This window comes from Flavobacterium sp. HJJ, from assembly GCF_015351475.1.
GTDB classification, from domain to species: domain Bacteria; phylum Bacteroidota; class Bacteroidia; order Flavobacteriales; family Flavobacteriaceae; genus Flavobacterium; species Flavobacterium marginilacus.
Genome location: NZ_JADKPR010000014.1, coordinates 1 through 57,671, shown reverse-complemented (window position 1 = coordinate 57,671; position 57,671 = coordinate 1). Strand labels below are relative to the sequence as shown.

General features: G+C 34.0%; 57 protein-coding genes and 2 tRNA genes (1 of these 59 running past the window's edge). 28 read left to right on the top strand and 31 right to left on the bottom strand.

Translation table 11 applies throughout. From position 1 onward, the window contains the following. Nucleotides 1-530, bottom strand: the 5' portion of a protein-coding gene (locus IRZ80_RS12375) for a hypothetical protein (RefSeq protein ID WP_194641877.1). 58 nt of this gene lie to the left of the window's left edge; 530 of the gene's 588 nt are visible here — the first part of the coding sequence; it begins with the start codon at nt 528-530; its stop codon lies off the left edge, out of view. Between the two features lie 217 nt (nt 531-747). Continuing rightward, nucleotides 748-1,641 (bottom strand): NifU family protein, encoded by an 894-nt coding sequence (locus tag IRZ80_RS12370; protein ID WP_194641876.1) that lies wholly within the window; start codon nt 1,639-1,641, stop codon nt 748-750. Nucleotides 1,642-1,763: 122 nt separating this feature from the next. Between IRZ80_RS12370 and IRZ80_RS12365 the strand changes: the two genes are divergently transcribed. Then, nucleotides 1,764-2,759 carry a type IX secretion system membrane protein PorP/SprF gene (locus IRZ80_RS12365; RefSeq protein ID WP_194641875.1) on the top strand — a complete coding sequence of 332 codons (996 nt, stop codon included), beginning with the start codon at nt 1,764-1,766 and terminating at the stop codon, nt 2,757-2,759. A 13-nt stretch (nt 2,760-2,772) separates the two neighbouring features. Next, nucleotides 2,773-3,285 carry a gamma carbonic anhydrase family protein gene (locus IRZ80_RS12360; protein WP_194641874.1) on the top strand — a complete coding sequence of 171 codons (513 nt, stop codon included), beginning with the start codon at nt 2,773-2,775 and terminating at the stop codon, nt 3,283-3,285. A 13-nt stretch (nt 3,286-3,298) separates the two neighbouring features. Here IRZ80_RS12360 and IRZ80_RS12355 read toward each other — a convergent pair whose 3' ends face one another. From IRZ80_RS12355 to IRZ80_RS12335, 5 genes are all read right to left on the bottom strand, one after another. After that, nucleotides 3,299-4,012: a LytR/AlgR family response regulator transcription factor gene (locus IRZ80_RS12355; protein ID WP_194641873.1), complete on the bottom strand. Its 714-nt coding sequence runs from the start codon at nt 4,010-4,012 to the stop codon at nt 3,299-3,301. A gap of 41 nt (nt 4,013-4,053) precedes the next feature. Then, a complete protein-coding gene (locus IRZ80_RS12350) occupies nt 4,054-4,782 on the bottom strand; it encodes a sensor histidine kinase (protein ID WP_228520897.1) in 729 nt (242 codons plus the stop codon). Nucleotides 4,783-5,154: 372 nt separating this feature from the next. After that, entirely contained in the window at nt 5,155-5,523 is a 369-nt protein-coding gene (locus IRZ80_RS12345; protein ID WP_228520896.1) for a DUF4907 domain-containing protein, read from the bottom strand. Continuing rightward, complete coding sequence (locus IRZ80_RS12340; protein ID WP_194641871.1) at nt 5,507-6,502, bottom strand: Kelch repeat-containing protein; 996 nt, start codon at nt 6,500-6,502, stop codon at nt 5,507-5,509. The genes IRZ80_RS12345 and IRZ80_RS12340 overlap by 17 nt, the downstream gene beginning before the upstream one ends. Before the next feature lie 17 nt (nt 6,503-6,519). After that, complete coding sequence (locus tag IRZ80_RS12335; protein WP_194641870.1) at nt 6,520-7,383, bottom strand: DUF6268 family outer membrane beta-barrel protein; 864 nt, start codon at nt 7,381-7,383, stop codon at nt 6,520-6,522. A 196-nt stretch (nt 7,384-7,579) separates the two neighbouring features. Between IRZ80_RS12335 and IRZ80_RS12330 the strand changes: the two genes are divergently transcribed. Both IRZ80_RS12330 and IRZ80_RS12325 read left to right on the top strand, forming a co-directional pair. Continuing rightward, nucleotides 7,580-8,938, top strand: coding sequence for a DUF4270 family protein (locus IRZ80_RS12330; RefSeq protein WP_228520895.1), 1,359 nt, complete (start codon nt 7,580-7,582; stop codon nt 8,936-8,938). After that, complete coding sequence (locus IRZ80_RS12325; RefSeq protein ID WP_194641869.1) at nt 8,938-10,176, top strand: aromatic hydrocarbon degradation protein; 1,239 nt, start codon at nt 8,938-8,940, stop codon at nt 10,174-10,176. The genes IRZ80_RS12330 and IRZ80_RS12325 overlap by 1 nt, the downstream gene beginning before the upstream one ends. 1 nt (nt 10,177) lies before the next feature. Here IRZ80_RS12325 and murI read toward each other — a convergent pair whose 3' ends face one another. From murI to IRZ80_RS12285, 8 genes are all read right to left on the bottom strand, one after another. Next, nucleotides 10,178-10,954 carry a glutamate racemase gene (murI, locus tag IRZ80_RS12320; RefSeq protein ID WP_194641868.1) on the bottom strand — a complete coding sequence of 259 codons (777 nt, stop codon included), beginning with the start codon at nt 10,952-10,954 and terminating at the stop codon, nt 10,178-10,180. 178 nt (nt 10,955-11,132) lie between these two features. Then, the gene (locus IRZ80_RS12315; RefSeq protein ID WP_194641867.1) at nt 11,133-11,633 is read right to left on the bottom strand and encodes an OmpH family outer membrane protein; all 501 of its coding nucleotides are present in this window, start codon (nt 11,631-11,633) and stop codon (nt 11,133-11,135) included. A 42-nt stretch (nt 11,634-11,675) separates the two neighbouring features. Beyond that, nucleotides 11,676-12,677, bottom strand: a complete 1,002-nt coding sequence (locus tag IRZ80_RS12310; protein ID WP_194641866.1) for an OmpH family outer membrane protein — start codon at nt 12,675-12,677, stop codon at nt 11,676-11,678. A 35-nt stretch (nt 12,678-12,712) separates the two neighbouring features. Beyond that, nucleotides 12,713-15,457, bottom strand: a complete 2,745-nt coding sequence (bamA, locus tag IRZ80_RS12305) for an outer membrane protein assembly factor BamA (RefSeq protein ID WP_194641865.1) — start codon at nt 15,455-15,457, stop codon at nt 12,713-12,715. Further along, complete coding sequence (locus IRZ80_RS12300; protein WP_194641864.1) at nt 15,390-16,127, bottom strand: isoprenyl transferase; 738 nt, start codon at nt 16,125-16,127, stop codon at nt 15,390-15,392. The genes bamA and IRZ80_RS12300 overlap by 68 nt, the downstream gene beginning before the upstream one ends. Before the next feature lie 6 nt (nt 16,128-16,133). Continuing rightward, entirely contained in the window at nt 16,134-16,811 is a 678-nt protein-coding gene (locus IRZ80_RS12295) for a DUF6089 family protein (RefSeq protein WP_194641863.1), read from the bottom strand. Between the two features lie 150 nt (nt 16,812-16,961). Then, the gene (locus IRZ80_RS12290) at nt 16,962-17,846 is read right to left on the bottom strand and encodes an NAD kinase (RefSeq protein ID WP_194641862.1); all 885 of its coding nucleotides are present in this window, start codon (nt 17,844-17,846) and stop codon (nt 16,962-16,964) included. A gap of 49 nt (nt 17,847-17,895) precedes the next feature. Continuing rightward, nucleotides 17,896-18,555: a CBS domain-containing protein gene (locus tag IRZ80_RS12285; RefSeq protein WP_194641861.1), complete on the bottom strand. Its 660-nt coding sequence runs from the start codon at nt 18,553-18,555 to the stop codon at nt 17,896-17,898. 114 nt (nt 18,556-18,669) lie between these two features. Here IRZ80_RS12285 and IRZ80_RS12280 point away from each other — a divergent pair, with 114 nt between their 5' ends. The 5 genes from IRZ80_RS12280 (at nt 18,670) to IRZ80_RS12260 (ending at nt 22,149) form a co-directional block, all read left to right on the top strand. Beyond that, on the top strand, nt 18,670-19,383 hold the full coding sequence (locus tag IRZ80_RS12280; RefSeq protein WP_194641860.1) for a pyridoxine 5'-phosphate synthase: 714 nt from the start codon (nt 18,670-18,672) through the stop codon (nt 19,381-19,383). An 82-nt stretch (nt 19,384-19,465) separates the two neighbouring features. After that, on the top strand, nt 19,466-20,227 hold the full coding sequence (locus tag IRZ80_RS12275; RefSeq protein ID WP_194641859.1) for an alpha/beta fold hydrolase: 762 nt from the start codon (nt 19,466-19,468) through the stop codon (nt 20,225-20,227). Between the two features lie 46 nt (nt 20,228-20,273). Continuing rightward, nucleotides 20,274-20,621, top strand: a complete 348-nt coding sequence (locus IRZ80_RS12270; protein ID WP_194641858.1) for a phage holin family protein — start codon at nt 20,274-20,276, stop codon at nt 20,619-20,621. 218 nt (nt 20,622-20,839) lie between these two features. Beyond that, nucleotides 20,840-21,175 carry a heavy metal-binding domain-containing protein gene (locus IRZ80_RS12265; protein WP_194641857.1) on the top strand — a complete coding sequence of 112 codons (336 nt, stop codon included), beginning with the start codon at nt 20,840-20,842 and terminating at the stop codon, nt 21,173-21,175. Between the two features lie 155 nt (nt 21,176-21,330). Next, the gene (locus IRZ80_RS12260; protein WP_194641856.1) at nt 21,331-22,149 is read left to right on the top strand and encodes an MOSC domain-containing protein; all 819 of its coding nucleotides are present in this window, start codon (nt 21,331-21,333) and stop codon (nt 22,147-22,149) included. A gap of 104 nt (nt 22,150-22,253) precedes the next feature. Here the strand turns inward: IRZ80_RS12260 and IRZ80_RS12255 are convergent, their stop codons facing one another. From IRZ80_RS12255 to IRZ80_RS12245, 3 genes are all read right to left on the bottom strand, one after another. Continuing rightward, nucleotides 22,254-22,433 carry a hypothetical protein gene (locus IRZ80_RS12255; RefSeq protein WP_194641855.1) on the bottom strand — a complete coding sequence of 60 codons (180 nt, stop codon included), beginning with the start codon at nt 22,431-22,433 and terminating at the stop codon, nt 22,254-22,256. Between the two features lie 75 nt (nt 22,434-22,508). Further along, nucleotides 22,509-22,880, bottom strand: a complete 372-nt coding sequence (locus tag IRZ80_RS12250; RefSeq protein WP_194641854.1) for a hypothetical protein — start codon at nt 22,878-22,880, stop codon at nt 22,509-22,511. Between the two features lie 38 nt (nt 22,881-22,918). After that, entirely contained in the window at nt 22,919-23,551 is a 633-nt protein-coding gene (locus IRZ80_RS12245; protein WP_194641853.1) for a class I SAM-dependent methyltransferase, read from the bottom strand. Nucleotides 23,552-23,962: 411 nt separating this feature from the next. Between IRZ80_RS12245 and IRZ80_RS12240 the strand changes: the two genes are divergently transcribed. From IRZ80_RS12240 to IRZ80_RS12225, 4 genes are all read left to right on the top strand, one after another. Further along, a complete protein-coding gene (locus IRZ80_RS12240; protein WP_194641852.1) occupies nt 23,963-25,288 on the top strand; it encodes a trigger factor in 1,326 nt (441 codons plus the stop codon). A 407-nt stretch (nt 25,289-25,695) separates the two neighbouring features. Continuing rightward, a complete protein-coding gene (gene clpP, locus IRZ80_RS12235) occupies nt 25,696-26,370 on the top strand; it encodes an ATP-dependent Clp endopeptidase proteolytic subunit ClpP (protein ID WP_194641851.1) in 675 nt (224 codons plus the stop codon). Between the two features lie 85 nt (nt 26,371-26,455). After that, nucleotides 26,456-27,688 carry an ATP-dependent Clp protease ATP-binding subunit ClpX gene (clpX, locus tag IRZ80_RS12230; RefSeq protein WP_194641850.1) on the top strand — a complete coding sequence of 411 codons (1,233 nt, stop codon included), beginning with the start codon at nt 26,456-26,458 and terminating at the stop codon, nt 27,686-27,688. Between the two features lie 154 nt (nt 27,689-27,842). Then, complete coding sequence (locus IRZ80_RS12225) at nt 27,843-28,124, top strand: hypothetical protein (protein ID WP_194641939.1); 282 nt, start codon at nt 27,843-27,845, stop codon at nt 28,122-28,124. A gap of 266 nt (nt 28,125-28,390) precedes the next feature. Here the strand turns inward: IRZ80_RS12225 and IRZ80_RS21135 are convergent, their stop codons facing one another. Beyond that, nucleotides 28,391-28,516 carry a hypothetical protein gene (locus tag IRZ80_RS21135; RefSeq protein ID WP_255549677.1) on the bottom strand — a complete coding sequence of 42 codons (126 nt, stop codon included), beginning with the start codon at nt 28,514-28,516 and terminating at the stop codon, nt 28,391-28,393. Nucleotides 28,517-28,869: 353 nt separating this feature from the next. Here IRZ80_RS21135 and IRZ80_RS12220 point away from each other — a divergent pair, with 353 nt between their 5' ends. The 3 genes from IRZ80_RS12220 to IRZ80_RS12210 are packed head-to-tail and all read left to right on the top strand — an operon-like array spanning nt 28,870 to nt 30,304. Continuing rightward, on the top strand, nt 28,870-29,274 hold the full coding sequence (locus IRZ80_RS12220) for an SRPBCC family protein (RefSeq protein ID WP_194641849.1): 405 nt from the start codon (nt 28,870-28,872) through the stop codon (nt 29,272-29,274). Nucleotides 29,275-29,320: 46 nt separating this feature from the next. Then, the gene (locus IRZ80_RS12215; RefSeq protein WP_194641848.1) at nt 29,321-29,755 is read left to right on the top strand and encodes a VOC family protein; all 435 of its coding nucleotides are present in this window, start codon (nt 29,321-29,323) and stop codon (nt 29,753-29,755) included. Nucleotides 29,756-29,767: 12 nt separating this feature from the next. Continuing rightward, a complete protein-coding gene (locus IRZ80_RS12210; RefSeq protein WP_194641847.1) occupies nt 29,768-30,304 on the top strand; it encodes an SRPBCC family protein in 537 nt (178 codons plus the stop codon). A 217-nt stretch (nt 30,305-30,521) separates the two neighbouring features. Here IRZ80_RS12210 and IRZ80_RS12205 read toward each other — a convergent pair whose 3' ends face one another. Beyond that, nucleotides 30,522-32,738, bottom strand: a complete 2,217-nt coding sequence (locus IRZ80_RS12205; protein WP_194641846.1) for a TonB-dependent receptor domain-containing protein — start codon at nt 32,736-32,738, stop codon at nt 30,522-30,524. Between the two features lie 210 nt (nt 32,739-32,948). Continuing rightward, nucleotides 32,949-34,475, bottom strand: coding sequence for a GH3 auxin-responsive promoter family protein (locus IRZ80_RS12200; RefSeq protein WP_194641845.1), 1,527 nt, complete (start codon nt 34,473-34,475; stop codon nt 32,949-32,951). 223 nt (nt 34,476-34,698) lie between these two features. On the opposite strand from IRZ80_RS12200, the gene IRZ80_RS12195 reads away from it, so the two are divergent. The 3 genes from IRZ80_RS12195 (at nt 34,699) to IRZ80_RS12185 (ending at nt 39,716) form a co-directional block, all read left to right on the top strand. After that, nucleotides 34,699-35,493: a DUF2797 domain-containing protein gene (locus IRZ80_RS12195; protein ID WP_194641844.1), complete on the top strand. Its 795-nt coding sequence runs from the start codon at nt 34,699-34,701 to the stop codon at nt 35,491-35,493. 322 nt (nt 35,494-35,815) lie between these two features. After that, a complete protein-coding gene (locus tag IRZ80_RS12190) occupies nt 35,816-39,109 on the top strand; it encodes a T9SS type B sorting domain-containing protein (protein ID WP_194641843.1) in 3,294 nt (1,097 codons plus the stop codon). Between the two features lie 187 nt (nt 39,110-39,296). Further along, on the top strand, nt 39,297-39,716 hold the full coding sequence (locus tag IRZ80_RS12185; RefSeq protein ID WP_194641842.1) for a VOC family protein: 420 nt from the start codon (nt 39,297-39,299) through the stop codon (nt 39,714-39,716). Nucleotides 39,717-39,897: 181 nt separating this feature from the next. On the opposite strand, the gene IRZ80_RS12180 is transcribed toward IRZ80_RS12185, so the two are convergent. The 4 genes from IRZ80_RS12180 to sppA all read right to left on the bottom strand — a co-directional run bounded on the left by IRZ80_RS12180 (nt 39,898) and on the right by sppA (nt 45,045). After that, a complete protein-coding gene (locus IRZ80_RS12180) occupies nt 39,898-42,531 on the bottom strand; it encodes an AsmA-like C-terminal region-containing protein (protein ID WP_194641841.1) in 2,634 nt (877 codons plus the stop codon). 117 nt (nt 42,532-42,648) lie between these two features. Further along, nucleotides 42,649-43,032 (bottom strand): type II toxin-antitoxin system VapC family toxin, encoded by a 384-nt coding sequence (locus tag IRZ80_RS12175; RefSeq protein WP_194641840.1) that lies wholly within the window; start codon nt 43,030-43,032, stop codon nt 42,649-42,651. Beyond that, nucleotides 43,033-43,236, bottom strand: a complete 204-nt coding sequence (locus IRZ80_RS12170; RefSeq protein WP_194641839.1) for a DUF2281 domain-containing protein — start codon at nt 43,234-43,236, stop codon at nt 43,033-43,035. A gap of 51 nt (nt 43,237-43,287) precedes the next feature. Next, complete coding sequence (sppA, locus tag IRZ80_RS12165) at nt 43,288-45,045, bottom strand: signal peptide peptidase SppA (RefSeq protein WP_194641838.1); 1,758 nt, start codon at nt 45,043-45,045, stop codon at nt 43,288-43,290. A gap of 126 nt (nt 45,046-45,171) precedes the next feature. Here sppA and folK point away from each other — a divergent pair, with 126 nt between their 5' ends. After that, nucleotides 45,172-46,308, top strand: a complete 1,137-nt coding sequence (gene folK, locus IRZ80_RS12160) for a 2-amino-4-hydroxy-6-hydroxymethyldihydropteridine diphosphokinase (protein WP_194641837.1) — start codon at nt 45,172-45,174, stop codon at nt 46,306-46,308. Here folK and IRZ80_RS12155 read toward each other — a convergent pair whose 3' ends face one another. From IRZ80_RS12155 to IRZ80_RS12145, 3 genes are all read right to left on the bottom strand, one after another. Beyond that, on the bottom strand, nt 46,309-48,564 hold the full coding sequence (locus IRZ80_RS12155; RefSeq protein ID WP_194641836.1) for a T9SS type B sorting domain-containing protein: 2,256 nt from the start codon (nt 48,562-48,564) through the stop codon (nt 46,309-46,311). 87 nt (nt 48,565-48,651) lie between these two features. Beyond that, the gene (locus IRZ80_RS12150; RefSeq protein WP_194641835.1) at nt 48,652-49,182 is read right to left on the bottom strand and encodes an RNA methyltransferase; all 531 of its coding nucleotides are present in this window, start codon (nt 49,180-49,182) and stop codon (nt 48,652-48,654) included. 71 nt (nt 49,183-49,253) lie between these two features. Then, nucleotides 49,254-49,715: a DUF1573 domain-containing protein gene (locus IRZ80_RS12145; RefSeq protein ID WP_194641834.1), complete on the bottom strand. Its 462-nt coding sequence runs from the start codon at nt 49,713-49,715 to the stop codon at nt 49,254-49,256. Between the two features lie 152 nt (nt 49,716-49,867). Here IRZ80_RS12145 and mutS point away from each other — a divergent pair, with 152 nt between their 5' ends. From mutS to IRZ80_RS12125, 4 genes are all read left to right on the top strand, one after another. Next, nucleotides 49,868-52,474 (top strand): DNA mismatch repair protein MutS, encoded by a 2,607-nt coding sequence (gene mutS / locus IRZ80_RS12140; protein ID WP_194641833.1) that lies wholly within the window; start codon nt 49,868-49,870, stop codon nt 52,472-52,474. Between the two features lie 147 nt (nt 52,475-52,621). After that, nucleotides 52,622-52,694: transfer RNA gene (locus tag IRZ80_RS12135), tRNA-Gly, on the top strand. Between the two features lie 11 nt (nt 52,695-52,705). Beyond that, a tRNA-Leu gene (locus IRZ80_RS12130) sits at nt 52,706-52,791 on the top strand. Nucleotides 52,792-52,931: 140 nt separating this feature from the next. After that, on the top strand, nt 52,932-53,279 hold the full coding sequence (locus IRZ80_RS12125) for a DUF1508 domain-containing protein (RefSeq protein ID WP_194641832.1): 348 nt from the start codon (nt 52,932-52,934) through the stop codon (nt 53,277-53,279). Between the two features lie 67 nt (nt 53,280-53,346). On the opposite strand, the gene IRZ80_RS12120 is transcribed toward IRZ80_RS12125, so the two are convergent. Together IRZ80_RS12120 and IRZ80_RS12115 are read right to left on the bottom strand one after the other, a co-directional pair. Then, a complete protein-coding gene (locus IRZ80_RS12120) occupies nt 53,347-53,694 on the bottom strand; it encodes an RNA recognition motif domain-containing protein (protein ID WP_194641831.1) in 348 nt (115 codons plus the stop codon). Nucleotides 53,695-53,950: 256 nt separating this feature from the next. Further along, nucleotides 53,951-54,454 carry a DUF6252 family protein gene (locus tag IRZ80_RS12115; RefSeq protein WP_194641830.1) on the bottom strand — a complete coding sequence of 168 codons (504 nt, stop codon included), beginning with the start codon at nt 54,452-54,454 and terminating at the stop codon, nt 53,951-53,953. A 201-nt stretch (nt 54,455-54,655) separates the two neighbouring features. Here IRZ80_RS12115 and IRZ80_RS12110 point away from each other — a divergent pair, with 201 nt between their 5' ends. From IRZ80_RS12110 to IRZ80_RS12095, 4 genes are all read left to right on the top strand, one after another. Continuing rightward, entirely contained in the window at nt 54,656-55,210 is a 555-nt protein-coding gene (locus IRZ80_RS12110; RefSeq protein WP_194641829.1) for a 30S ribosomal protein S16, read from the top strand. A 14-nt stretch (nt 55,211-55,224) separates the two neighbouring features. After that, on the top strand, nt 55,225-55,749 hold the full coding sequence (gene rimM / locus IRZ80_RS12105) for a ribosome maturation factor RimM (RefSeq protein WP_194641828.1): 525 nt from the start codon (nt 55,225-55,227) through the stop codon (nt 55,747-55,749). Nucleotides 55,750-55,851: 102 nt separating this feature from the next. Then, nucleotides 55,852-56,565 carry a tRNA1(Val) (adenine(37)-N6)-methyltransferase gene (locus IRZ80_RS12100; RefSeq protein WP_194641827.1) on the top strand — a complete coding sequence of 238 codons (714 nt, stop codon included), beginning with the start codon at nt 55,852-55,854 and terminating at the stop codon, nt 56,563-56,565. 45 nt (nt 56,566-56,610) lie between these two features. Continuing rightward, nucleotides 56,611-56,883, top strand: coding sequence for a carbohydrate porin (locus IRZ80_RS12095; protein ID WP_194641826.1), 273 nt, complete (start codon nt 56,611-56,613; stop codon nt 56,881-56,883). A gap of 195 nt (nt 56,884-57,078) precedes the next feature. Here the strand turns inward: IRZ80_RS12095 and IRZ80_RS12090 are convergent, their stop codons facing one another. Then, nucleotides 57,079-57,465: a hypothetical protein gene (locus IRZ80_RS12090; protein WP_194641825.1), complete on the bottom strand. Its 387-nt coding sequence runs from the start codon at nt 57,463-57,465 to the stop codon at nt 57,079-57,081. Nucleotides 57,466-57,671 lie beyond the last annotated feature (206 nt).

Sequence of the window (57,671 nt, the reverse complement as noted above, 5' to 3'; positions counted from 1 at the left end):
GAAATTGTTTCTTCGTTGTGATTATCTAAGGTTTCAGTTTCTTTTGTTTTAGCATCGTTTATAATTGATTCTGCTTTTTCGATATATGGAGCTGCTGCCTCTTTTGCTTTGGCTAGAGCATCTTCTATAAAAGCTTCCGCTTTTTCTGCATGCGGCGCTGCAGTTTCTTTAATTTTGTTTACAGCATCTTCTATAAAGGCTTCTGCTTTTTCTGCATGCGGAGCAGTAGTTTCTTTGAATTTGTTTACTGCATCTTCTACGAAGGCTTCAGCTTTTTCTAAATGAGGTGCGGCGGTTTCTTTGATTTTAGTTACAGCTTCTTCTGCAAAAGCTTCTGCTTTTTCTGCATGCGGAGTAACTGTTTCCTTAATTTTTTCTACCGTTTCTTCTACAATAGCTTCTGCTTTTTCTACATAAGGCTGTGCATTTACTCTGGTTTCCTCAATAGCAGTTTCTGCATGATCAATTATTTCGTTTGCTGTTTCTTTGGCCGAGCCAAATAAATTTTTAAAGAATGATGATAGTCCCATGGTTTTTATTTAAAGTTAATGAGTCAAAAGTACCTTTTTTTATGATTCTTTGAATATATTTTAAAGTAAAACGCTGCAAATTAATATTTTTTTAAAATAAACTTGTTCGAACTGATTGAGAATTTAATTCTATTACCGGCAGTGTTCAGGCAGATATTTTTTGTGGTATAAAAAAAGCGTCTCATTTCTGAAACGCTTTTGAATGTTTTTTTGTCATTTAGACAGCTTCGACTTTGATTCCTTCATCATTCAGCATGCTCTTCAGCATATTTTCAATACCGCTTTTTAATGTAAAAGTAGAAGATGGACAGCCATTACAAGCTCCCTGCATAATTACTTTTACTGTTTTTGAATCACCATCATAGGAATCAAAAAGAATATTACCGCCATCGGCAGCAACTGCCGGTTTTACGTATTCTTCTAAGATATTGATGATTTTTTGAGAAGTTTCGTCAAGGGAATCAAATGATTCATCTTTGGCTTTTTCGTCTTTAACAATGTTTTGAATTAAATTTTCGTCAAGAACAGTTCCGCCGTTTTCAATAAATTGTTTGATGAAAGTTCTTAACTCCAGTGTGATATCCTGCCATTCATTAATATCATATTTTGTAACCGAAATATAATTTTCGTCAATAAATATTTCCTTTACATATGGAAATTTGAATAGCTCAGTTGCTAGTGGTGACGGCGCACTTTGATCTATATTTTTAAATTCAACTGCATTTTTTGTAATCATTTTATTGACTACAAATTTTAGCGCTGCCGGATTTGGAGTAGACTCGCCATAAACAGTAATTGCCTGTTTTTTTGGTTTGTTTTCATCAGCAGTAACTATGATTCCGCCTTTATTTACATAGGCTTCAATTTGTTCTGCAACCGCTTCTTTCACATCATCCCATTCTACAATGCTGAATCTTTCGACAGCAATAAAATTTCCTGATATGTATACAGTTTTTACAAACGGCAGATAAAAAAGCTGCTGTGCAAGAGGAGATGATTTGGCTTCGTCTATGTTCTTGAATTCGTAATTTTCATTTTGAGTGATGAAGTCTGGGAACTCAAATTTTATAATAGTCGGGTTTTGTGTTTCTTTTATCGTTATTTTAGTCATGATTCGTCGATTTTTTGCAAATTTACTAAAGTTATTTTCCACGATTAACTATATTTGATTTTTTAATGAATAAATTAACAAAAGTTTTTATTGACGAATTAATTTTATAAAATTCCTTCTAAATGTACACCAAAATCAAGTTAGTAATTGTTCTCTTTTTTATTAGTTTAAGTAGTTTTTCACAGGAAGGAATACCAATATATTCAGATTATTTGTCAGACAATTATTATTTGATTTTCCCGTCCATGGCCGGTGCGGCAAATTGCAGTAAACTGAGACTTACTGCAAGAAAGCAGTGGTTCGATCAGGAAAATGCTCCAGCACTCCAGACATTAAGTTATAATGGCAGAGTAGGAGAGCGGTCAGGAGTTGGTGCTATACTTTTTAATGACGTAAACGGATATCATTCTCAATTCGGTTTCAAAGCGACTTATGCGCATCATATATTGTTTTCGAGAGATGAAGTAGATTTGAATCAGTTATCTTTTGGGGTTAATGTTGGAGTTAATCAAAGCCAGCTGGATGAAACTGAATTTCAGAATTCTGGTGATTATGATCCAGCCCTTGGAAACATACAGCAGCATGCTTCCTATTTTAATTTAGATATTGGAGCATCTTATAATTTACTTGATTTTAGTTTGAATGCAGTTATTAAGAATGTTTTAGAAACACGCCAAAAACTTTATACCGAATATGAAAGCGACAATTTGAGAAAATTCGTCATTAGCGGCGGTTATATTTTTGGGAATCCTGATAAAGTTTTGTGGGAGCCTTCTTTGTTGTATCAGTATGTAGACAAAACAAAGGAAAGTGCATTGGATATGAATATTAAAGCGTATAAGAATTTAGAAATGGGACAATTGTGGGGAGGCTTGTCTTATAGAAAAAGTTTTGATGGCGCTGAATTTACTAATGGCAGAGGAACCAATAGTCAGAAATTGAATTATGTTAACCCTATTTTAGGTTTTAATTATAAAACCTTTATGTTTGCTTACTCTTACACCCATTTATTAGGCGAAATACAATATGGTAATTCTGGATTTCATCAGCTTACTTTAGGGTTTAACTTTTCATGCAGGCCTCAAAAGTACGATTGTAACTGTCCGGCAATTAATTAATTATAGTTTTAAAATGGTAATAAAATCTGTTAACGGTAAAACACCGAACATACCAGAAGATTGTTATGTGGCTGAAAATGCTACTATAGTAGGTGAGGTCATTTTTGGCGCAGAATGCAGTGTGTGGTTTAATGCCGTAATCCGTGGGGATGTTAATTTTATTACAATTGGTAATAAAGTTAATATACAAGATGGGGCAATTGTTCACTGCACTTATCAAAAGCATCCTACTATTATCGGTAATAATGTTTCTGTCGGGCATAATGCGATTGTTCATGGATGTACAATACATGACAATGTACTAGTTGGAATGGGAGCAATAATTATGGATAATTGTGTTGTAGGCAGTAATTCAATTGTGGCAGCCGGGGCCGTAATTACCCAAAATACCGTTATAGAGTCAGGTTCTATTTATGCTGGTGTGCCGGCTAAAAAAGTAAAGGATATTGACCAATCCAATTTTGCTGGAGAAATAGAACGCATATCCAATAATTATGTGATGTATTCGAGCTGGTTTAAAGAGTAAACAATTCGTCGAGTTAAATATTTATTTTTTCAAAGAAAGAAGCTTTATAACTTTCGCTGATAGGAATTCTTTTATCTGTTATCAGTACTTTGTTTTTTTGAATTGATTTTACATGTTTAATATTGATAATATACGAACGGTGAATCCTTGCAAAACCTTTAGAAGACAATAAATTTTCCAATTTTATTAAACTGATCAGCGTTAATGTGTATTTATTGTCGCTGGTGTAAATTTTCACATAATCTTTCAGTCCTTCGATAAATAAAATTTCAGAAAAATTAATTTTTACATTCTCATATTCAGCTCTGACAAACATAAAATCATGTTCAATTTCTGGTGCATTTGTTATTTGGTTTGGTGCCGAAAGGCTTTTTGGAGCAAAAATCTGCTGTGCACGCAATACTGCTTTTAAGAATCGGTTGAAAGGAATTGGTTTTACCAGATAATCTACAGCACCAAGATTAAAACCTTCGACTGCATAATTAGAATAAGCGGTTGTAAATATGATCAATGGTTTTTTTTCGATAGCATTGATAAAATCAATTCCAGAAAAATGAGGCATTTCTATATCTAAAAAAATTAAATCTACCTCTGATTGATTAATTATTGATATCGCATCTATCGCATTAGTAAATGTGGTTACCAGTTCGAGTGAATCTACTCTTCCAACAAATTCAACCAATAAATCTACTGCTAATGGCTCGTCGTCTATAATAACACATTTCATATTTCCTCCTGTTTTTATAATGTTGGTACAAATGTATTTGTTTATGGCTGAATCTGGTCTAATTGTAAAGTCAAATGGACGGTATATTTTGAATCTTTCGTTTTTAAATCCAGCTGATGTGTGTTTGGATAAAGCAGATTAAGCCTGTTTTTGATATTTGCCAAACCAATTCCTGAATTTTCAGGATCTTTTTTATTGTTCTCAATTTTATTTTCTATCCAAAAAGAAAATACATTTTCTTCAATAGTAATTACAATTTTCACATAAGCAGCTCCTTTATAATCGGTTCCGTATTTGAATGCATTTTCTATAAATGAAATCAATAGCATGGGTTCTATAAACTTATCTTTAGTGTTGCCATGAATGTTTATACTAATGTTTTCAATATTATTAAGCCTTAATTTTTGTAACTCAATATAGTTTTTAATATAATCGATTTCCTTTTCGAGCAAAACATATTTATTATCTGTTTCATACAGCATATACCGCATCATTTCGGATAAAGTTACGATAGCATCGGGAACCAGATCCGATTTTTTATGCGCTAATGAGTAAATGCTGTTTAATGAATTAAATAAAAAATGAGGATTTGTCTGGGTTCTCAAATAGTTTAATTCAGTTGCAGTTCTTTGGCTTTCAGCGATCAATGTATTTTGCTGGTCATTGTAAAACTCAGATAATGTTTTGATTATTGTACTTATTGCTATAATTAAAATATAAAAGACTGAAGGTACAATTTTAAAGAAAAAAGGCTGCTCCCGTCTGTGCATCCTATGATTAATATTCTCATATGGATAAGGAAATTTTTTGAGATTTATGCTATTCGGAGATCGAAATTCTCTAAATTCTCGAAAATCTGGTGTGAAAAATTGGTGTCTGATAAGCATGAAAGCGACAATCAGTACCAATATGATACAGATATAATAAACGTATTTTTTTTGTAAAAGAAAATTAGTTACAAGATATGTGTAATTAAGATAAAACAGGGCTATTCCAGTAAACCATTGAATGAAGAAATCGGTATTAATGTGACTAGGACTTTCATAAAACTGAATAAGTGAGGTACTGATAAAAAAACACCAAATGGCACTGTGTATCAGTATTTTATTGGAGCCGCTATTTTTTATTGACACGAAGTTCATCTACAATTTTATTTTTAATAAAATTAAATCATTTTTTGTAATGGTAGGGGAATTGTTAGAGTTCAATTTTTCTAGTACCAATTCTCCCACAGCTAAAGCTTCTTTTTCAGTTTCAAAACTTTTGGACTCACTAATTACAGGTATAATTGACTGTTTTATAATTATTTTACTATTATTGGTAATTTGGTAGCCCCAGCCGTTAACCGTTTTTATGGATTGAATTTCTAATCTCTGTTCTTTTCTGCAGAAAATAAACAGCAGCAGTCCAATTATAAAGATAATCAGACTAAAATTTAAAATATATGACAAATTCTTCTGGGATTTTTTCCAGAAGAATTTGTCGTTACAATTATTAATTATCATCGTCATTTTGCTCTTCTTTTGGTTTAAATTCCCATACATCGTCAAAATAAGAAGTTCCTGATTTTCCTAAGGCAATGAAGCCTCTTTGTCCATCTATTGTAATTCCTACAGCATCTGATCTTCCTGATCCTTCAAGTGCAGTTTTGGTTGTCCAAATATCAGTTTTAGGATTGTACTCCCAGATAGTATTGCCGCTTGATCCGCAGGCAATATAGCCTAATCCGTCTATAGTAAAGCTAGACGCATTGGCTCTTGTAATCGAATAAGTGTCGTGATCGCTCTCATCATCATCAAGATCTCTTTTTCTGGTCCATACATCTGTACTAGGATCGAATGCCCAAAAATCCACTTGATTGACACCGCTGTTTATTCCTGTTCCTAAATAGGCAATGTCATTAATTACAAATACAGTAGCATTTCTTCTTTTGTTGCCGCTAAATCCATTTACCTGTGTCCAGGTATTATCAGTGTCATTATATTGGAAGAAATCTTTTAAATAATTACCGTCATATCCAGTTCCAAAATAAGCTTTACCGCCCACTTGAAAACCTACAGCACTATATCGTGCTGTTCCTCCAAAATCTGCTTTTTGAGTCCAGGTATTTGTGTCTGGATTGTATTGGTAAAAATCTTTTAATTTATTAGTTCCATCATAACCAAGACCAATATATCCTTTTCCGTTTAATTCAAATCCGCTTGCAGAGCTTCTGGCAATACCTGTAAAATCTGCTTTTTGTTCCCAATAATCGCCAGTAGAATTGTAAGCCCATAAATCTTTTAGATATTCATCTCCTGTATAACCAGTCGTTACATAAGCAAAAGTGCCAATGACAAAGCTGGTTGCACTTGATCGGGCTGGACCGTCAAATGCTGATTTTTTTACCCAGTTTCCTAGTGTTTCTTCATCCTCATCATTACTGCATCCAATGAAAATTAAGCTGATAAGTAATGTGGTAATAAATATACCTTTTTTTAAATGTTTCATAATGTGCATGGTGTTTATTAAAGTTTGTATTTAATGCTTATAGAAAAAACGCCTCCGTTTTTTAAAGTCTGATTTATTTCAGCTGTTTTATTTTCATCCGAAAATTTAAATTCTTTGTTTGTCGAATACCCTCCTTTGAAATTAACAAACCAAGAAGTGTCTATGTTTCTTTCATATTGAAGTGTGGTTTCCATCTGTGAAAATCCGGCTATAGCCATACTTGTTTTATCATCTGAAGTTATGTGAGGATTGAGGTTGTAAACGCTTCCGCTAAAGTCATTTCTTAAACTAAACGAATCACGAATTGAACTAGAATAGGATAATGCTGTATTTGGAAAACCTAATTTTAATGAAATGTCCTTGTTGAATTGATGATTAAAAGCAAATGTTGGCAGTAGTTGAGGCTTCCCAAAAACAGTCATTCTTTTTATTCCCAAATCAATACTGCTGCTGTTGCTTATTGTCTGATTAATTTCGGCACCTCCCAAGATTGTTACATCGGTAATGCTGATACTATTCTGAAAGTTAACAGTAGGCTCGAAGCTTAAATTCAATTTTGTTTTTTTTGAAAATTGATGTGAAAATTCAAAAGCATTGCTAAAACTATTAAAATGAGTATTGCTGTAATTAGTGTTATAGTCTGCTAATAGATAGGTTTCTATTTCGTCAGTAATTGTTGTGCTCTTATATTTAAAAGTATTTGTCAATTTAGTTGCAGCGCTGATGTCTTTAAAAAACTGCATTCCAATTTCAGTTTGTTTTATTGAGCCATTATCTATTGGTTCAGTTTTGGTATTAAATTCAAGAATATATCCATTTTGCGCATAAGCACTAAACAGCGGAGTTAGAATTAGAATCGTAATAAAGTTGTGTATTCTCATTATTTAATTATTGGTTCAAAAGTAGCTGTGTTGTTAATTAATAAAAAAGAATATATATGCATGGCTTCATTTTATAGACAAACTGGCTATTATATGGGCTGAACCTCTATTTTGAGCAGATTTGCAGTATGTAGACTGATTTTTTGTTTTTATAGATAGTTTTTCGGGGCTGGTATATGTTATTAGGACTGCTGGAATGGGGGCTTATATATTTGCTCAAAAAATAGATATGTACAAGTTTTTGTTTTTAATTTTTTCGGCTTTGTTCATTGTTTCTTGTGACTCTGATGCAGATCAAGGCGATTTTGTTGTTGGAGCAGATTATTTAGCGATAAAGAATAAAGTGATTTCTATAGACACGCTTACTATAGATGTTTCTACTATTAAAATGGATTCTTTGGTTACTTCAAGTGAAAGCAGAATTTTAGTAGGGAATTATGATGATCCGCTTTTTGGAAAAATAAAGTCAGATAGTTATTTCCAGGTTTCGGCAAATTCTTTTAGTCTCATTAGTCAAAGTTCAGATACTGATGCTACGGGATATGTTTTCGATTCCATAGCAATGATCATGAGATATGACGATTACTATTATGCTGATACGACAAAGGTTCAGACGCTGAATATTCATCGGGTATTGAAGAATTTTAAGCCCAATGTTAATGATAATAGTTTTTATAACAGTTCCAGTCTCGCTTATAATGAGACTAGTTTAGGAACGATTACTTATCGTCCCAAGCCCATAGGCAAAGACAGTATCAATATAAAGCTGAGCAATGAATTTGGAACGGAACTTTTTAATAAGTTTAAGAATAATGAAATAGAAAACTCAACAGATTTTACAGAGTATTTAAAAGGATTTGTGTTAAAATCGACTTCTGCTTCATCTTCTAGTATAATTGGATTTAATATGTCCAGTGTACTTCGTCTGTATTATTCTAAAGGGAAAAAAGGAGAGACTGGAGATGATTATGTAATGGATTTTACAATATCTGATGCAGCTAAGCAGTTTAATGCTGTTTCATCTGATAGAACTGGAACCTTAATTCAGGATTTGCCTTTGTCCAAAATGAATTTGTCCAGTATATATACCGGCAACAGTGGATTCATTCAGTCGGGCACAGGAATAGCGTGCAGAATTGATTTTCCTAACATAAAACAATTAAAATATATCTCGGAGAAAGGAGCTATTGTTGATGCAAAACTAATGCTTAAGCCTGTTAAAAATTCGTATTCCGAAATGTTTCCGCTGCCTAAAACCCTTAGTATTTATGTGGTTGATAAATTAAATCGGACAAAATCAGTTCTTACAAATTCCAGTGGCGAAACTGTAGTCGCAACTCTGAATACTGATAATGATGAATTTGACGAGAACGTTGGCTATCAATTTTCTCTTGGTTCTTTTTTACAAAAAGAAATGCTAAAAGAGTCGGATTCTAAAAGCGGGCTGCTTTTTACTCTGCCAGCTTTATCTAAAGTTGTCGGAAGGGTTGCTCTGGGCGATCAGACCAACAAGGAGAGTAAAATTAAATTACAAATTTATTATATAACATATTAATGAAAAAAAGTGGATCGTTTCTAGTTTTAGCTTTTTTTGCTTCTTTTTGGTCTTATTCCCAAAGTATTGCAACATCTCCATATTCCCTTTTTGGATTAGGCAGTATGTATGAAAGTAATTTTGGATTAACTGCAGGATTGGGCACAGCGGGAATAGCCTTGCCTTCTGATGGTTTTATCAATAATAAAAATGCTGCATCTTTAATTAATCTTCCTGCCAATAACTTCTTTTTTGAAATCGGCGGTACTGGACTTCAATCGTCTTTTGAAAATAATCTCAAAAAAGAAAACAGAAATAATTCTCAGTTTTCACATTTTGCTTTTGCTTTTCCAATTACTAGTAAATCTGCTTTTAGCATAGCAATGATGCCGTATTCCAGTTCTTCTTTTAAGATTTCTGGATTAAAAATCCCGATAATTGACGGCAGCAGTGAGTATTATTATTTGGATGTATTGGGAACAGGAGGTCTGAATAATTTAGATTTAGCATATGCTTACAAATTGAGTAATAAATTATCATTCGGTTTTTCTGCTTCGGTTCTTTTTGGGAATACTACAGATAAAAGAAGTTATATCATTAATAATTCGGTTACAAATATTGATAACAAGATAAGTTATGGCGGTATTCGGCCTGCTTTAAGCTCGCAGTTCAAAATGAATCCATCATTGACTTTGGGATTAAATGTAAAATCACCAGCAAGAGTAAATGCTGCCAAAACTCAATCAGTTAGTGTTGTGAATGATTCTGGGACTTCAGATATTGAAACAGATCAGCTGTCAGATACGGATGATTTTTATTTGCCTTTGGATATTGGATTCGGAGTTAATAAATCATTCAAGAATAAATTTAATGTGGCTTTTGACTATGAAAAAAGTTTCTGGAGCGCAACGAATCAATCCGATATGTATGGTAATTTTTCCGATCAGGAAAAATTTTCATTGGGTTTTTCATATTTAAAAGCAAAAACATCCAGAAACTATTTTGACAGAATAAAGTTTGCTGCAGGGGCTCATTATGATACAGGTTATTTGGTTGTAAGTAATAATAAAATTGAAGATAAGAATTTTTCTATTGGCGCTTCTTTCCCATTGGATCATTTATCATCAGCTTTATTCATTTCCTATACTTATGGAAGTAAAGGGCAGATAACTAATTCACTGATACAGGAAAATTATCATAAATTGACACTGAACCTTAATTTAGACGGTATCTGGTTTGTTAGAAAAAAGCTGGATTAGTTTAGAAATCTTTTTTTTCAACTTTGTATTTGTTTTCTAGAATTTCGGTCAGAACTTTTGGGCTTGTGTTTGTGTAAAAAACAGGCTCACTTTTTTCCGTAGCTGAGAAACCAACTTTATCACTGAGGATTTTTTGGGTTTGTCTGGCAACAGCCTGCCCCGAATCAATGATGTGAATGTGTTCTGGAAGAATTTTTTTTATCTGAGGTATTAAATACGGATAATGACTGCAGCCTAATACGAGATAATCAATGTTTTCTTTAATCATTGGGGTAAGATAGGAATGAAGTAATTCTGTCATTTCTGGAGAATCGATTTTACCGTCTTCTATCAGTTGGACCAAACCATGGCCTATTTGTTCGATAATTTTAGTGTCCTGGTATTTCTCTGTTGTTTTATTAAAAAGTTCGCTGTTAAGGGTTCCTTTTGTGGCTAGTATTCCTATTGTCTGTGTTCTGGAGTTAGTTGCTGCAGGTTTTATGGCTGGTTCAATGCCAATAAACGGAACGCTGTATTTTGCTCTTAATTCCTGAATTGCATTTGTAGTGGCTGTATTGCACGCAACAACAATTAACTTACATCCCATTTCTATCAATAAATCAGTGTTTTTCATGCTTAATGCAATGATCTCATTTTTTGATTTTTGTCCGTAAGGAGCATTTTTGCTGTCTGCAAGATAAATGGTTTGTTCGTTAGGCAGTAATTCATGAATGGCTTTCCAGATAGATGTTCCTCCAATTCCTGAGTCAAAAACACCAATAGGGTTATTGTTTATCATGCTTTTAGATTTAAAAATAGAGCGTTATTTACAGCTGTTTTTTAGAAATTGTTTATTGATAATTGCTTACTGTCTAAAGTGAAATTCAGTAGAATAAATATACTGCATTTTAGACCATAAAAAAAACTGCTCACTCTAAAATAGTTTAGTGTGAGCAGTTTTTAAATCTTTTTTTAGATTAAAAACCTAAATCTTTTTTTACGTCAACAGTAATATTTGTTCCGTCTGCAAGTAAAAGATTAGTGCTGTCAAGTACATACTGGAATCCTTTTGCTTTACCAACTTTTTGGATAGAAGCTTTCACTTTTTCCATAATTGGTTTCATGATTTCACTTTCTTTATTTTGTAATTCTTTTTGAGCGTTGTCTCTAAAGTCAACTATTCTTTTTTGCATATCTTGAACTTCTTTTTGACGTTCTTGATTTACAGCCTCAGTAACTTTTGCAGATTCTTCTTCGTATTTTTTTAATTTTGCTTGGTATTCTTCAACCATTTTTTTGTAATCAGCATCATAAGTAGTACCTAACGTTTGTAATTGCTTTTGAGCATCTAATATAGCTGGCATTTTTCCCATAATTTCATTTACATCAACATGAGCCACTTTTGTTTGAGCTTTTGTAATTTGGGTAGCTCCTATAAATAGTATTGCAGCAATTAGTAAAGTTTTGAATTGTTTCATTGTTTTAAATTTAGTAATTAATTAGTATTTATTATTTCTTTTTTATTTTACTTCATTCGCTTTTTTAAGCGCTTCTTTCTCTTCTATTTCTTTTAATCTCTTTTCTTCGAGCGCCTTTCTGTTTGCTTCTCTTTCTTCTAGTATTTTTTTTCTTTTTTCTTCTAATGCTTTTTTGCGTTCTTCCTGCGCACTTGGTTTGACTTCTTCAGTTCCTGTTTTAGCTGTTTCTGTACTTACTGATGGATCTGTAGTTTTTGTATCTGTGTTTGATGGCGCAACAACTGTGCCATTTTTTTTGGCTTCTTTTTCAGCTAACAGTAATTTTCTTTTTTCTTCGTATTTTCTTTTAGCTTCTTCTTGTGCTGCTTTTTTATCGGTAACCAGTTTCTCTCGTGTAGCCTGTTTGTCTAATATCACTTTTTCTCTTGCAGCCAGTTCAGGGTTTTCATCTATAGCATCTTCTTTTTCTTCTTTGAGCTGTTCTTCTTTGAGCTGTTTTTTAGTTAATTGTTCTCTTTTTTCAGTTCTGTTTAATATTCGGATTACCTGATCACTAATGTCAAATCTTTTTGCTGCGAAAAGGATAGTTAGATGTGAAGATTTATCAAATATAAAGTCGTACTTTTTTGCCTCAGCAATATCTTGAACCGCAGTGAAGACTTGATCTTGTATGGGTTTTACTAAACCTGCTTTCTGGATTATCAAATCTCCGTTTGGACCAAATCTTTTTTGCTGGTAATCTAGTTTTTCGGTTTCAAGAAACTTTATTTCGGTTTCTCTTTCTTCTATCAATTCAGCCGTTAATAAAGGTTTTTCTGCTTTTAGAGCTTCATTAAGTTTATTAATTTCTAATTTTTTTGTTTCAATTTCCTGCTTCCATTTTTGAGCCTTTTGTTCTAATTGAGCTTTGGCTTCAATATAGTTTGGTACATTCTGTAATATGTATTCCATATCAATGTAGCCTACTTTATTTCCTCTGGTCTGCGCATTAATTGCTGTTGAAACAATTGCGGATAAAATTATAAATAAAAATTCTTTTCTCATAATTTTTAATTTTAGAAATTTTAAACCAAATTCACTTAAAATTGTTGTCCTATTATGAAATGCGTTTGCCATCCGCTTGGTTTTCCTCCTGGTACAACAGCGTCATATCCGTAACCAAAATCAATACCTAATAATCCAAATGCAGGCATAAATACTCTTAACCCAACTCCTGTTGAACGAGCCAAGTTAAATGGCTGATAATCAGATAAATTAGCATATGCCTGACCAGCTTCCGCAAAAGTTAAGGCATAGATTGAGGCACTTTGTTTTAAAGTAATCGGATAACGCAATTCCAATGAGAATTTGTTGTAAATGGTTGCTCCATAGGAATCTCCACTCGTGGTATTTGCAGGTGTCAAAGATCCATTTTCATACCCTCTTAATCCTATATTTTGTCTTCCGTCTATAGAACTTCCAGCCATACCGTCTCCTCCTAGGTAGTATCTTTCAAAAGGAATCATTCCTCGATCCTGATTATATGCTCCCAAAAATCCAAATTGAACTAAACTGCGTAATACTAATTTTTTATATAAAGAGGTGTACCAGTCACCTGTAAACTGTACTTTATAGTATTCAAGCCATTTGTATTTTTCCTGATCTACTTTTCCAGGATCAGCAACAGCATCTTGATAATTATCTACTTTATTTGCAACAGTTCCTGTGGAAGGCAGTTTGTCTAAGTAATCACCAGCAGAAACAACTTTGTCATTGTTGTCTACGTATGATGTTCCAGCATATTTATATTTATATTTCTCTTGTTGTCCTAATGTCGCATAATCGATTCCATTGAAAAGCGAATATGGAAGAGTGAATTCACCAGTTATTGAGAATTCCGAACCATAAGTTGGGAATATTGGATTGAGTCCTTTGCTGTTACGTGTTAATCCTATATTGTATGATAAATTCTTTGAACTTCCGTTTGCAAAGGTGAATAAGCCGTAATAGTAATTATGCAGATCGTATTGCTGGAACCTTACCGATTGAGATAGGGTAAAATAGTTATCTGGAACAGTCAGCCTTTTTGCCATACCTACGGATAATGACATAATGTTAATGTATTTTGATTTGTCAATTCTCTGTGTTTGATAGTTAGAGCTGTACTGCTGGCTAAAAGCAAATGAAGTACTAAATGAAACAGGTTTTTTTCCTCCAAACCAAGGTTCTGAAAAAGATAAACTATAAGTCTTGTAATACGAACTTGCCTGTAAACGCAATGCTACCTTTTGACCGTCTCCCATTGGAAGAGGGCGGTAAGCATCTTTATTAAACAGATTTTTTGCCGAAAAGTTATTGAATGATAACCCAAGAGTTCCTACGAAACCACCTCCGCCATATCCCCCTTGGAGTTCTATCTGGCTGGCTCCTTTTTCTACAACATTGTATTCAATATCTACAGTTCCAGCTCCAGAATCAACATTTTTGAATTTTGGTTCTATTTTTTCAGGGTCAAAAAAGCCTAATTGACCAATCTCTCTAATAGTTCTTACTAATTCTCCTTTGTTGTATTTGTCTCCAGGTACTGTTCTTAACTCACGATAAATAACTTCGTCGTTTGTCTTGTCATTCCCTACTACAGTAATTTTATTGAAATAGGCAATTGGTCCTTCGGTAATACGAATTTCAAAATCAATTTTATTATCTACTGTTTTAGTTTCTACCGCATTAATGTTTGAGAATAAATATCCATTGTTTTGGTATAAATTGGTTATATCATCACCATCTGGTTTAGATTTGTCAGCAATTCTTTCCTGCAATAGTACACCGTTATATACGTCTCCTGTATTAATACCAAGCATGCTTCTTAAGCCTTCGTCTGAATATACTGTATTACCAATGAACTTAATATTACCAAAATAGTATTTAAGTCCTTCTTCAACTTTTATTTTAATATAAATTGCATTTTTTTCTTCATTATATGCAACAGAGTCGCTTACAATACGGGCATCGCGATATCCAATTTTTTTATAGTTGTTGACTATTTTTTCCAAGTCTTCTTGGTATTTGTCCTCAATATATTTTGATCTCTTTAAAAAGTTGATGGAGTTTTTGACTTTTGTGTTCTTCATTGAACTTAAAAGTTTTTTTCTCGGGACTTCCTTGTTTCCTTCAAAATCAATCTTATATATTTTTATTTTGTCGCCAACATCTACTTTTACGAGCATGTTTACCTCGTTAGACTTTAAAGTGTCTTTAGATGTAGTTATATGAACTTTGGTATTGAAAAAACCATCTTTTTTGTATTTTTTCTCAATGTAATTTTTGGTAGTTGTAATTAAATTTTCAGTTACAATTTTACCATTTGTAAGACCATTATCCTTAATAAAAGTTTCGGTTTTGCTTTTGGATACTCCAACAAATTTTACCTGTTTTATTTTAGGCAGCTCTTTTATGTTTAAGTCAAGGAAAATGCTGTCATTTTCTATTCTGTTTACATAAAAAGATATCTCGTCAAAAAGACCAAGTTTTCCAAGTTTTTTTATGGAACTGCTGATTTGTTCACCAGGAATTGTAATTTCCTGTCCTTTCTCTAATCCGGCAAATGTCACAACGGTCTGTGGGTTGAAACTTATGTCTCCAACAACTTTTACATCTCCCAATATGTATTTTTTACCTTGGTCAAAAGGCACCCTGTCCTGTGCTTTAATTTGAGTGAAAGTTCCTAATATTATAAAGGTAAGGACTAGTTTTATGCTTTTATGTAACACTAAAAAATTATTTAATTTGTTCGCTTGTTTTTCCAAATCGACGTTCTCTTTTTTGATAACTAATGATAGCTCCATATAAATCTTCTTCCTTAAAATCAGGCCATAACACATCAGTAAAGTATAATTCTGAATAGGCTATCTGCCATAACATAAAGTTACTTATTCTATGTTCACCACCAGTCCTTATTAATAAATCTACATCAGGTAAATTATGCGTGTAAAGATGCTCATTAATAATTGAATCGTCAATAGTGTCTATTGAAATTATATTATTTTTAACTTTATTGCTTATTTCTTTTATTAGATGTGTTAATTCTTCTCTAGATCCATAGCTTAGAGCAAGGGTTAGTGTCATTTTTGTATTTCCTTTGGTCTGCTCAATGCAGTCGGATATTACTTTTTGAGCAGCAGCGGGCAGTTTGTCTATGTTACCAATAGCATTCATTCGAATGTTATTTTCCAGCATTGATTTGAGTTCTTTCTTTAATGATCGTACCAATACTTTCATTAAAGCTTCTACTTCATATTTTGGTCTGTTCCAATTTTCGGTTGAAAAAGTATATAACGTGAGGTATCTGACTCCTAAATTGGAGCACTCTTCTATGATTTTTGTTAAAGATTCTGAGCCGCTTTCGTGTCCAATTGTTCTCAAGAATCCCTGCTGTTTTGCCCAGCGGCCGTTTCCGTCCATGATAATGGCTACGTGTCCGGGAATATTGTCTGTATTTATTTCGTTTTTTAGCATCTTTTTTTAATCTGCACAGTAACATGGTTTTTCTCCAAAAGTATAAGTTAGTGTTATACCTGAGAAAACATACCAGTCATTATTATTTAAATTTCCAAATTTTGGTAAACCGCTGTCACTAGGATTACTGCCATCTATATTGTCTGTAAATGAATATCTTGCTCCAGTCTCCAGCCCGATAATAAAACTTCTTGATAAATTAGTTTTAACACCTAAGGTTATTGGAATGGCAATTGTACCCTTTGAACTGTTTTTTTTCGTTTTTCCTGATTCTATATATAGGTCATCATAAAATAAATAGCTTAGACCTGTATATACATAAGGAGTAAATTTTGGTCTTTCCTGATGCAAATTAAAATCAAAAAAATTAAATTCAATTCCAGCTGCTAATTCTTTTATGTTATTTGTAAAGCTGTATCCTCTGTTGTAACGGCCTGGTTCTTTTGAGTTACTGTCATCACCCGAAATTTGTGACTGTGTATACGAAAATCTATAAGCGTGCCTTGGGCTTCTGTTCCATTTATACAAAATGCCAAAAGCAGGTTCATTTGGGTCAATATAAGTTGTTGAACCTACATCTCCTATATAATTACTCCCTCCAAGAAAAATTCCTATTTCATGTATTTGAGCATGAATGGAATTAATCATGAAAAAGCATAGAAAAGAAATGAAAATTTTCCTCATATAATTAATAAATTGCCTGCAAATATAATAATAATCAATAGTATTCAACATTCATCCGATGAATACTGTCTTTTTTTAGACGAGATCTCTTTTTTAAAGTATGAATCTCGTAATTGTAACGATAAAATGATATATTCAGTATATGATTTTTTAATTTCTTCTATCTTCGCCCCAAAGGAGTTTTGTTCTTAGTGTTTTAAAGAATGTTTCTCCTGGAATCTCTACCATGTTTATTTCAAAATCAGTTTTTTTGATGCTCAGAACAGAATCATTTTTGACACTCATAATTCTAGAATCCAAAGAAACTAAGTATTGTTCTTCTCTTCCCGATACTTTTAATCTGATTTCAGTTGTATCTGGAACGACCAGTGGTCTTGCATTTAAATTATGTGGAGCAATTGGTGTAATTACCAGACTTTTTACATCGGGTGTCAAAATTGGACCGCCACAGCTTAGTGAGTAGCCGGTTGTTCCTGTTGGAGTGGCAATAATTAGCCCGTCCGCCCAGTATGAATTTAGAAACTCATCGTTTAGATATGTGTCTATAGTTATCATCGAAGTTGTGTCTTTTCTGCTTACTGATATTTCATTCAGTGCAAAATTAAGTCCTTCAATAGCTGTATTGTCTGGAGAATAGGATATGCTTAATAGGGTTCTTTTGGAAATTTTATACTTTTTATCAATAACAATCTGCATGAAAGCGGCAATGTTTTCCTTTTGTACCGTTGCCAAAAAACCTAATCTGCCGGCATTTATGCCTAATATTGGAATTCCGGAATTTCGTACCAGTGTTACAGCTCTTAACATCGTGCCGTCGCCTCCTATACTGATCAGCATGTCAAAACTGGAATCTAAAACATCATGAGAGGAAAAAGTTTTATACTCTTTTTCGATGATTTTTTTTTCATACAGCATGTTCAAGAAATCGGATTCAATAGCCATTTCTACATTATTATTGTTGAAAAATACAAAAATGTCTTTTATAATTGGTTCTGTGCTAACCAAATAGTATTGGCCATAGATAGCTACTTTCATTTTTTTGATTTTTTTGATTGTTATTGATTTGGGGGCTTTTATTCAATAACTACATATTCAGGTATTTGTCTAAATAATCCGAACGTTCTTTAAGGCTGTTAATGTAATTGTCTTCGTTATGCTCTGAAATGATATCGTAATTATATCTTCTGAAAGTCTGAATAATTTCGTTCAAAGAACCAACGCTGATTTTAAGAGTAATTTCGATAGTATTTACATCTGAATTAGAAATAAATAGTCCTAAAAGTTTACCATTGTTGCTTTCTACAATCTGTGTTATTTGACTCATCGAATAGTCTATGGTGCTTTTACTTACAATAATAATAGCACCAGGTTCTTTTAAAAAAGGGGCTTCATGAAAAAATTTGATAACATCTTTAATTTCATAATAGCCAATATATTTATTGTTTTCATCTAGTATAGGAACCAGATTAGCATGGTTTTTTGCAAAAACTTCCAAAACATCCAGCCAGATCATATTTGCTCTTGCAAAAAAATGTTCTAGAGTATATCTGTAATCAGTGATTTTTTTATCACTGTCAAAGGTTTCAACATCATCGGCCGCTATGCTTCCAATGAAAACTCCTTCTTCAATAACTGGAAAATGCGAAAAGGTTAAGCCGTCAAAAAAATCCTGAACCGCTCCAATAGTTTCTTGGGTGTCAATTGCTTTGTAGTCGTTCGTAATGTAATCTTTTAAATCAGTCATAAATTTTCGCTCAATAAACGATGCAAAATAATCAAAAATAAGCTAAATATGCTACCTTTTACTTTGTATTTTTGTGATTTCAAAATAATAATGCATTCGATTAATACTTTTTCTATGACAAAACTTAGCGTTAATATAAATAAAATTGCCACTTTGCGTAATGCCCGTGGTGGAAATGTTCCTGATTTACTTAAAGCAGCATCTGATATTCAGAAGTTTGGCGGTCAGGGCATAACAATTCATCCGCGTCCGGATGAACGTCACATACGTTATCAGGACGCACGGGATTTAAAATCTATTGTTACTACAGAATATAATATAGAAGGAAATCCGCAGCATAATTTTATCGATTTAGTTTTAGAATGTAAACCAGATCAAGTAACCTTGGTTCCAGATGCTATTGGAGCAATTACATCTTCTGCTGGATGGGATACCATAAAAAATCAATCGTATTTAGCTGAAGTTATCAAAGAATTTCAGAGAAACGGGATTAGAACTTCCATTTTTGTTGATCCAATTAGTGAAATGATCGAAGGAGCAAAAAAAACAGGAACCGACAGGATTGAATTATATACCGAAGCTTTTGCGCATCAATACAGTCTGGGTAATGAAAAAGGAATTGATCCTTATGTGAAATCGGCAATTTTGGCTAACGAATTAGGTTTAGGAATTAATGCTGGCCACGATTTAAGTTTGGATAATATTAAGTTTTTTAAGCAAAATATTCCGGGATTATTGGAAGTTTCAATTGGTCACGCTTTGATTGCCGAGGCGCTTTACCTTGGATTGGATAATGTGGTTAATATGTATCTGCAAAAGTTGAAATAGTTTTTAAAATTAGTTTTTTGATTCCGGAACGCAGAGTTTAATTCTGCAGTCTAAAATCTAAAATCTGCAATCTAAAATAAAAATGCTCTACTCTAAAATAGAAGGTTCAGGAAAGCCTTTACTTATAATTCACGGATTTTTAGGGATGTCCGATAATTGGAAAACGTTAGGAACTCAATTTGCTGCTGATGGTTTTCAGGTTCATTTATTAGATTTACGCAATCACGGGCGCAGTTTTCATTCGGACGAATTCAGTTATGAAATCATGGTTCAGGATGTTTATGCTTATTGCCAAGAAAATGCTCTCGAATCGATTGATGTGATTGGTCATTCTATGGGGGGGAAAACCGCAATGCTTCTGGCTACAGTTTACCCAGATTTAGTTGATAAATTAATAGTTGCCGATATTGGACCTAAATTTTATCCTCCGCATCATCAGGATATTTTGGCAGGATTGAATGCTGTAGATTTTTCTGTTAAGCCCAGCCGTAATGAAGTAGAAGAAATAATGAAAAATTACATTCCAGATTTTGGAACTCGTCAGTTTTTAATGAAAAGTTTATTTTGGCAGGAACCCGGACAGCTTGCTTTCCGGTTTAATTTAAAGGTTTTTAATGAAAAAATTGATGAAATAGGCAAAGCCTTAGCTTCTGATCAGGTTTTTGAAAAACCAGTGCTTTTTATCAGAGGAGGAAATTCCAATTATATACTTGACAGCGATTTTGATGGCATTCATAACCATTTCCCAGATTCAAAAATACTTACTATTCCAAACGCTGGGCATTGGCTGCATGCAGAAAATCCTAAAATGTTTTATGAATTTGTAAGTCTTTTTTTAAAATAATGAAGTAATATTTATTACATTTATAAAAATTTTAAAACATATAACTATGAATTTAATTTTGAGAATAATTATTACTGCAGGATTAGTTTTTGGAATTGCTCATTTCTTACCGGGTGTTCATGTAGCTGGCCCGTTTACTGCAATGGTGGTGGCAGTTGTTTTGGGGTTACTTAATATTTTTATTAAGCCTATCATGGTATTGTTGACTTTGCCTTTTACAATAGTAACTTTAGGATTGTTTTTATTGGTGGTAAATGCTTTGATTATTTTATTGTGTACAAAGATAGTAGGAGGATTTGTAGTAGACTCATTTTGGGTTGCTATGTTTTTTAGTATCATATTATCATTATCTCAATCTATTGCTTATTCTATTATTGGAAATGATAAAAAGTAGTTTTTTAGACTATCGTTTATACCGGAAGTTAAAAACAATGTATTTTATTCCGATTTTAATAGAATAAATAGTTTGAATCTTCATATAAAGATAAACTGCATTTGGTTTTTTTAAGATGTTAAATGCATTTTTTTATTAAAGAATATTCAGTAAAAAGAATTAATTTTAGGTGAAAAAATAGTCAGTATTTAATAATTTTATAATCAAAAATAGAAATCATGAAAACATTAATTATTGTATTAACCGCATTCTTTGCTATGGGAACTGCGGTATCGGCCCAAACAGCAGCAGCTCCAAAAAAAGAAGTTCAAAAAACGATGTTTACCTGTCCAATGCATCCTAAAGAAATGAGTGACAAAAAAGGAAAATGCAGTAAGTGCGGCATGGATTTAGTTGCCGCTAAAGAAACTGTACATAAAACAGCCGGAAAAGAAAAACAGACTGCAAAAAGTAAATATGTCTGCACAATGGACGGTTCAGCATCAGATAAGCCTGGGAAATGTCCAAAATGCGGAATGGCAATGACTGAGAAAAAGGAAGATAAAAAAAAGTAAAACATAAATTAGTAGTTTCCCAACAGCCTTAACATAAGGCTGTTTTTTGTTTGCAGCATAATTTGATTTTAAAGTTTGGCTTGACAGGCATAATAAATTTTGATGTGATAAATCAAAAGATATTCTTAATTTGTAGATTTGAAAAAAATAATAGTATGCTGGAACTTTCAGAAATCTGGGTATATCCTGTAAAATCGTTAGGCGGAATTCAACAGCAGGAATCAAATGTTACGGATCGTGGTTTAGAGCTGGACAGACGCTGGCTTTTAGTCGATGCGGATGGCCGTTTTTTATCGCAGCGTGAATATCCAGAATTGGCACTTTTTAAACCTGAAATAGCTGGGGATTCTCTAAGAATTACTCAAAGAGTTCTTTCGGAATCGATTGATGTGCTGCTTCGTCCCGTTTTCTCTAAAGAAGAAAAAATTGAAGTCACGGTTTGGGAAGATACTATCGAAGCATATGAAGTTAGTAACGATAGTTCTGATTGGTTTACAAAACTATTGGGTTTTCCGGTACGGTTGATGTATATGCCGGATGACAGCGAAAGAAAATTAGACCCAGATTACTCAATTACCGGCAATGAGATTACTTCTTTCTCGGATGCTTATCCTTTTTTGATTATCGGGCAGTCTTCGCTGGATGATTTGAATGGAAGACTGGAAACAAAAGTTCCGATGAATCGATTCAGACCCAATTTTGTTTTTACTAATGGAGAGGCTTTTGAAGAAGATAATTGGAGAGAATTTAAAATTGGCAATATTTCTTTTGTTGGAGTGAAGCCTTGTGACCGTTGCGTGATGACCACAGTTGATCAGGAAAAAGGCGTGGTTTCAGGAAAAGATCCTTTGAAAACATTAGCCCAATATAGAAATTTTGGAAACAAAGTATTGTTTGGACAAAATGTCATTGGATTGGGATTAGGAATTGTTTCGGTTGGTGATGAAGTGAAGGTTTTAAGTAAGAGCAAATAATAACGATAATAACAGCAAAGAGTGTAAAGTATTACGCAAGGTTCGCAAAGTTTTGCGGACTTTGCGTTTTTTTTTCTTTGCGGACCTTGCGGCTAAAACTCAAATCAATCTTTTTTATGCTGTTCGGTATAATTTTGATTTTTAAGAATGATATTATCTCCTGTGTTCATACCGTTTGATATTCCAATCATGAAAGTGGTAATAATCATCATGAATTTTCTTTTTAGCCAATGGGATGGCTGTTTGGATTTCTCCAAATGAGTTTTGTTATTAAGTTTATACATTTTGTAAATGATAAATGATTAGACATTTTTTATCATCGTTATGCATGGAATTGCATAAATGCTTAGAAAAGATTTCTACGCTATGTATAAATTAGAAAAGTGGTTGCAGGAATTAATGACTTTGCTTAAAAAAGTCATTTGCGCTTTAGCTGCGCTTATGTTTTGATAAAGTAAATTTTGTAATTTTTGAAGATTCCGAGTTTTAAGATTATGGATGTCATGAAATTCTAGATATGCTGAAATAATCGAAAATGCAATCTTTTCAGGGGAATGTTTCTGATGGAATACGTAGGATTTGGAATCCTTAGGATCAAATTCATTTCCAGTCTTAAAATACGAAACCTGATAATACTCAGCAGAATTTGATTTAGAATGTAAAATACCGTCATTCACCATCAAGCCAAAAGCCATAAAGAGTGAAAGGAGATATTTTAAATACTTTGTCAATTTATAAAGTTTGAATTATCTATTGCGATGCTAAATTACTATTTTTTTCGTGCAGTTAATATAGTATGTGTTTCTTCATTAGATTCTGGTCTTTTATATTTTACTTTAAATACTGTTAGATCTTCAAATGAATTGTCGAGGAGTTGTTTTTTTAACTGGTCTAATTCATAGAAATAGAAATAACTTCGGTCGCCACTACTACTAGTTTGAAAGTCTGATTTATCAGGGTTGCCTTCAACAAAACTGATGTATAAAAATCCATTGTTGTTCAGTAATTGAGTAGCGCCATGAATTAGTTTTTTGCCATCGCTATGTGATAAATAAGGCAAGCAAAAACCACAAATTATTCCGTCATATTTTGCTATTAGCTCGCTTATATGTCGAATATCCATTACACTGAAACTTGCAGCTGGATTGTTCTTTTTTGCAAGTTCAATCATGTTTGGCGCAATGTCAATTCCGTGTATGTTAAAGTCGGGTCGCTTGGATAAAAGATATTTTGTAATATTCCCAGGACCACAGCCAATTTCTAATATTTCAGCTTTCTCTTTGAGTATTGAATCACATATAAAGTCATAAGTCTTGTCATATAAATCTAAGTTCATAAACTTTTCTTCGTATAGTGAAGCAATTTTGTTCCAGGTTTCAAATGTTTCTTTATAGTTGTCCATTTAAGTGTATCGTTCTGTAATGTACTATGTTTTGTTAATAGGTTTGATTAAACTTCTCTTGTTCGTCGTGCTAATATATAAACAATTCTTAGCAAATTGTCAAAAGACACATTTATGAAATTGAAGTCATAAACAACAAAAATCTTTATAATTTCACCAAATCCCGCGTGAAGGATTGAAGTGAAAAGCCCACAGCCCAGTGAAGCGATAGCGAAACTGGGCGAGGACTTGTAGCGTAAAGCCTGACCCTTGTGGTCAAGCCCAAATTATTTTAACCAATTGTATTTGTGGTATAAACGGCTTAAAATCACAACAAATTCCTGTAAAATTCAAAATCTTAAAATACTTGTTTGGGTTGCAAAAGTTTTGTAATTTTGCGACCCAATTTTATAATGTAAATTAAAGAAGAAGATGGATATCAAAAGAGTAGCAATAGACGCTGTGAATGAAACGATTGTGATGACAGTTGTTCACATGGATTACAAAGGACAAGTAGCGAAAAGAATAAATGAAAAAATGCCTTTGGCGACTGTAAAAGGTTTTAGAAAAGGACAAGTACCAAAAGACCTTGTTGAAAAACAATACGGTAAAGCTATCAAGAAGGAAGAGGTTAAGAAAGTAGTGGATTTGGCTTTGGAGCGTTTTGTGCAATCTGAAAGATTGAACCTTTTGGGAACTCCTCTTGCTAAAGAAAACGAAAATTTGGATTGGGATGCAGAAGAATTGGTTTTCGAATACGAAATTGGTTTGGTTCCTTCTTTTGAATTGGATCTTGAAGCTAAAAATGATATCGTAAAATATGTTGTTACAGCCGATGATAAATTAATTGACGGTCAAGTAGCTCGTATCCAAAAACAATTTGGTAATGCAAATCCAGTTGAAAAAGTTACTGCTGATGCTGATGTTACCGGAACTTTTACAAATGCTGAAAACGGAATTGACAATAAAACCACTTTATCTTTAGATGTATTTAAAGACAAAGCGACTGCTGATTTATTCATCGGAAAAGAAGTTGGAGATGTAGTTACAGTAAACACAAAAGGTTTATTCCAAGACGATCACCAATTGATGGATTACCTGAAAGTTGGTCACGATAATGTACATGATTTAGCAATTGATGTTGATTTTACTATCTCTGCTATCAATGTTTCTGAGCCAGCTGAATTGAATCAGGAATTGTTCGACAAATTATTCGGAGAAGGAAATGTTGCTTCTTTGGAAGATTTGAAAGCAAAAATCAAAGAAGATGCTGAGTCTCAATTTGCACAGCAGGCAGACCAAAAATTATTGGCAGACGTTCAAAACTTTTTGGTTGAAAATACCAAATTTGACTTACCTTCTGAATTCTTAATCAAATGGCTGCAGACTGTTGGAGAAAAACAATTAACTCCAGAAGAAGCAATTGTAGAATACGCAAGATCTGAAAGAGGTTTACGTTTCCAATTGATCGAAGGAAAAGCAATGGCTGCAAGTAATATCCAGATTACTTTTGATGATTTGAAAGCGTTTACAACAAATGCAATCAAACAGCAAATGGCGCAGTTTGGACAAACAAACCCAACTGATGAAGAAGTTCAGGGAATTGTGGCTAGAGTTTTATCTAACCAAGAAGAAGTAAAAAGACTTTCTGATCAAGTGGTTGCGGCTAAATTATTGGATTTATTCAAAGAAAAAGCAAACCCAACTACTAAAGAAGTAACTTACGAAGAATTTATCGCCGCGTCTTACGGAGAATAAATTTTAGTCTGTAAAGTCGAAAGTCTGAAAGTCAAAAGGTTATTAAAATAGCTGCAGACTTACTATTTTTGCTTTTATTACTGATAATAAATTATTAAAAAGGTTTATATTTGAGCGTCAGAAATTATTTTTTGACGCTCTTTTGTTTGAATTAGCCTGAATTGTTTTCAGGAGCTATTCCAGCTATACGTTGCAAGTTTTATCATGTCTTCCTTTTTTTGTAAGGAAAAAAAAGAGCTTCCGCTGGTCGCTTTTTTTTACCAACAAAAAATAGTCAGCCATTTCAAAAACTTTTCACTGCTATCTGGGCTAAAAAAGTAGACATATTGACATTCCAGTAAATAAGGTATGGTCTTTGTATAGTTCTTTCAAACTTTTAAACTTTAAACCTTAAACTATTATATAATATGGACTACGGAAAAGAATTCAAAAAATTTGCGATTAAAGGTCAAGGAGTAAATGCAATGTACTATGATAAAATAGTATCGGCAATGAATCCAAAAGGCATGACTCCCTATATAATTGAAGAGCGTCAGCTGAATATTTCTCAATTGGATGTTTTTTCAAGACTGATGATGGACAGAATTATTTTCCTTGGCACAGGAATCGATGATCAGATTGCAAATATTGTTCAGGCACAATTATTATTTCTGGAAAGTGCAGATGCTTCAAAGGATATTCAGATTTATTTGAATTCACCTGGAGGAAGCGTTTATGCTGGTTTGGGGATTTATGATACCATGCAGTACATCAAACCAGATGTTGCTACTATCTGTACTGGAATGGCGGCTTCTATGGGAGCGGTTCTTTTGTGTGCGGGTGCAGCAGGAAAACGTTCGGCTCTGCCACACTCAAGAGTAATGATTCACCAGCCGTCAGGAGGAGCACAAGGTGTTGCTACAGATATGGAAATCAACTTACGTGAAATGCTGAAACTGAAAGATGAATTATACCACATCATTTCACAGCATTCAGGTCAAACTTTTGACAAAGTACACAAAGACAGTGAACGCGATTACTGGATGATCGCTGACGAAGCCAAAGAATACGGAATGATTGATGAGGTATTGAGAAGAGGATAAAAATATAGTCAAAAGTCAAAAGTCGAAAGTCAAAAGCAATGCTAAGACTTTCGACTTTAAGACTTTCGGCTTTAGACTATAAAGAATGGCAAAACAAGTATTACAATGTTCTTTCTGCGGAAGGAAAAAACCGGAAACCAATTTATTGATTGCTGGAATCGATGCACACATTTGTGATAAATGCATCGAACAAGCACATGGAATTGTTCTGGAAGAATTAAAAACAAACAGAGGTTCGAAACTCGTCGGTGATTTGATTTTAAAGAAACCAAAAGAAATTCGTGCTTTTCTGGATCAATACGTAATTGGGCAGGAGCAGACCAAAAAAGTAATGTCTGTTGCGGTTTATAATCACTACAAACGTTTGATGCAGCAGCAGTTGGACGATGAGGTAGAAATTGAAAAAAGCAATATCATTATGGTAGGGCAGACTGGTACAGGTAAAACTTTGGTTGCAAAAACCATTGCCAAAATGCTGGATGTACCTCTTGCCATTGTTGATGCAACGGTTCTTACCGAAGCTGGTTATGTTGGTGAAGATGTTGAGAGTATTTTGACACGTCTTTTACAGGCCGCCGATTATGATGTGACCAAAGCCGAAAGAGGAATTGTTTTCATTGACGAAATTGACAAAATTGCCCGTAAAAGCGACAATCCTTCCATCACCCGTGATGTTTCGGGAGAGGGAGTACAACAGGCTTTATTGAAATTATTGGAAGGAACAGTGGTGAACGTACCGCCAAAAGGTGGCCGTAAACATCCGGATCAAAAATTTGTTGAGGTAAATACGCAAAACATTTTGTTTATTGCCGGTGGTGCTTTTGATGGTGTTGAGCGTATTATTTCAAAACGTTTGAATCGTCAGGCAGTAGGTTATTCCACATCGAAAAATGTGGATAATATAGACAAGGATAATTTGTTGCAATATATTATTCCAAAAGACATCAAGGATTTTGGATTGATTCCTGAAATCATAGGACGTTTGCCTGTTTTGACACACATGGATCCTTTGGACAGGGAAACGTTGCGTGCCATTTTGACCCAACCAAAAAATGCTTTAATCAAGCAATATCAGAAACTGTTTTTGATGGACGAAGTGGATTTTACTATTACTGATGAAGCTTTGGATTTTATTGTTGAAAAAGCATTGGAGTACAAGTTAGGTGCCCGTGGACTGCGTTCATTATGTGAAGCAATCTTAACAGACGCTATGTATGAACTGCCAAGTTCTGATGATAAAAAATTAGAGATCGACATGGAATACGCCAAAGAAACATTGAATAAAAATTTATTAAAGCGTTTGGAGATTGCTTCTTAATTCAAGTTCAAACGGAATCAAAATAAAATTCAAAAGCATCTGTTTCTTAGCTTAAAAAAGTGTAGACATTAGTTTTAAGGCTGTGAAAATATTCTAATAAAAAATAATTGATACATTTGTACTTTGCTTGGAACTTTTTAAATAAGAATTAACAATGAGCACAACTGAAATAAAATTGTACGATATTTTCAGGAAAGACCTTAAGTTGTCTGATGAAAAGGCAAGAATTTTTGCTGAAATAGTGCAGGAAACGGTTGTCAATGAAGTAAAACACCAGCAAACAGAATTTAAAAGTCAAAATAAAGAAGATTTATTAAAACTTGAAATGCAGCTAACTGCAAAGATTGAACAATCCAAATACGATTTAGTAAAATGGTTTGTAGGGCTGTTTTTCGCTCTTGCAATGATGATTATTGGGTTGTATATCAAAAAATAAGTTAGAATTTTAAAACAAAAAAGCCCAAAAAATGAATGTTTTTTGGGCTTTTTTTATTCGGTAATGTGATCAAAAACAGCCTGTAAATAATGCCGGATAAAGTAAAACTAATCGTCGACTTCGTTGTCAATAGCTCTGAAACCGTCCATTTCTGAAGGAATTTCAGTTAGTGAGTCAATTTGAAATTATTTTTTCAAAAGTGTGTTTTTCTTTCCCTTTTAAATGGATGCTTAAATTGATTTAAATTTGCCTATAAATACTGCTGTTTAATTTATTTCAAATTTATATTTTTTTACATCTTCTTTATCGCAGGCAATCGGGATGCCTTGAGAATCCAGAATGAATGCTTCCTGAATATCGGTTTTATGAAGTGTGGAACCGCTGGCTATCAATTTACAGCCATTTTTGTATTTGATAAAAGGACTCTTGTTTCATGCTGAAATCCCCAGACATTTTATGGCTGTCAAAAGCTTCGCTAAAAAGTAGTCATGATTGTTTCTTTATTTTTCTTTCAAGTTTAGAAAAAAAATTTCTGTTCCTGATTCTCTAAACTGCAATTTTAGGCTTTTGTATTTATTCTACGATGAAATTTTTACAGCTTCAATGCTTAGAAATAGTAATCAAAATGATTTTCTTTTCAATATTATAGATTGTCTTCTGCCTGCGTTATACAGTAGCTTTTTTGTAGTTAAAAAAGAGTTTTGTTTTAGAATATTTGTTAAATTTATGGGAAAAATAATTTGTTATGATAACGGTTAAATGCAAAATAGATGCTTCAATAGATGAAGTATGGAAATTATGGACTACTCCAGAACACATTACAAAATGGAATTATGCCTCTGATGGCTGGCACACTCCTTATGCTGAAAATGATTTGCGGACTGGAGGGAAATTCAAGTCTACTATGGCTTCAAAAGACGGAACGATGAGTTTTGATTTTGAAGGCGAATATACAAAAATGGAAAATCATTCCTTGATAGAATATAAAATGGCTGACGGCCGAAAAGTTGATATTTATTTTGTTAGCCTGGAAGATGGAGTCGAAATTATTGAAAGTTTTGACCCCGAGAATATAAATTCAGAAGAAATGCAGCGGGAAGGATGGCAGACTATTTTGGATAATTTTAAAAAATATGCAGAGTGTCTTTAAAAATGATATTAGAAAAATAACAAACAATTAAAATTTAAAAAAAATTATGGCAGCAGTTAATCCGTATTTAATTTTTAATGGAAATTGCGAGGAAGCATTTCTATTTTATAAATCTGTTTTTGGTGGAGAATTTCCATATATCGGGAAATTTAGTGATATGCCTTCGGATGAGAATAGTCCAAAATTATCAGATGCAGATGCAAATAAAGTCATGCATGTGTGTCTGCCGATAGGTGATACTGTTTTGATGGGAAGCGACAGTAATGATGCCAGCGGTGATGTCGCTTTTGGGTCAAATTTTTCAGTTTCTATCAATACTGAAAGTACAGAGGAAGCCGACAGGATTTTCAACGGGCTTTCAGCAGGAGGAAATCCTTTTATGCCAATGAATAAAACCTTTTGGGGGGCTTATTTTGGAATGTTTGTTGATAAATTTGGTATTCACTGGATGGTTAATTTTGATGAAAATCCTGCTAAATAAAAGGCTTTAGATATGAAAGTGCTAAAATTTATAGGGATTGGAATAGTGGGAATTATTGCTTTTCTTTTGGTTGCAGCAATGGTCATACCGAAAGATTATACCATATCGGTTTCTACAACAATCAATAAACCGCAGGCAGTGGTTTTTGATTATGTGAAAATGATTAAAAATCAGGAAAAATACAGTGTCTGGGTAATGAAAGATCCAAATGTAAAAATCGAATATACAGGAATTGATGGAACTGTGGGGGCCAAATCCTCCTGGGTGAGTCTGGATGATAACGTAGGCGAAGGTTCTCAGCAGATTACAAAAATAACAGACAGCAGAATTGATGTTGCTTTACATTTTGAAAAACCTATGAAAGGTGATAATACAGCCGCTACAATTGTCGAAGCTGTTTCTGATGATCAAACCAAACTGACTAACGAATTTTACGGCCACGCTGATTATCCTCTTAATTTAATGTCTTTTGTCTTTAAAGGTTTTGTCAAAAAAGACCAAGAACAAAATTTGGCAAATGTGAAAAAGATTTTGGAAAGCCAGCCTTAATTAATTTTACCATTTAGAATTAAGAAATTTAGATTCTATGCCTGAACTTCTTAGTGATTTTATACAAAAAAGAAGACCGTTCAATGATGAATTTGAACGGTCTTCTTTTTTATGCAGGCTTTATTTTTGACTATTAAACCTAAGAAGTCAAGCTTAATAATCTTAATATCTTAATGGTAAAAAATGTTTAAACGGTAATTAAATGTTTAAACGATATTTACTTCATCATGCCCCCGCCGCTTTTTACTTTTTCAGTTTCAATATTGGTATTCTCATTCTGCATTTTCAGGTTTCCAAAATTATACGTCAATGATATACGGAATGTTCTGGAATCTTGTTTTTGTCTAAAGGAGGTATTCAAATTTTCGCCGGCAATCAATGCATTTACTTCATTTTGATTGAAAACATCAAAACAATGCAGGCCTATTTTTAAATTCTTATCCATGAAATCCCTGTTGAATGAAATGTCAAACTGCTGAATAGGTTTGGTTATTTTATAAATCTGCCAATTTCCCGGAGGAAGGTAGAAATACATCATGGAGTTCTTTATTTTCCAAGGAAGCATAATCTGCGACTGGAATGCATAATTAAAAATAGCTTTATTGGTATAAGGGAAGTCATAGCCTTTAATATCCGATTTGATATAGTTAAAGTTTACAAAAATGTAATTCATCTCGTCGATGTTACCCATTCGTTTTTTAAATTCTTCTTTCCCTTTGAAGATATAATCTAACGGAATCGGGAAATTGGCATAAGCGCTAAAGGTATTAAAATGATCAAACTGCTGATACGTTTGGTTGCTTACCGGTTTAGCTGCATCGGCATCGGCACTGAAAACAAATAGGTTGTTGTCTTTGGAAGCAGTGTAATTCATTCCCAGCTGTATAAACTGCATCGCTGTAATTTTGAACTCATAGTTGTTCAAATACGTTGGATCAAGGAAAAGGTTTCCTTGCGAAGTGTTATATTTATCAAAAGCATTACCGTTGTTTGGATCCAGATTATTGTAATTCGGCTGATTGATTTTTTTAGAATACGAAGCCGAAATATTTACATTGTCATTTACTTCATAAATAGCACTTGCATTTGGAAACAGATTGGTATTTTTGAATTTTATCGGTTCCGTCAGAGTATTTGTGATTCGTTCTACATGGTAATCTTCAAAACGCAGTCCAGCGGTAAAATTGAATTTTTTTATCTTTTTTCGGGCTTCGGCATAGAACGCCAGATTGTTTTCCGAGTAATCGAAATCAATCCTATTTGCTGCTGAATTGGTGTAATAATTCCCAAGGTCATTTACTTCCAGCACATTGAATTTACCGCCAGTATTGATTGAAAAATCCATTTTTTTGAATGGAATTGCAAAATCATATTTCAGGTAATAATTTTTTAAATCAAAATTAAGACCGCTGTTGGCAAATGAATCTGCATTGGAAATATGATCAATCGCATTCGATTCTGTAATTGGTTTTTTGTCAAATAAATTGCTGAAAGCGGTAATATCAAGCGTTCTTCCTAAAGTGTCAAGTTTGGTCTTGTACTGAAGACTGATTTCGTGATTATTGTTTTTGTTTTTTGTCGTTCCCTGATTGAAATAATCAATGCCATCGCCCATTGTTGTTGCATCATAAACGGATCTGTCATTGGCATAATTTCCGTTGTAATTGAATAATAAATTCGATTTTTCAGTCAGTTTGTAATTGGTGCCTAATCTAAAATACAAGTTTCTGTTTGTGTTTACGGTAAAGTTTTCCTGTTTTAGATACTGCATTGGATTAAAAGCGGTAAACTCCTGTAAGTTGCTGGTTTTCTGTTCGCTGTCAATGTAATTATAACCCAGCATTGTCTGCCAGCTCAAGTCTTTTTCTTTTCCGTTTAAAAGAATCTGCGGGCTTGGTTTTTGGTATTTATTAAAATTATAATTGATGTTAAAACTGGCATTAACACCTTTCATTCTTTTGGAGCTTGTAACGATATTAATTACAGAGCCGCTGGAATTAGCATCAAATGAAGCGCCTGGATTGTAGATTAATTCTACTTTTTCGATAGCGTTGGCTGGCAGTGTGTTTAGGTAATTTTGTAAATCATTACCGGATAATGTGCTTGGTGCGCCGTCGATATAAATAGTAACCGCTTTTCCGTTTAGAGAAATTCCGCCGGTAGGCGAAGTAATTACGCCAGGTAATTTTTTTACAGCTTCAAGGCTGCTCCCGCTGTTGAGCATGCCGTTATCTTTCACGCTGATTGTCGTTTTGTCCGAATCTACCTTGATGTATTTTTTTTGGGCAGTTACAGTCACTTCGTTAAGAGCATTGACTTTTTCCTTGATGGAATCTTTTTCGACTTTTGGAGAATTTTCTCCATTTGTCTTGGCTTCCTGCGCAAATATAATAGTTGTGCTAAGCAGCAATAAGGCTAATACTGTTGATTTCATTAATTGAATGATTTTTTGATTGATGATTGCATACAAGACCTTCAAAATCAAAAAATGTTACAAGAAGAGATAGAAATATTTAAGAAAAGTTTTGAGTATTGGATGGATTTGCTGTTTGCACGCATCGTTTGCCGCCACTTCCGCCACATACACGACTAGAAGAACAGGAGGAAACGATTAAAATAATTAGAAGAAAGAATAGTTTTTTCATTAGAAGTTAACAAAGTGCTGCATTTTTTTCAATTGCTCGAGATAGTCTCTTTTGTTGGATAAACGAGGAATTTTGTGCTGACCTCCCAGTTTATTGCATTCTTTGAGCCAATCATAAAATAAACGTTCTCTGGCGACATTAATCACCAGCGGATTCAGTGTCATATTGTTGTAGCGTTTGGCTTCGTAATCAGAGTTTAAAGACTGTAAAGTTTCGTCCAGAATTTTTTGAAAAGCGGTGATGTCTTTTGGTTCCTGTTTGAATTCAATCATCCATTCGTGAGCTCCTTTTTCCTTGTCTTTCATAAAAATAGGCGCAACCGTATAATCGACGACCTCGGTTTGGGTTATTTTGCAGGTTTTGGCAATAGCCTGATCAGTATTTTCAACCATTAATTCTTCACCAAAAACATTGATGTGATGTTTGGTGCGCCCAGTCACGCGAACGCGATACGGGTCCAAAGAAGTAAAACGTACAGTATCACCAATTAAATAGCGCCACAAACCGCCATTGGTAGTGATAACCATAGCATAGTTTTTGAACAATTCAACATCGGCCAGACGAATCGCTTTTTGGTCTGGTGTGCCAAAAGTGTCCATCGGGATAAATTCATAAAAAATCCCGTAGTCCAGCATTAACAGTAAATCGCTGGAGCCATTTATGTCCTGGATGGCAAAAAAGCCTTCGGAAGCATTGTATATTTCGTAGTATTTGAATTGGTTTTGTGGAAGAATTTTTTGGTACTGATCGCGATACGGGTCAAAACTTACGCCTCCGTGAAAGTACACTTCCAAGTTGGGCCAGACTTCCATTAGGTTTGTTTTTCCGGTTTCTTCCAATACTTTATTCATAAGCACCAGCATCCAGGAAGGAACACCTGCAAAACTCGTCACATTTTCATTTAGGGTTTCCTTGATGATAGCATTCATTTTGGTTTCCCATTCGCTCATTAAAGAAATTTTACTGCTCGGCGTACTGCTAAATTCGGCCCAGATAGGCATGTTTTCAATCAAGATGGCCGATAAATCGCCAAAAAAAGTATTCTTGTTTTCATAAATCTGGGAACTGCCACCAAGGCGCAGACTTTTGCCCACAAACATCTCCGATTCTTCATTGTTGTTCAAATACAAACACAGCAAATCTTTACTGCCTTTGTAATGACAGTCTTCGAGCGCTTCATTGCTTACCGGGATAAACTTGCTTTTGGCATTGGTAGTACCGCTGGATTTGGCAAACCATTTTACAGGAGTGTTCCAGAGCACATTTTGTTCCCCCTGACGGGTACGTTCTATAAATGGTTCCAAATCTTCGTAGGAAGAAATAGGAACTCTTTCGCTAAAGGTTTTGTATGATTTTATTGAGGAATACTCATATTGTCTGCCAAAAACCGTTTCTTCGGATGAGCGGATTAAATTCATTAGCAATTCTTCCTGAACCTCATTTGGATACTTCAGGAAAAGCTCAATTTGGTGAATTCTTTGTTTCAAGAACCAGGAAGCGATAGAATTTATAATGGATAAAGGCATGGAGATTTTAGATTTTAGATTAACGATTTTAGATCTCGGATTTTTTCCTAAATAGAAAAAGACAGAAATTTAAAATTTGAATATCGATTGACAAATGCTAACTTTGCTCTTGTACCAAAAATAGTGTTTTTTTGTAAAAAACAATTCGATTTTTATCAAATATTCAAAACTCAAGCGAATAGTCCAGCCATTTGCAATCATAAATCAACAATCTAAAATCCCAATGACATACCAAGGAGTACTTTCTAAAATGCAGACAGAATTCGGGAATCCCATCCAATATTATCTGGTTTTCGAAAACAGTTTTTTAAATATGAATCAGCTGTTAAACAAGGAGCTGGAAATTAATTTTGAAGGCTACCAATGTTTGAACTGCAATAAAAAGAAAAAAATATTCCGTCAGGGATTCTGTTACGACTGTTTTTATTCGAGTCCGGCAGTGGGCGACTGGATCATGAAACCCGAGCTGAGCACCGCCCATCTTGGCATTGCCGACCGTGATTTGGAATACGAACAAAAAGTGCAGTTACAGCCTCACATCGTTTATTTGGCCTTGTCCAGCGAAGTCAAAGTAGGGGTAACACGCAAAACGCAAATGCCTACACGATGGATCGATCAGGGTGCGACTCAGGCGATTTCAATCGTCGAAGTGCCCAACCGATATTTGGCAGGAATTACCGAGGTTTCCCTAAAAAATCATTATGCAGATAAAACCAATTGGCGCAAAATGCTTCAAAATGATGTCCTGCCTGTTGATTTAATTGCCGAGAAATTAAAGCTTGAAAATCTCATCCCTGCAGAAGTACAGGAATTTTATCATTTGGATAAAAATGACTTGTACGAAATGCATTTTCCGGTTTTGAATTATCCCAAAAAAATTGCTAGCCTAAGTCTGGAAAAAACACCTTATTTCACAGGAAAGCTGATAGGAATCAAAGGGCAGTACCTCATTTTTGAAGATGGAACCGTTTTCAATGTCCGAGGTTTTGAGGGGTATGTAGTTTCGATTAATGTATAAAAATTATTGTCGTTTTGGCGTGCCACCCACAAAGAAAAAGGGCTATTTACTTTGCGGTGATAGCCCTTTTTCTTTGTGGCTGTCGGGCTATTCATTGCAAGTCCTCGACAAGTTCCGCTGTCGCTACACTTGTCTGCGGGCTTTTCATTGCTATCCCTCACAGTTTAGCGGGATAAACAAGATTATTTGTAGGAATAAATTAATATATTTGAGGAGTAATGTGTGAAGTAAATTTTTATGAAATTATTCATTTTTGTTGGATATATATGAGAAAGTTTTGTGTATAAAAATATTGAAATTAAGCAGAAATAATATAAAAAGAATGAAAGTACATTTCCAAAATAAATTGAAAAATACAATTCTACTTCTAATTTTTCTGTCTTTTCACTGCATAAATGCTCAAATAACTCTGACCAATAACATTGGGACAACTCTTATTAGGACAGATATGTATTCTTGTCTAGAAGATGAAAATTGGGGTAGAGTATTTAAGTTGTCAGATTTTGGTATAGCTCCAAATGAACAATTTATTATTAGATCAGGGCAGATTGGAATTGCTAAATCCGATATTGGTGCCAAATTGTATTTTTCGGTTTACATATTTGATGAAAGATTTCCCGATATCTATAATTCTTATTTTGAAAAGCCAGTACTAGGAACTCGGGGAGTTTTATCTACTAAAACTATTGATGGTAATCCAGAAATTATGAAACTAGATTTTGATGAACCCATCATTGTTCCTGCAGGCGTTGAAAAAATATTAGTCATGGTCAATAAGAGACAAGATTATCCTAATTATACAAGATCAGAAGTATTTGTTGCTGGTACACAACTAGACAATGGAGATTCTTGGTATATAGGTTGTGATAAAAAGCATCTTTTGACTCCAACAACAGATTTAACTATTCCTGTACCCAATGCTAACTTTTATATAAATGTTACAGGTGAAGTTTTAAATACAAAAAGTTCTGGTTCAGTAACCCGAATCTCTCATAACGTATGTGATGATTTAGTGAAAACAGATATGTATGGTTGTTATGGATCAACTTATTATTGGGCTAGAGATTTTAACTTAAAAGATTTTGGAATATCGCCTAATGAAGAATTTGTAATTACTTCTGGGCAGGTTGGGGTTAATGGTACAGCATGGGGTGCCACTGCTACTTTTAATATTTATAAAATTGATAATAATTTTCCTGTCTCTTTTTCACAAACAGATTTAATTGGTAGTAGCCAAACCATAGATCTTCCTCCAGCCGAAGGCCGTGATAATTCTGAAATAATCCAAATAGATTTTAATACTCCAATTAAAATACCTGCAGGTGTTGAAAAAATACTAGTCGAAGTTCAGAAAGGTAGTAACCCTGTATTAGGTGGTGGTTCAACAGTTGCTTTTATAGCTGGTTCAAAACAAGATAATGGTATTTCTTGGTTTAAAGGGTGCAGTCGTTCACCTGATATTGGATATAATAAATATTTCTCTACTGCTGATGATGGAATATCAAATGCAAATTTCTATATCAACGTAACGGGAAATGTAAAAAATGTTTCCAATCATTTTGAAATGAATTTTTCAAATATCTGTTCTGAATTTTTAAAGGAATTCAGTATTGATGATAAGACAAGAATTGCTTCAATAGTATGGGATTTTGGAGATCCAGTTTCAGGAGTTGCCAATACATCTACAGATTTATCTCCGTTTCATGATTTTTCTGCAGATGGAACATATACAGTTACCGCTATTGTTACTGCAAAAGATGGAACAGTTGAAACTTTAACCGAAACAATCGATGCAAAAGAACCTCCAAAAGCTTATGGTATTAATAATATTTATGCATGTGAAAGTAGTTTTGGTACGGGCATTTCAACATCTTTTGATGTTTCAAGTGTTACTCAGCAGGTCTTAGGAGGACAAATTGATAAAGATGTTACTTTCATCGATGGGATGGGGAATAAATACAAATCGTTACCTAATCCATTCACTAATACCATTAAAGATAGGGAAACCATAACAGTAAGAGTTAGTCATAAAGATAACCTTTGCTGTTATTCTGAAATCACTTTTGATTTAATTGTAAATCCAATGCCAAACTTATCGGCTGTTTCTGATTTAATTGTCTGTGATAATGATACAGATGGTTTTGAGCAATTTAATTTAAAGTCATTAGAAACAATAATTGTAGGAGCTGCAACAGATATAAAAGTTGAATTTTATCATCAAAGCGGACAGAAAATACCAACTCCATTAAATGCAATTACAAATCAAATTGCCAAGGAAGAAATAATAAAAGTGAAAGTCATAAATACAAATACAAATTGCTACAATGAATCAACTTTTAAATTAATAGTGAGTCCATTGCCAACAGCAAATCCTTTGCAGGAACTTCTAGGATGTGATAACAATAATGATGGGATTTCAGAATATTTTGATACTTCAAATGTTGAATCGACTGTTTTAGGAAATCAAATCGGAATGAAAGTTTCTTATTTTAATGCTATTGGAAATGAATTACCAAGTCCCTTACCGAATCCCTACACAAACTCGACTAACAACAGGGAGATAATTACCGTTAGAGTAACAAATAGCTTAACTAATTGTTATGTGGAAACACCGTTAGTTTTAAAAACATCTTCACAACCCCAAATTAATAAACCGGCCAATAGATACGCATGTGACGAAGGTAATGGTTTTGCCAGTTTTGACTTGTCTAATATAGGAACTGAAATTATAGGGAATCAATTAGGTTTGAAAATAATGTATTTTGATAGTAATGGAAATAATTTATCAAGTCCTTTGCCGACTTTATTTAGAAATACACAATCAAAATTCCAAACTATAAAAGTAAAGGTAGAGAATGAAAAAAATAGTCTTTGTAATGCTGAGACAAGTTTCGATTTAATAGTGAATGAACTGCCAAGTATAAGGATAGAGAAAAGTTATATTTTATGCGATCTGGAGCCTTCATTACATGTAAACGTTGATAATAATTTAGATGTTTATAGTTGGAAATTTCAAGATGGCAGCATTGTTTCAAATACTTATGGAGCCGATTTGGGTAATTCTGGAAATTATATACTAACAGTCACTAAATTTCAAAATAATATTTCTTGCGAAAATAGTTTTGAACTTGAATTAATAAGGTCAGCCCTTCCAACTATTACGGAAGTAAAATATAAAGAGTTGTCAGAGAATAATTTTATTCAAATTGTTGCAGCGGGTGATGGTGATTTTGAATATTCTATAGATGGTAAAAATTATCAAGACAGTAATTATTTTTATAATATTCAAGGAGGAAACTATCTAGTGTTTGTAAGAGATAAAGGAGGTTGTGGTGAAGATTCTAAAGAAGTCACTATAGTTGATTATCCGAAGTTCTTTACTCCAAATGATGATGGATATAATGATTTTTGGCAAATAAAGGGTATAAAAAAATATCCGAGTTCTAAAACATATATATATGATAGATATGGGAAGTTATTACTAACATTATCTTTTAATGATTCAGGTTGGAATGGTTTTTATAATGGAAAAAAAATGCCGTCTGATGATTATTGGTTTAAGACCAGCCTTGATGATAAGACAGTTTTTTCGGGACATTTTACACTGAAACGATAAAAGTTAGCTTCCCTATCTAATTGAAAAACAATATGCTTATAAATAAGTAAACGAATAAAAACTGTATGCAAAATTATTTCAAATGATTTATATTTTTACAGATAATAATGAGCTTGCCTTTTTGCGTTCTAGAAATAACAGCTACGTTTAGGAAATAAAAATTGAATAAAAAATAAACACAAACATTATGGAAGATTCAAAAAACAAAACAGAAGACAAAACCCCAAAAGTAACTGGAATCGGCGGAATATTCTTTTTTTCAGACAATCCGGCTGAAACCAGAGAATGGTATGCTAAAAACTTAGGGCTTGATGTCAATGAATGGGGTTCCACTTTTGAATCCCGAAATATCAACAAACCCGATGAAGTGAATCAACTGCAGTGGAGTCCCTTTAAGAGTGGAAGTGAATATTTTTCTCCCTCCAAAAAGGAATTCATGATTAATTACAGGGTTCAGAATATCGAAGAACTTGTAAAAAATCTAAAAGCCAACGGCGTGACCATCCTCGATGAAATGGAAACCTTCGATTATGGAAAATTCATTCACATCATGGACTCCGAAGGAAATAAAATAGAACTTTGGGAACCTGTTGATGGAGTATTATAGAATAAGGAAAGAAAGACAATTACATAAAACAAATAGAACTTCACTAAGTTTTTAAATCCGTGCCAATCTGTTCAATCCGTGCAATCTGTGGCCAATTTTTTTCATAAAAGAGATTAATGGACAAGCATAAAAATCAAAAAAGCCGTCTCCAATTTTTGTATTGTGAGACGGCTTTTTAAGTTTAATTTTGAGGAGTTACTGGCTCTGCTGGTTTTTTCTTTTTGAATAAACCATTTAGTAAATCGCCGGCTTTCTTTTTAATATCTTCTTTTTGAGTATTGGTTTTAGTAGTGTCGGTATCCGTTTTTTGGTTTTTACTCAATAATTTTTCTAGTTCTGAAGTTCCTTTTTTCAGCAGTTTATCCGATTGCTGTTTGGCTAATTCTTTCGTCAGATTAGTCATCACCGTTTTCATATCGGTTGAGATTTTCGGATTACTGAAATTGCCAGTCATTAACGCTGTTATCGGAATATTCTCAAATTTCGCGGCATCGGCTGGAGACATTTTCGAAATAAAAGCATTGGCTTCTTTGCCTAAATATTTAGCAGGAACATTAAACTTGATGTTGTAATCCATATTTTGATCAAAACCATGGCTGCCGCCAACAGTCGCTTTTATATCCTGATATTTTATTTCAAATGGTTTGACATTTACTTTTCCATCTTTAAAAGTCAATGCAGCCTTGATGTCATTAAGATTTACTTTATTTAAATCAACAAATTTAACATTGGAAGTCAACGCTTTTAATACTGTCGAATTATTGGAATTTATAGTTGTTGAAAGCAATTGCCCGATCAAATCTCCTGAAATTGTTTTCAAATCCGGAGTCATTTCTGCAGCGTCCAGATTTCCGTTTAATTTGATAGCGGTGTTTATTTTTCCATTTACGATACCTGCAATTGGGGCTATTTTTTTCAGCATATCCAATTGGGTAAAACTCTGCTGGATATCAACTTGATTTAAATTTAAATCCATATCAAAAACCGGCGTTTTTCCTTTGGTCGAAACAGAACCATTGGCTCCAATTGTTCCTCCAAAAATGGATGTTTTTACATCTGTCAAGGAAACTTTTTCATCTTTAATGGTCATTTTACCCGAAACAGCTTTCAATGTCAGGTTGTCGTACAAAACCGTATTTGCTTTTGCGGTAAGCGTACAATTTAAGAAAGCCGGTATTTTTAAAGGCTCAGATTTAGCTGTTTTTTTTGCAGTTTCTTTTGCTTCTGTTGTTTCAGCATTAGCGGGAGCCGTGCTGGCAGTCATAAAATCACTTACGGCAAGCTGATTGGATGATAAATTGAAATTTCCTTTCAGCTCTTGTTTTCTGAACATGAAGCCATAAAAATTATCTAAAACTCCAGTTACACTAAGGTCGCTTTTCCCTGTTTTGGCATTAAATTGTTTCAGGTTAACCTGACTTGGGTTGAATTGTACCAAAGCATTGCTGATGGTCATGTTTTTGCCATTTCCGTCATCATAATTAAACCCTGTCAAGCCGATAGTTCCTGCATTATTGATGTTTTGGTATTGGCTTTTTTCAACTGAAGCCATGTCAAATTTGGTGGTTACATTGGCTTTAAGAATACCGGTAAGCGGTTTTTCAAGTTTTATAGGATAGGCTTTGGAAAGATTGGCTAAATTGATAGTTCCTTTCAAAGCAGCGTCAACAAGTGCATTGGTACTGATATTTTTTATATTGGCTTTGGCATCAAAAACGTCTTGATCGATTCTAAAAGAAAGTTTGTCCAGATTAACATAAGTGTCATTCATGATACCGGTTTCATTTACGATTTTGGTATCAATTACAATGCTTTGCACTGATTTTGGCAGGTTCGGATATTGAAATGATCCATTATTGGAAGCAATGGCAATATTGAATTTTGGAATAGTAGTGTCCGTAAGTGTGCCTTTTGCAAAACCATTAACCGTAAAATCTCCTGTAGTTTTTACGCCTTCCAAGCTGGAAGAATAAGCAGCAGGAATCAGTCCTAAGAAGTTTTTGAAAGAAGAAGTTGGTGTTTTGAATTTCAGGTCATATACTTGTCCTGCTTCGGCCATTTGTATAAAACCGTCAAATTCTAATGGCAGCTGATTGATTAAGGCTTTATTCTCTTTGAAAGTATATTTGCTTTTCTCTAAATCAATACCAAGAACGGCATCCAGTGACAGTGCAACGTTTTTCATGTAATTGATTTTGCCCATGTCAAATGATACTTTGGCAGTCGATTTGGTGTCTAAATCCAGCTTTGAACCGCTAAAATCTCCTGTTCCTTCATGGTTTAAACTGTCAATAATCATTCTCATCTGCGATCCTTCATCAAAATATTGAAACTTGAAATTCTCAATTTGATATTTCTGAATTTTCAATGACATTGGATCACTTTTGGTATCTTCTTTTGGTTTGTTATCCTTTAGAGCAATATCAAAATTTCCAATTCCGTCTTTGTTGAATATAATATTGATAAAACCATTTTTAGATGTTATTCCTTCGATTTCCATGGCTTCTTCCTTTCCCTTAAATAATTCTTTGATAGACATTTTTAAGTTCAATTCTCCCAATGAAACCAATGTGTCTCCTTCAAATGGAGTTTTGTTGATAATTAACAGCTTGTCTAAAACAACTGTAGCTTTGGGGAAATTTTTGAATAAACTCAAATCAGCATCTGCGAAAGAAACCTTGGCATCTACTTTTTCGTTGATAGCCTCAGTAATTTTGGCTTTTATTTGGTCTTTAAAGAAATATGGAATTGCAAATAGGGAAATTGTCAGCAGAAGCAATACAATTCCAGCGATTTTTAGGATTTTCTTTAGCATATAAGTTTAGTAATTTGGGTTATTGTTTACAAAAATAAGTTTTTAAGAGATTAGGATTTATAAAAAATTCATAAAAAATCCGTTTAAGTATTTCTCAAACGGATTTATGAAAATGGATTACCAAATAGTTTTTATGTCATATTTTGGCATGAATTCATCTTTTGTTATGAATGTTAGTTTCCCAGAAATAGATTGAGCAATCATTATTCTATCGAAAGGATCTCTGTGAATGAATTCTAAAGTGGACAATACAATAAGGCTTTCTATAGAGATGGGCAGGATTTCAATTCCGTTTTTGTTTATTGTTTTTAGAAAATTTACAAAACCGTCTTCAAAATTAATTTTATTGATACTGATTTTTATTGATAATTCCCAAATGACAGCAATGCTGATGAATATTTTATTCTTAGGATTTTCAATTGCTGTTTTTGCTTTCTCTGATAATTTTTCATCTGCTTCAAAATACCAAAGCAGTGTATGCGTGTCAAGCAGCAAATTCATTTATATGTAATCTTTAAAATCTTCCAAAGGATCGTCAAAACCATCAAGAATTTTAATTTTTCCTTTCATAGATCCATAAACAGGCTGTTTCTTTTCTTTTTTTTCTGGTATTTTGGCTAATAATTGATCAATAAAAATATTTACTTCCTCTTGTAAAGAAAAAGGTAATTGGTCAATTTTTACATGTAAATTATTAATTTTCATGATGTTTAATTTATAGTCAAATTTACATTTTTTATTTTAAGATGTCAAATTCTATTGAATGTTTATCTCAAAAGGCATTCTGGCCTGGATACCTTTTTGAAGCTGTACTTTTTTAACCTGCTGCAAAAGGAAATAATTTTCTTCGCCTATTTCTTCTTTAATTAAAGCTTCTTTTGATTTGGCAAAAGGAATGTTTGCAAATACATCGGCAAAATCTTTTTCGTATTCAGGAAAATTCTGAGTTGAATAGTCTTTTATCTTGGCCAATGAAGCAGCTTCTTTTATAGCGTCATTTAAATTCCCGATTTTATCAACTAAACCAATTCTTTTCGCTTCAATACCAGTCCAGACACGGCCTTGTGCAATAGAATCTACTTGGGCAAAAGTCATTTTTCTGCCTTCGGCAACATGGGTTACAAAAGTTTTGTATACGCGCTCGATTCCTTCTAAAGTCACTTTTTTGTATTTCTCGTTTAAAGGAACAAACGGACTATAATTTGAATTTTCATTTGTTGTTACCTGTTCCGTATTAATTCCAATCTTGTTTGACAATTGGCTGAAATTTGGTAAAACTCCAAAGACTCCGATAGAACCTGTTATTGTGTTTTTTTCGGCAAAAATAGTATTGGCATTGCATGAAATATAGTATCCGCCAGAGGCAGCATAATTACCCATAGAAACCACAACGGGTTTTACTTTTTTGGTCAATTCGATTTCTCTCCAGATTAAATCCGATGTCAGAGCGCTTCCTCCTGGGCTGTCCACACGAAGCACAACCGCTTTTATGTCCTTGTTTTTTCTGGCTTCCTGAAAGGAACGACGCATAGAACCCTCGCCAATTACGTCAACATCACCTTCACCGCCTTGAATTTCGCCTTGAGCGTAGATAACAGCTATTTGATTATCTGTATCTGAAAGGATTGATGTAGTTGCTGTTTTTTGAGCATAATCAGTAATGGAAACTTTGTTATAATCTTCATCTTTTGCCACTTTTAGAGCATTTTTGATAGCCTGATGATATACATCTTCGTAAGCAACAATATCAATAAGTTTATTGGCTTTGGCCATTTCCGGAGTTCTTGCCAATAAGCCGGTAGCAATTTCGTTTAACCTAGCCGTTGAAATATGACGGCTTGCTGAAATATCTTCGAGAACTGAACTCCATACAGAATTTAGCAAAGCAGTAGTCTGCTCTCTATTGGCATCACTCATTTTATTTTCAAGGAAAGGTTCGACAGCACTTTTGTATTTTCCGTGACGGATAACTTCCATTTTTACTCCTGTTTTTTCCTGTAAATCTTTGAAGAACATTATTTCGGTAGATAATCCTTTGAAATCAAGATCGCCGGCCGGATTTAAATATACTGTATTGGCAACAGAGTTCAGATAGTAATCTCTTTGTGAATAATCATTGGCATAGGCCATAACAAATTTTCCGGATTTTTTGAAGTCATTAAGCGCTTCTCTCAATTCTTTGCTTTGCGCTAATCCTAAAGAAGAATTTTGGTTTAAAATAGATATTCCTTTGATGTCGCTGTCTGTTTTTGCTGCACCAATGGCATTGATAATATCACTAAGACCGATTTTTTTCTTTTCTGAAAAGACATCCATCCATGGGTCTTTGTATTTACCCGCATAATCATTGGATATATCTTCTAAGTTTAATTCGATAACCGAATTGCTTTTGACTTCAACTCCTTCAGCTTCGCCTCCAAAAAGAGCGCCAATGAGTAGTATGCCAAAGAAAAAAAGCATGAAAAAAACAAAAATACCAATGATGGTAGCCATTACATTTCCTAAAAATCTCATAAATTCTATTTTATTGATATGTATTTAAATGCGCTGATTTGTTACAGCTGTGAATGAAAATAAATTGAAACACTGCGGGCAAATATACTGCTATTCTAAAATTCTTTTAGTTAATTTGTGCTTAATATGGAACTACAGCATCAAGTCATTTTATCTTTGGGGAGTAATCAGGGCAATCGGTTAAAAAATATCGAATTGTGTCTGGAGTTAATTCATCACGAAGTTGGAACTATTATTAAAGTGTCCAATTTGTATGAAACTCCTTCTTGGGGATTTGAAAGTGAGGCATTCTATAATTGTGCTTTAGTTATGCATACTTTTAAAAAAGCGGAACAGATTCTGGAGGAAGTTTTGGCCGTTGAAAAACAGCTAGGCCGAATCCGAAGTGAAAACGCGGGATATCAATCCAGAAATATTGATATTGACCTGATTGCTTTTGATTCTGAAATAATTGATTCCGAACATCTGCAGATTCCCCATCCTTTGATGCAGAACCGAAAATTTGTTTTACTTCCTTTTCAGGATTTAAAGCTAGACTGGGTTCATCCTGTTTTGAAAAAAACAATTCCCGAATTAATTGAAATAACTCCAGATGACAGCGTTTGCGAGATAGTTCAGGAACTGATAAATCCTTTGAATTCCATTCGGTTAAATCAGTATAATTACATTGCCATTGAAGGAAATATTGGTGCAGGGAAATCAACATTGGCACTAAAAATGGCTCAGGATTTTAATGCTAAAACAGTTTTGGAGCGTTTTGCAGACAATCCTTTTTTGCCCAAATTCTATGAAGATCAAAGCCGGTATGCTTTTTCGTTAGAAATGTCTTTTTTAGCAGACAGGTATCAGCAGTTATCCGATGATTTATCGCAGTTTGATTTGTTTAAAGATTTTATTATTGCCGATTATCATATTTTTAAATCCTTGTTGTTTTCCAAAATTACTTTGGAAGCTGATGAATTTCGATTGTACCGTACGCTGTTTGACATCATTTACAAAGAAATGCCAAAACCGGATCTATACATTTACCTGTATCAAAATACTGATCGCTTACTGCAAAATATAAAAAACCGCGGCAGAAGTTATGAGCAGGATATCACTGCCGAATATCTAGACAAAATAAACAAAGGCTACTTAGAATACATCAAGACCCAGACAGATTTGAATGTTTTGGTTGTTGATGTTTCCGACCGTGATTTTGTAGGCAGTCAGGAAGATTATATTTATATTCTGAATGAAATTCAGAAGAAAAGTAATCTGTGATTATCTCTTCAGAGAAAAATGACCTTTTACTTCCGGACTGTTTTTATCTAACTTTAGTACATACCAATAATCAGAAGCTGGCAACAGATTTTTGTTAAATGTACCATCCCAAGTGTAGTTGTAACTATTAAGAAATGTAATTAATTTTCCGTAGCGGTCAAAAACAGTTACTTCGCCTAAAGGATAATTTATCAGGCCTTTTACTTCCCAAACATCATTATAGCCATCATTATTTGGTGTGAAAAATTTAGGAATGATAATTACTATAAATGTTTTCTGATCACTGCTGCATAATTTAACTTCACGGACATATGCTGTCTGCAGTCCGCTTGGTGCATTCGTGAATACATTAGAGCTTTGATAATTAATGCCGTCTATTGAGTATTCAAAATAATCTTCGGTTTTTACCAGTTCAATTGTAACGGTTGCTTCGTCGACTTTTATATTTTTTATTTCAGGTTTATTATTTTCCGAAACAGTAATTGTTTTTTTGTTGGAACAGTTTTCTGGAGCAAGACTGGTTACAGTTACTGTGTAAATTCCTTTATCAACAACAGGTATCATTTGTGTTGTGGCGGCTGTTGACCAAAGATAAGTCATGTTGGGAATACCAGCGTCTAAAGTAATAGTTTGTGAAACACATTTTGTGAGAGTTTGATCATTCACAGGAGGAAGAGGATAAATAATTAAATCAACAGGAGTTTTTGTTTTGTTGATACATCCATTGTTAACAGCTTCCGCATAATAGGTCGTATTGTTAGTGATATTTGAAGTTATATAAGTTGATCCAGATCCTACAATAGCTCCGCCATTTTGTGAATACCAATTTATAGTTCCTTCGGAAGGAGTGGCTTTTAATGTGAATGATCCAGAGCCACAGTTGTGTGCTGGCGTGTTAGTGCCTGTAATGGTTGGTGTGTTAATTATTTTTGCTTCAACAGCTGTTCTGGTAGTTGTACAGCCAGTAGTGGCAGTTTCTGCATAAAAAAATGTTGTTGCAGTTAAATTGGGTGTTGCAAAAGTTGAACCACTGCCTATGTAATTTCCTCCAACTGAAGCATCATACCAATTAATGATTCCTGCAGTAGCTGTAGCTTGAAGTGTAACTGTTCCTGTATCACATCTTGATCCAGCGGTGGTGCCTGTTATAGCTGCAATTGTCAGCGAAGTACTGGCTGAAAGTACTAAAACAGGATCGTTAGGCATACCTCCATATTCTACAATATAGCCATAAGGATAATAGTTACCAGGCGGATCACCTTTTTCAGGAAGATCATTCCAAGTTCCTGGCCTTCCTACAGCAGGAGATGTTATATGGGCATAATCTTCATTGTTATTATTATCATTAGGTTCGTTTGGTGAATTCCAATTTGCATAATTTGGTGTACTGCCGTTACCTTTACCATTCCAAAAAACAGTTCCTGCTTCAGGTCCGGTAACCCATTTCCATTCCCCTTCTTTTTCGGCATCGCTTCCACCAATCCAGCCTGTTCCTGGGGCTTGAGCTCCTGCCAATTGTGCTTCGTCAGCAGCTGTCAATGTTGCTAAATATCCTTGTAAACCATAATAGGTTTTTGTTGTAGCATCGTCTTTTGCTTTTGTCCAATTTATTCCTAGAGAAGCAACGTATTCGTAGTAATGACCATTTCGGGGCAGATAACTTAGCTGTCCTGTGCCAATACTAATGGAGAAATTTCGATTACCAGATGGTGTTAGAGATGAATTGAAAAATTCTACTTCTTCAATAGCGGCTGCAAAGTCTTCATACGGTATTATATTGCCTGTTGGGCTATATAGTTTTAGTTTTCCTTCGGATGCGTTAAAAGTGCCAATTATTGAAAGATTTGAAGAGATAGAGGTATTGCTTAACTGAAGAAGGTCTTGACCATTTACATAACCAGAAGATATCTGAATATATACAGCCTCCGTACCAATATCTGATGGATCGTGGTTTATGACTACATTTTTTGCAATTTTTAAATAAGTTTGGGGACAATATGTCTGATCTCCATCTGCTGTAATTGAAGGAGGAATAATATTGGTTGCTATATTTGCAGAGGTTAAAGAAAATTGTGTTTGATTTTCTTCTGCTGTTAATATAATTTTATTGACTATATTATATCTGCTTTTTTTTAGAGTAATTGACGATCTCGTGGTTTCTTTTTTCGGAAGATGACTAATAGGATTTGCAAAACTCAAATTATAAACAAAAAGCACAAAAAATATTGCTGTATTTAAGAGATAATTAATTTTCATTTTATAAAAATAAGCTTTTATATTAAAATGCAAAACTTTGTATAAAAGATTATTAGATAAAATAATGTCTAGTTGTGAAATTAACTTTTAGAAGTTAAATTGTTTGAATAAATCCCATACTACAATACCGGCACTTACTGAAATATTTAATGAATGTTTCGTTCCCAATTGCGGAATTTCAATGCATCCGTCGCACAAAGCTACAGCTTCCTGTGCTACGCCATAGACTTCGTTTCCAAATACTAAAGCATACTTCTGATTTTTGTCGACTTTGAAGTCCTGCAGAAAGACTGAGCTTTCTACTTGTTCAATGGCGAGAGTTATGATATTTTGTTTTTTTAGGTCTGCAATAACTTCCAGCACATTCTCATTATGTTCCCAAACAACTGTTTCTGTAGCACCAAGAGCAGTTTTGTGAATTTCTTTATTTGGAGGTGTTGCGGTGATACCGCATAAGATTATTTTTTCAATCAAAAAAGCATCGGCTGTCCTGAAAACAGATCCTATATTATGCAGACTACGGATGTCGTCCAAAACCAAAATCAATGGTGTTTTTTCTGATTTCTTAAAATCTTCAACAGATTTTCTTTCCAGTTCGCTGTTTTCAAGTTTTCTCATGTAAATAGTGTTTATAAAAAAGGCTTCCCAAAATCAGGAAGCCTTTCTTTTATTTGATAAAAAAAGTAATATTAGCTTTTTGTTGCAGCTGGTGCTGCATCTGGTAAAACAGTTCCTTTTATAGTAAGTACTTTTGTTGGCTGCCCTTCAGCATTTGAAGTTACAGTTACAGTTTTTGTAAATGCACCTACTCTGTCAGTCGCATATCTTACTCCAATAACTCCTTTAGCTCCAGGAGCGATTGGTTCTTTTGGTGTTGTAGGTACTGTACATCCGCAAGATCCTTGAGTGTTTGTGATAATTAATGGTTTGTTGCCATTGTTAGTGAAAACAAACTGACGGTTTGGCTCAGCATTGTGGGCGATAGTTCCGTAATCAATCGTTTCGCTTTCAAAAACCATTCCTGCACCTTCTACTTTTGGTAAAGCGACAGTAGTTGTTTTTGCTTTTTTAACCTTCTTTGAGGTCTCTTGTGCGTTAGAAAACGTTGTTCCTAAAACGGTTAGCATAGCTAATAGAAATATTTTTTTCATAATATCATTGAAATTGGTTCGCAAATTTATACAAATTAACAAAAATGAATTGTAAATTTTTCTTAAAACTAATTTAATTTTTTTCGTCTTAGTTTTTTGTGGTTTAAAATTATAAATTCGCTGAGTTTTTTATTCATTCAAATACAACAATTTTGGCAGCAAAAGATAAAATAGTCAAAGAGACTCCATTAATGAAGCAGTACAACGAAATCAAAAGGAAATATCCTGATGCGTGCCTGCTGTTTAGGGTTGGGGATTTTTATGAAACTTTTGGAGAGGATGCTGTTCGGGCTTCTAAGATTTTAGGAATCACATTGACAAAAAGAGGCGCTGGTTCTGAAACAGAGACTGCACTTGCCGGTTTTCCGCATCATTCGATTAATACTTATCTGCCTAAATTAGTAAAAGCAGGACTTCGAGTGGCTATCTGCGATCAGCTGGAAGATCCCAAAATGACCAAAACTATCGTTAAACGCGGTGTTACAGAGCTTGTTACGCCTGGAGTTTCAATGAATGATGAGGTTTTGCATTCGAAAACAAATAATTTTCTTGCTGCGGTTTATTTTGCTAATAAAATAATTGGGCTTTCTTTTCTGGATGTTTCTACCGGAGAGTTTCTTACTGCACAGGGTAATGCTGAATACATTGATAAACTACTGCAGAATTTCAATCCGAGTGAGGTTTTAGTTCCAAAAAATAATAAAAGTGAATTTCGTGAGATTTTCGGAGAAGACTTTCATAATTTTTATTTAGAAGATTGGATTTTCAAAGAAGATTATGCGGTTGAAACGCTGACCAAACATTTTCAGACGGTTTCTTTAAAAGGTTTTGGTGTTGAGGAATTAAAAGAGGGAATCATCGCATCGGGGGCGATTCTTTATTATTTGTCCGAAACACAGCATAACAGAGTACAGCATATTACTGCGATTCACAGGATTGCCGAAGATGCTTATGTCTGGATGGACCGATTTACGATCCGCAACCTCGAATTGTATCATAGTTACAATCCAAATGCTGTTACACTGCTGGATGTAATTGATAAAACGCTTTCGCCAATGGGAGGACGTTTGTTGAAACGCTGGCTGGCATTGCCTCTGAAAGACAGTAATAAAATAAAAAGCCGTCATCAGGTGGTTTCATATTTAAATGAAAACCAAGATGTTTTAAAGAATATTCAACATCAGATAAAGCAGATTTCTGATCTGGAACGTTTGATTTCCAAAATTGCAACAGGAAAAGTTTCGCCCCGAGAAGTGGTTTATCTGAAAGAATCGCTGGATGCAATTATTCCGATAAAAACTTTAGCATTATCAAGTCCGCAGGAAGCAGTAAAAGTTATCGGTGACAGTCTGCACAGCTGTGATCTGCTTCGCGAAAAAATACAGACAACTCTAAATCAGGATGCGCCTGTTGCGATTGCTAAAGGAAATGCTATTGCCAAAGGAATTAATGCCGAATTGGATGAGCTTCGTGAAATATCAACTTCCGGGAAACAGTTTTTGGAAGGAATCGAAAAGAGAGAGTCAGAACGAACTGGGATTTCTTCGTTGAAAATATCATTCAATAACGTATTTGGTTATTATATTGAAGTCCGAAATACACATAAAGATAAAGTTCCTGAAGAATGGATCAGAAAGCAGACACTGGTAAGTGCAGAACGATATATTACTGAGGAACTGAAAGAATATGAAACAAAAATTCTGGGAGCGGAGGAAAGAATTCAAAAGATAGAAAGTGATTTGTTTGAACAATTGGTGAGCTGGATAGCAACATACATCAAGCCGGTTCAGATGAATGCTAATTTGGTAGCGCAATTGGATTGTTTGTGTTGTTTTACGCAACTGGCAATCGAAAATAAATATGTTTGTCCGGAAATAGACGAAACTTTCGAATTGGATATTAAAGAGGGAAGGCATCCTGTAATTGAGAAGCAATTGCCTGTCGGGGTTCCGTATATCACGAATGATGTTTATTTAGACAGAGAAACACAGCAATTGATTATGATTACCGGACCAAATATGTCGGGTAAGTCGGCAATATTGCGTCAAACGGCTTTGATTGTGTTGCTGGCGCAAATGGGGAGTTTTGTGCCTGCTGAAAGTGTGAGGATGGGAATTGTCGATAAAATATTCACAAGAGTAGGTGCTTCGGATAATATTTCGATGGGAGAATCTACTTTTATGGTGGAGATGAATGAAACGGCTTCTATTTTGAATAATATATCTGATCGAAGTCTGGTGCTTTTGGATGAGATTGGAAGAGGAACGAGTACTTATGACGGAATTTCAATCGCTTGGGCAATTGCTGAGTTTTTGCATGAGCATCCATCGAAGGCTAAAACATTGTTTGCGACACATTATCACGAATTGAATGAAATGAGCGAAACAATGCCTCGAATTCAGAATTACAATGTTTCTGTGAAAGAACTGAAGGATACAGTGCTTTTTATCCGAAAACTGGTAAAAGGAGGAAGTGCGCATAGTTTTGGTATCCATGTGGCAAAAATGGCCGGAATGCCTCAGCTAGTGATTTCAAGAGCGCAAAAAATGCTGAAGAAACTGGAAAAAAACCATTCGAGCGATGTTTTGAACGGCATAAAATCGGAGAAGGAAGAAATGCAGATGAGCTTCTTTAATCTGGATGATCCATTGCTTGAGGAAATTAAGGAAGAGATCGTTAACTTAGATATAAACGCCATAACTCCTGTAGAAGCATTGATGAAACTCAATGAAATTAAAAGAATGCTGTCGAGAAAATAATTTTTTGCAGGTTTAAAGTTATCGTTGTCAGAATGTTAATTTTTATCTTTAATTTTTTTGAAAAAAAGGTTTGTGTAATTGAATAAAAGTTCTAAATTTGCAACCGCAATACTAACCAAGTGTTGCGGTTCTTTTTAAGAATGAAATGCGAAAATAGCTCAGTTGGTAGAGCGCGACCTTGCCAAGGTCGAGGTCGCGGGTTCGAGCCCCGTTTTTCGCTCATCGTGTTATGCTCGGATGGTGAAATTGGTAGACACGCTGGACTTAAAATCCAGTGAACAGCAATGTTCGTGCGGGTTCAAGTCCCGCTCTGAGTACAAGAAAGCTTCAAACTATGTTTGGAGCTTTTTTTATGTGCAAAATTCATTGTGAATCATTTAGTTTGAAAGTCAGGAATTTGAATTTTTTGTAATTTAAATCTGCAATCTGAATTCTTAAATCTTAAATCTGAAATTAAATGGGGGCTTTTGTTATTAGTAAGAGATTTGATGATCAGTATAAGTTTGTGTTTACTTCTAAAAAAGGGAAGGTGATTTTTACAAGCATGAAGTATGAGCTTAAATTTGAATGTGAAGAAGCGATTGAATATTTTAAAAGTAATATTGGCTTAGCGTCTTTCGAAAAGCACAGATCGGCTGGCGGGAAATATTTTTTCAGGCTCTTTTTAGATGATGCACCTTTTGCTTTAAGCAGAAAATATACAACTGAATTAAGGGTTCAGAAGGGGATTGATGAAATTATGAAACATGCCTCAGTTTCTGAGATATTGGATTTTTCAGATAATGATCTGATTTTTTTGGATTGACTTCTTATGAAAAAAGCCGTTTCAAAATTATTGAAACGGCTTTTTTTATGTATGATTGAAAAAAATATTAATATCTTCCTCTGTCTCCACCTCCACGGTTATCACCACCGCGGTTGTTTCCGTAACCACCGCGAGAATCACGGTTGTTGTTGAAACTTCTTCTTTCACCTTCTGGTTTTGGCTCAGATTTGTTAACAACGATTGCACGTCCTTGAACAGTTGCTCCGTTCAATTCGTCAATTGCTTTTTGAGCTTCCGCATCATTTGGCATCTCAACAAAACCAAAGCCTTTACTTCTTCCAGTAAATTTATCAGTGATGATTTTAACTGAATCAACTGCTCCGTATGCCTCGAAAGACTCTTTTAAATCTGCTTCCTCAATACTGAATGGAAGGCTTCCAACAAAAATATTCATATGTACTTATTTATAATAATTGAAACAAATGTACTCTATTTTTTTTCTAATCAACTATGAATTAGCTTATTTATTGGATAATTTGTGAAAACATTCTGTTTTCTTGTCTAGTTTGCTTTTTAATTTAACATTCCAAAACTTTTTTTCACAATATATTAATTTCAAAATCAGCTTAAATAGGGTTTGTTATTATATATGTGTTTTATGGTTTTCTTTTTTTAATGTTTGACAATGTTAATTTTTTATAGGCAAAAAATTAAAAAGAGGCAGTGTTCTTTGTTAAATTGGTTTCCGTTGTAACAGGGACTTTATAAAAAACTCCTTTTTGAAAATTCACATTCGGTTTGGCAGAAGGATTTGTGGATTCGTTTTTAGCATTAAAATTAAATTCGCCGGTAACCGTATGATTTACGGCATCCCATTCTGTAATTGTAATTTGTCCGTTACCTATATTTTTGCCGGTTGAAAAAACCGTTGTGACGCCGTCTGTTTTTTCTGTCAATGCTGCTTTGCTGGCAGTATCTGTTCCAAGCGGATACGTTTTAACTGCATTGCCAGCTGTTTTTAATAGTAAAGCGTCATTTTTTTGATAAGCTATGATTGTTAATGATCCATCAGATGATTGAGTGATATTAAATAAACCGGCTCTCCAGATTATATTGTCTTTTAGTCCTTGAACCGCGGGGTTGTTGAATTTTACCTGATCTTCACAGGATGCTAAAATAAACAGGAGTATTGTAATCAAAAAAAATCTGCGCATATATTTCAATTTTTATGTTAAAAATAGAGGGTTTTTTGAATTCATGAAGTTGTTTTCTCTTTTCAAAAATAAAATAAAAATATAACTAATTAAACTGTTGCTTATTAAAAGAATAAACTTTTTAGATTGTTTCAATAAAAGATGTATCTTTGCACCCTTAATTAATCGAGGTCGAGTACCTCAAAATTTAATCATACGATTATGTCAGTAAAAATTAGATTACAAAGACACGGTAAAAAACAAAAACCTTTTTACTGGGTTGTAGCAGCTGATGCTCGCTCAAAAAGAGATGGTAGATACCTAGAGAAAATAGGTACTTACAATCCAAACACAAATCCTGCAACTATCGAGTTAAACTTGGATAGTGCTGTAAAATGGCTGCACAATGGTGCTCAGCCTACTGATACAGCAAAAGCTATTCTTTCTTACAAAGGAGCTTTATTGAAACACCACCTTGATGGAGGTATTCGTAAAGGTGCTTTGACTCAAGAACAAGCTGATGCAAAATTAGCAGCTTGGTTAGAAGCTAAAGCTGGAAAAGTTGATGCTAAAAAAGATGGTTTATCAAAAGCGCAGGCTGATGCTAAAGCAAAAGCTTTGAAAGCAGAACAAGCTGTAAATGCAAAACGTATTGCTGATGCTGCTCAAGCAGAAGCTGATGCTATTGCTGCTGCAACTCCTGCTGTTGAAGAAGAAGTTGTTGCTGAAGCTGAAGAAGCTCCTGCTGCAGAAGAAAATAACGAATCAGAAGCATAATTTAGTAGGCGAAAATGCGTAAAGAAGATTGTTTCTATTTGGGCAAAATCGCCAAAAAATTCAGTTTCAAAGGTGAAGTCTTAGCTTATTTAGATACAGACGAACCTGAGTTATACGAAAACTTGGAATCAGTGTTTGTTGAATGTAACAAACACTTGATTCCTTTTTTTATTGAAAACTGTTCACTTCACAAAAACGATTTTCTTCGTATCCGTTTTGAAGATGTAAACACTGAAGAAGCTGCAGATGGTCTTTTAGGCAGTGATCTTTACCTTCCTCTTAAAATGCTGCCCAAACTTACGGGTAATAAATTCTACTTTCATGAAGTAATTGGTTTTGAAGTAGAAGATAAACGTCTTGGTTATGTTGGTGAAATTCAGTCTATCAACGATACTACAGCGCAGCCTCTTTTTGAAGTTCTTAAAGGAGATGCCGAAATCTTAATTCCAATGATTGATCATTTCTTGGTTAAAATTGACAGAGAAAACAAAAAAGTCATTATGGATTTGCCTGAAGGATTAATTGAAATGTATTTGTAGAAAATTAAATCGGTAATTTACTTCGTCAATTCGCTTTGCTCGTGTGTTTAATCGGTTAATCTAAAAAATCTGCAATTAAGGAATCACCAAACTAAAATCTCTATGCCAAAATTTGAATTCAAACAATTTTCTGTTGAACAGGATAGATGTGCTATGAAAATTGGAACTGACGGCGTTTTACTAGGTGCTTGGACTCCTATTGTTAATAATCCTTTCAGTGTTTTAGATATTGGAGCTGGAACTGGAATAATTGCTTTGATGCTTGCGCAAAGAAGTGCGGCGGAACAAATTGATGCTTTAGAGATTGACGAAGAGGCTTACGAACAAGCTGCGGATAATTTTGAAAACTCTCCTTGGAACGATCGCTTGTTTTGTTTTCACGCTGGTCTGGATGAATTTGTTGAAGAGCCGGAAGATGAATACGATCTAATTGTTTCCAATCCTCCTTTTTATAGTGAAGATTATAAATCAAGTGACGATCAAAGAGATTTAGCGCGCTTTCAGGACGCTATGCCTTTTGAAGAATTAATAGAAGCAGCTGCTTTACTGCTTTCCGAAAACGGAATATTTACAGTTATCATTCCTTTTAAAGAAGAAGAGAAATTTATAGCTCTTGCAAAAGAATATGAATTATTTCCCTTGAAAATCACTCGCGTTAAAGGAACTCCAAACAGTCAAACCAAACGCAGTTTATTGGCTTTTAGCCGAAATGAAATTATCAAATTTTCTGTAGATGAATTAATCATTGAAACTGCACGGCATATTTACACTCCAGATTATATCGAACTGACAAAGGACTTTTATTTGAAAATGTAGTTTTTAATATTTTCTTCTTTCTTCTCAAAATAAAACAGCAATTGTTTGGCTTTGCCAATTGTACTTCTGACTCTCAGGATAATCTTCATTTTTTTTTTTCTTAATCGAAAACAGGATATTGCTTTTGGAGCGAGGGGAACTTGGTTTTTAAAAGACTGGCTGTATTTACTCCATGAATTTGATATGACTTGGGGAAAAGACGGTACGCAGGATTTTGGACAGATGACTATGACTAAATTTACTATTGTTCCAACGTTTGTGTCAACTGCGGTAAAAGATGTTTGGGCGAAACCTCATTTCAGATTGGTATATAGGTAGCACATTATAATAAATTTGCAGCTGATAATCTTTATTCTCTTTATCTCTCGTAAAGCGGAACTAAGAGCCGGGAACAGTATTTAAGTGCAAAAGTTGAATGGTGGATTTGGTAAAAAAATAAAAACTCCAGTAATTTGAGATTTAAAATCACACTTTACCGGAGTTTTTGTTTGTACTGATTTGTGAACTATTCTTTTACTTTGATATGCAGAAAGTGTTTTCTGAATCTACATCTCCATCTGGAAAATTTTTAGCATGAAAGGTTCTTCTAACGGTAAAACAATCACCGTCAATACTGATAATCGTCATTACGATTTTATCTCCAACTTCCATTTGTGATGGTACAAGTTTTTTAGTACAGGTAACTTCATATTCACAGTCGCTTAACCACTTTACGCTCCAAACTAACTGAAGCACTCCGTTGTCATAACTTTCTTGAGTTGCGCCTTTTATCACAAATGTTTTTTTAGGATAATCCGGGTTATACGCTTTGATGTTTTTAAGTTTACTGCAGTCCAGTGTTTGAGAGAATCCTATTGATCCTGCAAATAATAATAAAATAAGTGTTAGTTGTTTTTTCATAATTTTAATTTAGGCTGATTTGGGGTAAAACAGTTGATTGTTATTTGTTAATTTGTATCGCAATATTACAAAATAGTATTGCTCCATCCAATATTTAATTTAGCCTTTTGAGTCATAACTGTAAAAATTTATTCGTGGCTATTTTTGATTTTCTTTGTCTTAAGTTCATTCAATTGTTTTTTTCTGACAAAATTTCAAATAAAATT

Excerpts from the sequence above, each read along its gene's own strand:
- IRZ80_RS12280 (WP_194641860.1), top strand. The coding sequence starts at position 18,670 with ATGACAAAACTTAGCGTTAATATAAATAAAATTGCCACTTTGCGTAAT.
- IRZ80_RS12330 (WP_228520895.1), top strand. The coding sequence starts at position 7,580 with ATGGGGGCTTATATATTTGCTCAAAAAATAGATATGTACAAGTTTTTG.
- IRZ80_RS12215 (WP_194641848.1), top strand. The coding sequence starts at position 29,321 with ATGGCAGCAGTTAATCCGTATTTAATTTTTAATGGAAATTGCGAGGAA.
- IRZ80_RS12350 (WP_228520897.1), bottom strand. The coding sequence starts at position 4,782 with ATGCACAGACGGGAGCAGCCTTTTTTCTTTAAAATTGTACCTTCAGTC.
- IRZ80_RS12115 (WP_194641830.1), bottom strand. The coding sequence starts at position 54,454 with ATGCGCAGATTTTTTTTGATTACAATACTCCTGTTTATTTTAGCATCC.
- IRZ80_RS12255 (WP_194641855.1), bottom strand. The coding sequence starts at position 22,433 with ATGTATAAACTTAATAACAAAACTCATTTGGAGAAATCCAAACAGCCA.
- IRZ80_RS12200 (WP_194641845.1), bottom strand. The coding sequence starts at position 34,475 with ATGCCTTTATCCATTATAAATTCTATCGCTTCCTGGTTCTTGAAACAA.
- IRZ80_RS12210 (WP_194641847.1), top strand. The coding sequence starts at position 29,768 with ATGAAAGTGCTAAAATTTATAGGGATTGGAATAGTGGGAATTATTGCT.
- IRZ80_RS12265 (WP_194641857.1), top strand. The coding sequence starts at position 20,840 with ATGAAAACATTAATTATTGTATTAACCGCATTCTTTGCTATGGGAACT.
- IRZ80_RS12170 (WP_194641839.1), bottom strand. The coding sequence starts at position 43,236 with ATGAAAATTAATAATTTACATGTAAAAATTGACCAATTACCTTTTTCT.
- IRZ80_RS12150 (WP_194641835.1), bottom strand. The coding sequence starts at position 49,182 with ATGAGAAAACTTGAAAACAGCGAACTGGAAAGAAAATCTGTTGAAGAT.
- IRZ80_RS12245 (WP_194641853.1), bottom strand. The coding sequence starts at position 23,551 with ATGGACAACTATAAAGAAACATTTGAAACCTGGAACAAAATTGCTTCA.
- IRZ80_RS12270 (WP_194641858.1), top strand. The coding sequence starts at position 20,274 with ATGAATTTAATTTTGAGAATAATTATTACTGCAGGATTAGTTTTTGGA.
- IRZ80_RS12190 (WP_194641843.1), top strand. The coding sequence starts at position 35,816 with ATGAAAGTACATTTCCAAAATAAATTGAAAAATACAATTCTACTTCTA.
- IRZ80_RS12195 (WP_194641844.1), top strand. The coding sequence starts at position 34,699 with ATGACATACCAAGGAGTACTTTCTAAAATGCAGACAGAATTCGGGAAT.
- IRZ80_RS12175 (WP_194641840.1), bottom strand. The coding sequence starts at position 43,032 with ATGAATTTGCTGCTTGACACGCATACACTGCTTTGGTATTTTGAAGCA.
- IRZ80_RS12090 (WP_194641825.1), bottom strand. The coding sequence starts at position 57,465 with ATGAAAAAACAACTAACACTTATTTTATTATTATTTGCAGGATCAATA.
- IRZ80_RS12205 (WP_194641846.1), bottom strand. The coding sequence starts at position 32,738 with ATGAAATCAACAGTATTAGCCTTATTGCTGCTTAGCACAACTATTATA.
- IRZ80_RS12225 (WP_194641939.1), top strand. The coding sequence starts at position 27,843 with ATGAGCACAACTGAAATAAAATTGTACGATATTTTCAGGAAAGACCTT.
- IRZ80_RS12275 (WP_194641859.1), top strand. The coding sequence starts at position 19,466 with ATGCTCTACTCTAAAATAGAAGGTTCAGGAAAGCCTTTACTTATAATT.
- sppA (WP_194641838.1), bottom strand. The coding sequence starts at position 45,045 with ATGAGATTTTTAGGAAATGTAATGGCTACCATCATTGGTATTTTTGTT.
- IRZ80_RS12310 (WP_194641866.1), bottom strand. The coding sequence starts at position 12,677 with ATGAGAAAAGAATTTTTATTTATAATTTTATCCGCAATTGTTTCAACA.
- IRZ80_RS12295 (WP_194641863.1), bottom strand. The coding sequence starts at position 16,811 with ATGAGGAAAATTTTCATTTCTTTTCTATGCTTTTTCATGATTAATTCC.
- IRZ80_RS12325 (WP_194641869.1), top strand. The coding sequence starts at position 8,938 with ATGAAAAAAAGTGGATCGTTTCTAGTTTTAGCTTTTTTTGCTTCTTTT.
- IRZ80_RS12355 (WP_194641873.1), bottom strand. The coding sequence starts at position 4,012 with ATGAAATGTGTTATTATAGACGACGAGCCATTAGCAGTAGATTTATTG.
- IRZ80_RS12335 (WP_194641870.1), bottom strand. The coding sequence starts at position 7,383 with ATGAGAATACACAACTTTATTACGATTCTAATTCTAACTCCGCTGTTT.
- IRZ80_RS12125 (WP_194641832.1), top strand. The coding sequence starts at position 52,932 with ATGGGGGCTTTTGTTATTAGTAAGAGATTTGATGATCAGTATAAGTTT.
- IRZ80_RS12370 (WP_194641876.1), bottom strand. The coding sequence starts at position 1,641 with ATGACTAAAATAACGATAAAAGAAACACAAAACCCGACTATTATAAAA.
- folK (WP_194641837.1), top strand. The coding sequence starts at position 45,172 with ATGGAACTACAGCATCAAGTCATTTTATCTTTGGGGAGTAATCAGGGC.
- IRZ80_RS12315 (WP_194641867.1), bottom strand. The coding sequence starts at position 11,633 with ATGAAACAATTCAAAACTTTACTAATTGCTGCAATACTATTTATAGGA.
- IRZ80_RS12340 (WP_194641871.1), bottom strand. The coding sequence starts at position 6,502 with ATGAAACATTTAAAAAAAGGTATATTTATTACCACATTACTTATCAGC.
- IRZ80_RS12100 (WP_194641827.1), top strand. The coding sequence starts at position 55,852 with ATGCCAAAATTTGAATTCAAACAATTTTCTGTTGAACAGGATAGATGT.
- IRZ80_RS12365 (WP_194641875.1), top strand. The coding sequence starts at position 1,764 with ATGTACACCAAAATCAAGTTAGTAATTGTTCTCTTTTTTATTAGTTTA.
- IRZ80_RS12145 (WP_194641834.1), bottom strand. The coding sequence starts at position 49,715 with ATGAAAAAAATATTTCTATTAGCTATGCTAACCGTTTTAGGAACAACG.
- IRZ80_RS12260 (WP_194641856.1), top strand. The coding sequence starts at position 21,331 with ATGCTGGAACTTTCAGAAATCTGGGTATATCCTGTAAAATCGTTAGGC.
- IRZ80_RS12300 (WP_194641864.1), bottom strand. The coding sequence starts at position 16,127 with ATGCTAAAAAACGAAATAAATACAGACAATATTCCCGGACACGTAGCC.
- rimM (WP_194641828.1), top strand. The coding sequence starts at position 55,225 with ATGCGTAAAGAAGATTGTTTCTATTTGGGCAAAATCGCCAAAAAATTC.
- IRZ80_RS12120 (WP_194641831.1), bottom strand. The coding sequence starts at position 53,694 with ATGAATATTTTTGTTGGAAGCCTTCCATTCAGTATTGAGGAAGCAGAT.
- bamA (WP_194641865.1), bottom strand. The coding sequence starts at position 15,457 with ATGGAGCTATCATTAGTTATCAAAAAAGAGAACGTCGATTTGGAAAAA.
- clpP (WP_194641851.1), top strand. The coding sequence starts at position 25,696 with ATGGACTACGGAAAAGAATTCAAAAAATTTGCGATTAAAGGTCAAGGA.
- IRZ80_RS12290 (WP_194641862.1), bottom strand. The coding sequence starts at position 17,846 with ATGAAAGTAGCTATCTATGGCCAATACTATTTGGTTAGCACAGAACCA.
- IRZ80_RS12220 (WP_194641849.1), top strand. The coding sequence starts at position 28,870 with ATGATAACGGTTAAATGCAAAATAGATGCTTCAATAGATGAAGTATGG.
- IRZ80_RS12155 (WP_194641836.1), bottom strand. The coding sequence starts at position 48,564 with ATGAAAATTAATTATCTCTTAAATACAGCAATATTTTTTGTGCTTTTT.
- IRZ80_RS12185 (WP_194641842.1), top strand. The coding sequence starts at position 39,297 with ATGGAAGATTCAAAAAACAAAACAGAAGACAAAACCCCAAAAGTAACT.
- IRZ80_RS12180 (WP_194641841.1), bottom strand. The coding sequence starts at position 42,531 with ATGCTAAAGAAAATCCTAAAAATCGCTGGAATTGTATTGCTTCTGCTG.
- IRZ80_RS12110 (WP_194641829.1), top strand. The coding sequence starts at position 54,656 with ATGTCAGTAAAAATTAGATTACAAAGACACGGTAAAAAACAAAAACCT.
- IRZ80_RS12285 (WP_194641861.1), bottom strand. The coding sequence starts at position 18,555 with ATGACTGATTTAAAAGATTACATTACGAACGACTACAAAGCAATTGAC.
- IRZ80_RS12345 (WP_228520896.1), bottom strand. The coding sequence starts at position 5,523 with ATGACGATGATAATTAATAATTGTAACGACAAATTCTTCTGGAAAAAA.
- clpX (WP_194641850.1), top strand. The coding sequence starts at position 26,456 with ATGGCAAAACAAGTATTACAATGTTCTTTCTGCGGAAGGAAAAAACCG.
- murI (WP_194641868.1), bottom strand. The coding sequence starts at position 10,954 with ATGATAAACAATAACCCTATTGGTGTTTTTGACTCAGGAATTGGAGGA.
- IRZ80_RS12360 (WP_194641874.1), top strand. The coding sequence starts at position 2,773 with ATGGTAATAAAATCTGTTAACGGTAAAACACCGAACATACCAGAAGAT.
- IRZ80_RS12240 (WP_194641852.1), top strand. The coding sequence starts at position 23,963 with ATGGATATCAAAAGAGTAGCAATAGACGCTGTGAATGAAACGATTGTG.